The organism is Pseudochrobactrum asaccharolyticum (assembly GCF_003314995.1).
Taxonomy (GTDB): Bacteria; Pseudomonadota; Alphaproteobacteria; order Rhizobiales; family Rhizobiaceae; genus Pseudochrobactrum; species Pseudochrobactrum asaccharolyticum.
Genome location: NZ_QNRH01000002.1, coordinates 749395 through 805825 on the forward strand (window position 1 = coordinate 749395; position 56431 = coordinate 805825).

At 51.6% G+C, this 56431-nt stretch carries 58 protein-coding genes (2 of these 58 running past the window's edge); 36 read left to right on the forward strand and 22 right to left on the reverse strand.

Annotated elements, in window-relative coordinates; genetic code table 11:
• Together zapE and DFR47_RS07945 are read right to left on the reverse strand one after the other, a co-directional pair.
• Nucleotides 1-495, reverse strand: partial view of a cell division protein ZapE gene (zapE, locus tag DFR47_RS07940; protein WP_113943810.1) — the beginning only. Its footprint begins 690 nt before the window's first position; only the first 495 of its 1185 coding nucleotides appear in the window; it begins with the start codon at nt 493-495; the stop codon falls past the left edge of the window.
• Between the two features lie 95 nt (nt 496-590).
• A complete protein-coding gene (locus DFR47_RS07945; protein ID WP_113943811.1) occupies nt 591-1133 on the reverse strand; it encodes a protease inhibitor Inh/omp19 family protein in 543 nt (180 codons plus the stop codon).
• Between the two features lie 537 nt (nt 1134-1670).
• On the opposite strand from DFR47_RS07945, the gene dapF reads away from it, so the two are divergent.
• Genes dapF through DFR47_RS22085 form a run of 6 tightly spaced genes read left to right on the forward strand, consistent with a single transcriptional unit; the run spans nt 1671 to nt 7275 of the window.
• The gene (gene dapF, locus DFR47_RS07950) at nt 1671-2555 is read left to right on the forward strand and encodes a diaminopimelate epimerase (protein ID WP_113943812.1); all 885 of its coding nucleotides are present in this window, start codon (nt 1671-1673) and stop codon (nt 2553-2555) included.
• Between the two features lie 2 nt (nt 2556-2557).
• Complete coding sequence (gene mtaB / locus DFR47_RS07955) at nt 2558-3838, forward strand: tRNA (N(6)-L-threonylcarbamoyladenosine(37)-C(2))-methylthiotransferase MtaB (protein WP_113943813.1); 1281 nt, start codon at nt 2558-2560, stop codon at nt 3836-3838.
• Between the two features lie 31 nt (nt 3839-3869).
• Entirely contained in the window at nt 3870-5291 is a 1422-nt protein-coding gene (gene ftsY, locus DFR47_RS07960; RefSeq protein WP_113943814.1) for a signal recognition particle-docking protein FtsY, read from the forward strand.
• Entirely contained in the window at nt 5288-5962 is a 675-nt protein-coding gene (locus DFR47_RS07965) for a septation protein A (protein ID WP_113943815.1), read from the forward strand. The genes ftsY and DFR47_RS07965 overlap by 4 nt, the downstream gene beginning before the upstream one ends.
• A gap of 11 nt (nt 5963-5973) precedes the next feature.
• Nucleotides 5974-6741, forward strand: a complete 768-nt coding sequence (gene gloB / locus DFR47_RS07970) for a hydroxyacylglutathione hydrolase (RefSeq protein ID WP_113943816.1) — start codon at nt 5974-5976, stop codon at nt 6739-6741.
• Nucleotides 6742-6765: 24 nt separating this feature from the next.
• The gene (locus tag DFR47_RS22085; protein ID WP_245416482.1) at nt 6766-7275 is read left to right on the forward strand and encodes a hypothetical protein; all 510 of its coding nucleotides are present in this window, start codon (nt 6766-6768) and stop codon (nt 7273-7275) included.
• Between the two features lie 70 nt (nt 7276-7345).
• On the opposite strand, the gene DFR47_RS07980 is transcribed toward DFR47_RS22085, so the two are convergent.
• Nucleotides 7346-8194 carry a DUF3108 domain-containing protein gene (locus DFR47_RS07980; protein WP_170137456.1) on the reverse strand — a complete coding sequence of 283 codons (849 nt, stop codon included), beginning with the start codon at nt 8192-8194 and terminating at the stop codon, nt 7346-7348.
• 328 nt (nt 8195-8522) lie between these two features.
• On the opposite strand from DFR47_RS07980, the gene rpmB reads away from it, so the two are divergent.
• Both rpmB and DFR47_RS07990 read left to right on the forward strand, forming a co-directional pair.
• Nucleotides 8523-8816 carry a 50S ribosomal protein L28 gene (gene rpmB, locus DFR47_RS07985; RefSeq protein WP_113943818.1) on the forward strand — a complete coding sequence of 98 codons (294 nt, stop codon included), beginning with the start codon at nt 8523-8525 and terminating at the stop codon, nt 8814-8816.
• 80 nt (nt 8817-8896) lie between these two features.
• The gene (locus DFR47_RS07990; protein WP_245416483.1) at nt 8897-9565 is read left to right on the forward strand and encodes a VUT family protein; all 669 of its coding nucleotides are present in this window, start codon (nt 8897-8899) and stop codon (nt 9563-9565) included.
• Between the two features lie 136 nt (nt 9566-9701).
• On the opposite strand, the gene cobT is transcribed toward DFR47_RS07990, so the two are convergent.
• The 3 genes from cobT to DFR47_RS08005 all read right to left on the reverse strand — a co-directional run bounded on the left by cobT (nt 9702) and on the right by DFR47_RS08005 (nt 13606).
• On the reverse strand, nt 9702-11588 hold the full coding sequence (gene cobT, locus DFR47_RS07995) for a cobaltochelatase subunit CobT (protein WP_113943819.1): 1887 nt from the start codon (nt 11586-11588) through the stop codon (nt 9702-9704).
• 95 nt (nt 11589-11683) lie between these two features.
• The gene (gene cobS / locus DFR47_RS08000) at nt 11684-12670 is read right to left on the reverse strand and encodes a cobaltochelatase subunit CobS (RefSeq protein WP_113943820.1); all 987 of its coding nucleotides are present in this window, start codon (nt 12668-12670) and stop codon (nt 11684-11686) included.
• Between the two features lie 312 nt (nt 12671-12982).
• Nucleotides 12983-13606, reverse strand: coding sequence for a J domain-containing protein (locus DFR47_RS08005; RefSeq protein ID WP_113943821.1), 624 nt, complete (start codon nt 13604-13606; stop codon nt 12983-12985).
• A 180-nt stretch (nt 13607-13786) separates the two neighbouring features.
• On the opposite strand from DFR47_RS08005, the gene DFR47_RS08010 reads away from it, so the two are divergent.
• Nucleotides 13787-14116 carry a BolA family protein gene (locus tag DFR47_RS08010; protein WP_113943822.1) on the forward strand — a complete coding sequence of 110 codons (330 nt, stop codon included), beginning with the start codon at nt 13787-13789 and terminating at the stop codon, nt 14114-14116.
• Between the two features lie 221 nt (nt 14117-14337).
• Nucleotides 14338-14598, forward strand: coding sequence for a DUF2798 domain-containing protein (locus DFR47_RS08015; RefSeq protein ID WP_113944002.1), 261 nt, complete (start codon nt 14338-14340; stop codon nt 14596-14598).
• Between the two features lie 67 nt (nt 14599-14665).
• On the opposite strand, the gene aroB is transcribed toward DFR47_RS08015, so the two are convergent.
• The 3 genes from aroB to DFR47_RS08030 all read right to left on the reverse strand — a co-directional run bounded on the left by aroB (nt 14666) and on the right by DFR47_RS08030 (nt 17479).
• Nucleotides 14666-15790, reverse strand: a complete 1125-nt coding sequence (gene aroB / locus DFR47_RS08020) for a 3-dehydroquinate synthase (protein WP_113943823.1) — start codon at nt 15788-15790, stop codon at nt 14666-14668.
• 15 nt (nt 15791-15805) lie between these two features.
• Nucleotides 15806-16414 carry a shikimate kinase gene (locus DFR47_RS08025; RefSeq protein WP_113943824.1) on the reverse strand — a complete coding sequence of 203 codons (609 nt, stop codon included), beginning with the start codon at nt 16412-16414 and terminating at the stop codon, nt 15806-15808.
• A gap of 99 nt (nt 16415-16513) precedes the next feature.
• Nucleotides 16514-17479 carry a tyrosine recombinase XerC gene (locus DFR47_RS08030; protein ID WP_113943825.1) on the reverse strand — a complete coding sequence of 322 codons (966 nt, stop codon included), beginning with the start codon at nt 17477-17479 and terminating at the stop codon, nt 16514-16516.
• Nucleotides 17480-17570: 91 nt separating this feature from the next.
• On the opposite strand from DFR47_RS08030, the gene rimM reads away from it, so the two are divergent.
• From rimM to DFR47_RS08085, 11 genes are all read left to right on the forward strand, one after another.
• The gene (gene rimM, locus DFR47_RS08035; protein WP_113943826.1) at nt 17571-18194 is read left to right on the forward strand and encodes a ribosome maturation factor RimM; all 624 of its coding nucleotides are present in this window, start codon (nt 17571-17573) and stop codon (nt 18192-18194) included.
• Nucleotides 18194-18889: a tRNA (guanosine(37)-N1)-methyltransferase TrmD gene (gene trmD, locus DFR47_RS08040; RefSeq protein WP_113944003.1), complete on the forward strand. Its 696-nt coding sequence runs from the start codon at nt 18194-18196 to the stop codon at nt 18887-18889. Before rimM ends, trmD begins: the two co-directional genes overlap by 1 nt.
• The gene (locus DFR47_RS08045; RefSeq protein ID WP_113943827.1) at nt 18889-19242 is read left to right on the forward strand and encodes a DUF4260 domain-containing protein; all 354 of its coding nucleotides are present in this window, start codon (nt 18889-18891) and stop codon (nt 19240-19242) included. The genes trmD and DFR47_RS08045 overlap by 1 nt, the downstream gene beginning before the upstream one ends.
• A 212-nt stretch (nt 19243-19454) precedes the next feature.
• Nucleotides 19455-19892, forward strand: coding sequence for a 50S ribosomal protein L19 (rplS, locus tag DFR47_RS08050; protein WP_113943828.1), 438 nt, complete (start codon nt 19455-19457; stop codon nt 19890-19892).
• Between the two features lie 243 nt (nt 19893-20135).
• The gene (gene leuC, locus DFR47_RS08055; RefSeq protein ID WP_113943829.1) at nt 20136-21545 is read left to right on the forward strand and encodes a 3-isopropylmalate dehydratase large subunit; all 1410 of its coding nucleotides are present in this window, start codon (nt 20136-20138) and stop codon (nt 21543-21545) included.
• Nucleotides 21546-21796: 251 nt separating this feature from the next.
• Nucleotides 21797-22264: a GNAT family N-acetyltransferase gene (locus DFR47_RS08060; RefSeq protein WP_113943830.1), complete on the forward strand. Its 468-nt coding sequence runs from the start codon at nt 21797-21799 to the stop codon at nt 22262-22264.
• 428 nt (nt 22265-22692) lie between these two features.
• Nucleotides 22693-23094: a succinate dehydrogenase, cytochrome b556 subunit gene (gene sdhC / locus DFR47_RS08065; RefSeq protein WP_113943831.1), complete on the forward strand. Its 402-nt coding sequence runs from the start codon at nt 22693-22695 to the stop codon at nt 23092-23094.
• Nucleotides 23095-23107: 13 nt separating this feature from the next.
• A complete protein-coding gene (sdhD, locus tag DFR47_RS08070; protein ID WP_113943832.1) occupies nt 23108-23491 on the forward strand; it encodes a succinate dehydrogenase, hydrophobic membrane anchor protein in 384 nt (127 codons plus the stop codon).
• Nucleotides 23492-23499: 8 nt separating this feature from the next.
• Nucleotides 23500-25335 carry a succinate dehydrogenase flavoprotein subunit gene (gene sdhA, locus DFR47_RS08075; protein WP_113943833.1) on the forward strand — a complete coding sequence of 612 codons (1836 nt, stop codon included), beginning with the start codon at nt 23500-23502 and terminating at the stop codon, nt 25333-25335.
• A gap of 17 nt (nt 25336-25352) precedes the next feature.
• A complete protein-coding gene (locus DFR47_RS08080) occupies nt 25353-26132 on the forward strand; it encodes a succinate dehydrogenase iron-sulfur subunit (RefSeq protein WP_113943834.1) in 780 nt (259 codons plus the stop codon).
• 173 nt (nt 26133-26305) lie between these two features.
• Nucleotides 26306-26677 carry a VOC family protein gene (locus DFR47_RS08085; protein WP_113943835.1) on the forward strand — a complete coding sequence of 124 codons (372 nt, stop codon included), beginning with the start codon at nt 26306-26308 and terminating at the stop codon, nt 26675-26677.
• Between the two features lie 44 nt (nt 26678-26721).
• On the opposite strand, the gene DFR47_RS08090 is transcribed toward DFR47_RS08085, so the two are convergent.
• Together DFR47_RS08090 and DFR47_RS08095 are read right to left on the reverse strand one after the other, a co-directional pair.
• Nucleotides 26722-27159 carry an OsmC family protein gene (locus DFR47_RS08090; protein ID WP_113943836.1) on the reverse strand — a complete coding sequence of 146 codons (438 nt, stop codon included), beginning with the start codon at nt 27157-27159 and terminating at the stop codon, nt 26722-26724.
• A gap of 93 nt (nt 27160-27252) precedes the next feature.
• The gene (locus DFR47_RS08095; protein WP_113943837.1) at nt 27253-28524 is read right to left on the reverse strand and encodes a ubiquinone biosynthesis hydroxylase; all 1272 of its coding nucleotides are present in this window, start codon (nt 28522-28524) and stop codon (nt 27253-27255) included.
• Nucleotides 28525-28726: 202 nt separating this feature from the next.
• Here DFR47_RS08095 and tesB point away from each other — a divergent pair, with 202 nt between their 5' ends.
• From tesB to DFR47_RS08125, 6 genes are all read left to right on the forward strand, one after another.
• Nucleotides 28727-29590: an acyl-CoA thioesterase II gene (gene tesB, locus DFR47_RS08100; RefSeq protein WP_113943838.1), complete on the forward strand. Its 864-nt coding sequence runs from the start codon at nt 28727-28729 to the stop codon at nt 29588-29590.
• A gap of 190 nt (nt 29591-29780) precedes the next feature.
• On the forward strand, nt 29781-31352 hold the full coding sequence (locus tag DFR47_RS08105; RefSeq protein WP_113943839.1) for a sulfatase-like hydrolase/transferase: 1572 nt from the start codon (nt 29781-29783) through the stop codon (nt 31350-31352).
• Nucleotides 31353-31501: 149 nt separating this feature from the next.
• Nucleotides 31502-34078, forward strand: a complete 2577-nt coding sequence (locus DFR47_RS08110; RefSeq protein ID WP_113943840.1) for a DNA translocase FtsK — start codon at nt 31502-31504, stop codon at nt 34076-34078.
• Between the two features lie 93 nt (nt 34079-34171).
• Nucleotides 34172-34813, forward strand: coding sequence for an outer membrane lipoprotein carrier protein LolA (locus DFR47_RS08115; RefSeq protein WP_113943841.1), 642 nt, complete (start codon nt 34172-34174; stop codon nt 34811-34813).
• Nucleotides 34814-34971: 158 nt separating this feature from the next.
• Nucleotides 34972-35778 (forward strand): exodeoxyribonuclease III, encoded by an 807-nt coding sequence (locus DFR47_RS08120; protein ID WP_113943842.1) that lies wholly within the window; start codon nt 34972-34974, stop codon nt 35776-35778.
• A gap of 258 nt (nt 35779-36036) precedes the next feature.
• Complete coding sequence (locus DFR47_RS08125) at nt 36037-37629, forward strand: ABC-F family ATP-binding cassette domain-containing protein (RefSeq protein WP_113944004.1); 1593 nt, start codon at nt 36037-36039, stop codon at nt 37627-37629.
• A gap of 24 nt (nt 37630-37653) precedes the next feature.
• Here DFR47_RS08125 and DFR47_RS08130 read toward each other — a convergent pair whose 3' ends face one another.
• From DFR47_RS08130 to DFR47_RS08140, 3 genes are all read right to left on the reverse strand, one after another.
• A complete protein-coding gene (locus tag DFR47_RS08130) occupies nt 37654-38109 on the reverse strand; it encodes a Crp/Fnr family transcriptional regulator (RefSeq protein ID WP_113943843.1) in 456 nt (151 codons plus the stop codon).
• A 233-nt stretch (nt 38110-38342) separates the two neighbouring features.
• Nucleotides 38343-39023: a response regulator transcription factor gene (locus DFR47_RS08135; protein ID WP_113943844.1), complete on the reverse strand. Its 681-nt coding sequence runs from the start codon at nt 39021-39023 to the stop codon at nt 38343-38345.
• Nucleotides 39024-39257: 234 nt separating this feature from the next.
• A complete protein-coding gene (locus DFR47_RS08140; protein ID WP_245416506.1) occupies nt 39258-40631 on the reverse strand; it encodes an aminotransferase-like domain-containing protein in 1374 nt (457 codons plus the stop codon).
• Nucleotides 40632-40868: 237 nt separating this feature from the next.
• On the opposite strand from DFR47_RS08140, the gene DFR47_RS08145 reads away from it, so the two are divergent.
• Entirely contained in the window at nt 40869-41750 is an 882-nt protein-coding gene (locus tag DFR47_RS08145) for a DMT family transporter (RefSeq protein WP_113943846.1), read from the forward strand.
• Between the two features lie 178 nt (nt 41751-41928).
• Here DFR47_RS08145 and DFR47_RS08150 read toward each other — a convergent pair whose 3' ends face one another.
• The 5 genes from DFR47_RS08150 to tsaD form a co-directional block, all read right to left on the reverse strand.
• Nucleotides 41929-42612: a class I SAM-dependent methyltransferase gene (locus DFR47_RS08150; protein WP_113943847.1), complete on the reverse strand. Its 684-nt coding sequence runs from the start codon at nt 42610-42612 to the stop codon at nt 41929-41931.
• A gap of 90 nt (nt 42613-42702) precedes the next feature.
• A complete protein-coding gene (locus DFR47_RS08155) occupies nt 42703-43131 on the reverse strand; it encodes an EVE domain-containing protein (protein WP_113943848.1) in 429 nt (142 codons plus the stop codon).
• A gap of 35 nt (nt 43132-43166) precedes the next feature.
• Nucleotides 43167-43454, reverse strand: a complete 288-nt coding sequence (locus DFR47_RS08160; protein ID WP_113943849.1) for a YciI-like protein — start codon at nt 43452-43454, stop codon at nt 43167-43169.
• 12 nt (nt 43455-43466) lie between these two features.
• Nucleotides 43467-44447 (reverse strand): NAD(P)H-dependent glycerol-3-phosphate dehydrogenase, encoded by a 981-nt coding sequence (locus DFR47_RS08165; protein WP_113943850.1) that lies wholly within the window; start codon nt 44445-44447, stop codon nt 43467-43469.
• On the reverse strand, nt 44444-45535 hold the full coding sequence (gene tsaD / locus DFR47_RS08170) for a tRNA (adenosine(37)-N6)-threonylcarbamoyltransferase complex transferase subunit TsaD (protein WP_113943851.1): 1092 nt from the start codon (nt 45533-45535) through the stop codon (nt 44444-44446). The genes DFR47_RS08165 and tsaD overlap by 4 nt, the downstream gene beginning before the upstream one ends.
• A gap of 212 nt (nt 45536-45747) precedes the next feature.
• Here tsaD and hemC point away from each other — a divergent pair, with 212 nt between their 5' ends.
• The 5 genes from hemC to DFR47_RS08195 all read left to right on the forward strand — a co-directional run bounded on the left by hemC (nt 45748) and on the right by DFR47_RS08195 (nt 51348).
• Nucleotides 45748-46677 carry a hydroxymethylbilane synthase gene (gene hemC, locus DFR47_RS08175; RefSeq protein ID WP_113943852.1) on the forward strand — a complete coding sequence of 310 codons (930 nt, stop codon included), beginning with the start codon at nt 45748-45750 and terminating at the stop codon, nt 46675-46677.
• Between the two features lie 3 nt (nt 46678-46680).
• Nucleotides 46681-47391, forward strand: a complete 711-nt coding sequence (locus tag DFR47_RS08180; protein ID WP_113943853.1) for a uroporphyrinogen-III synthase — start codon at nt 46681-46683, stop codon at nt 47389-47391.
• Nucleotides 47392-47473: 82 nt separating this feature from the next.
• Entirely contained in the window at nt 47474-48910 is a 1437-nt protein-coding gene (locus DFR47_RS08185; protein ID WP_113943854.1) for a COG4223 family protein, read from the forward strand.
• A 24-nt stretch (nt 48911-48934) separates the two neighbouring features.
• Nucleotides 48935-50638 (forward strand): heme biosynthesis protein HemY, encoded by a 1704-nt coding sequence (locus DFR47_RS08190; protein ID WP_113943855.1) that lies wholly within the window; start codon nt 48935-48937, stop codon nt 50636-50638.
• A gap of 173 nt (nt 50639-50811) precedes the next feature.
• Entirely contained in the window at nt 50812-51348 is a 537-nt protein-coding gene (locus DFR47_RS08195) for a tellurite resistance TerB family protein (protein WP_113943856.1), read from the forward strand.
• A 69-nt stretch (nt 51349-51417) separates the two neighbouring features.
• Here DFR47_RS08195 and aqpZ read toward each other — a convergent pair whose 3' ends face one another.
• Nucleotides 51418-52104, reverse strand: a complete 687-nt coding sequence (gene aqpZ, locus DFR47_RS08200) for an aquaporin Z (RefSeq protein ID WP_113943857.1) — start codon at nt 52102-52104, stop codon at nt 51418-51420.
• 392 nt (nt 52105-52496) lie between these two features.
• Between aqpZ and DFR47_RS08205 the strand changes: the two genes are divergently transcribed.
• On the forward strand, nt 52497-52766 hold the full coding sequence (locus tag DFR47_RS08205) for a hypothetical protein (RefSeq protein WP_210207272.1): 270 nt from the start codon (nt 52497-52499) through the stop codon (nt 52764-52766).
• Between the two features lie 72 nt (nt 52767-52838).
• A complete protein-coding gene (locus DFR47_RS08210) occupies nt 52839-53618 on the forward strand; it encodes a methyltransferase domain-containing protein (protein ID WP_113943858.1) in 780 nt (259 codons plus the stop codon).
• A gap of 19 nt (nt 53619-53637) precedes the next feature.
• On the opposite strand, the gene metW is transcribed toward DFR47_RS08210, so the two are convergent.
• Nucleotides 53638-54309, reverse strand: coding sequence for a methionine biosynthesis protein MetW (metW, locus tag DFR47_RS08215; RefSeq protein ID WP_113943859.1), 672 nt, complete (start codon nt 54307-54309; stop codon nt 53638-53640).
• A 4-nt stretch (nt 54310-54313) separates the two neighbouring features.
• Nucleotides 54314-55495: a homoserine O-acetyltransferase MetX gene (gene metX / locus DFR47_RS08220; protein ID WP_113943860.1), complete on the reverse strand. Its 1182-nt coding sequence runs from the start codon at nt 55493-55495 to the stop codon at nt 54314-54316.
• 316 nt (nt 55496-55811) lie between these two features.
• On the opposite strand from metX, the gene hisC reads away from it, so the two are divergent.
• Nucleotides 55812-56431, forward strand: the 5' portion of a protein-coding gene (gene hisC / locus DFR47_RS08225) for a histidinol-phosphate transaminase (protein WP_113944006.1). 490 nt of this gene lie beyond the right edge of the window; 620 of the gene's 1110 nt are visible here — the first part of the coding sequence; it begins with the start codon at nt 55812-55814; its stop codon lies beyond the right edge, outside the window.

A 56431-nucleotide genomic window follows, 5' to 3' on the forward strand; every position in this document is an offset into this window, starting at 1 on the left:
GAGGATCATGGCATCGGCAATATCGGTCACTGTGAATTCATCAAAACACAAGACCCATGCCTGCTGTGCCAGTGCTTCCGCAACCGGTGGAATCGGATCTTCCTGTTTGGTTTCACCGCGTTTCAAGGCTTGGCGATGGGCATTGATACGCTCATGAACATCAGCCATGAAATCATTGAAATGTGCGCGGCGTTTGCGTTCAACCGGCAGTAACTCAAAGAACATATCCATCAGCATGGTTTTGCCGCGACCGACTTCACCATGAATATATAAGCCCTTAATCGGCTCAGCTACTTTTTTGGATTTACCGAACAACCAGCCCAAAGCGCTGGATTTACGCGAAAGACGCTTGCTGCAAATGGCTTCAATCAAGGCATCAAAGCGCTTTGCAAGAATTTGCTGCTGCGGATCAGCTTCAATATCGCCGGCAGAAGCCAGAGAGTCGTAGCGTTCTGATACGGACGGATAGGCTTTCAGCGTTTCATTGAAAGACATGACAACCTCATTCGGGCTTATTCAGGCGCTGTTCTATAAATGAAAAGCCGCAGATTGTGTCTGCAGCTTTTATGATTTCGAAATGTCAGCAAATCTTAACGGGACAGGCTGATCGGCTGGCCGCCGGATGTCTGACCGTCAAAACGACCGTCAGCAGACGAATAAAGCGAAGCAACTGTGCCGCCATTTGCATCATAGAGAACCAGCTGTTTGCCGTTAACCGACCATGAGGACAGGTTGGCAAGCTCGCCCGGGCAACGCAGCGGACCCGCGCGATAACCCTGACCGAATTTGGTCTGCGGGGTTGCAACTTTACAGCTCTGACCGGCAAGCGAAGCATTCCACACACCGGCAACTTTGCCCGGTGTCAGGTCTACGGATGATGCAGGTGGCAGACTGGCAACCTGTGTATTGCCCTGCGGTTGCGCGTTCATATCATTCGGGTTTGCCGGAAACTGCGATGAGTTCACATCATTCAATGAACCGGACTGAACCGATGTCGTTGGTGCAGGACGCAAAGGAGCAGGCTGAGCCTGCGGGGGAGTGTTACTGGCCATATTGTCAAAGCGCGAACTCTGGCAGCCTGCGAGAATGGTGGCGGCTGCAAGTCCGAGCAGGCCAATCTTAGAAACTCCCATACCCATCTCCTTAATTATGGTGGTTTGTGACGGGAATCAGTGAAACAGTTCCGTCTTCAGGTCAATATTGAAGCACAATTCGGCGCAGTTTAGACCATTTTGGATTCAAAAGGAATTATTGAACAAATGGGAAATGAGCAGGATAGTGCAAATTTCTGGCTTCCGTCTCTCATTTTATGCCGGTGATTGCATAATAGTAGAGCGGAAAAACGTGGCCGAACAGGCTGTTTAAACAAATTATATATTAAAGGATAACCATATTTTGTCCTGTGGCCAAGGCTAGATCTGCCTCTGATGTTGGTTTTTTGAGACAAAAATGTATCACGGCTTTTTGAAACCGGCGGGCATATACTGGCAATTTGAGATAAGTTCCGCCATATAGAGCCTGTATCGCATCCGGAAAGTGCTTCACAGTTTTAAGGCGGTGCTTTAAGGCAAAACATCCGGGATGAACGTCATTTGCCGTTTTATACCGTATCAGGCTGTCTTTTCGCTTTGATCCGGTTCTTATTTAAATGTGAAACTATGTCTGTAGCTATGTCAGTCAATGCAGCTTTTGCCAAAATGAATGGCCTTGGCAATAAAATTATTGTGGCGGATATGCGTGGCCGGAGTGACCGGATCACGCCTGATGCCGCACGCGCATTGAATGCTGATGCTGAGACCGGCTTTGATCAGATCATGGCGATCCATGATCCGAAAACGGCGGGTACAGATTATTATATCCGCATTATTAATTGCGATGGCAGTGAAGCGCAGGCTTGCGGTAATGGTACCCGTTGTGTGGTGCAGGCGCTGGCTGCGGAGACCGGTAAATCGCAATTCACTTTTGAAACGCTGGCAGGCTTGCTGCTGGCAGAGGAATTGCCGGACGGGCAGATCCGTGTGGATATGGGCAAGCCGCATTTCGAATGGCAGGCAATCCCGCTGGCAGAAGAGTTTCGTGATACCCGTATGATCGAATTGCAGGTAGGGCCGATTGATGCACCGGTACTGCATTCGCCGTCTGTGGCGTCGATGGGCAATCCCCATGCAATTTTCTGGGTCGATCAGGATGTCTGGTCCTATGAGCTGGATAAATTCGGCCCATTGCTGGAAAATCATCCGATCTTTCCTGAAAAGGCAAATATTTCTATCGCGCAGGTCACGGCACAAGATGAGCTGACAATCCGCACCTGGGAGCGTGGTGTCGGATTGACGCGTGCTTGCGGCTCTGCTGCCTGCGCCGCTGGTGTATCGGCAGCGCGCACGCGCCGCACAGGGCGCAATGTAAAAGTCATTGTTCCGGGCGGGCTATTGCAGATCGACTGGCGCGATGATGATCATGTTTTAATGACAGGACCGGCTGAATGGGAGTTTTCGGGGCAGTTTGATCCGGCAACAGGTCTTTGGGCAAAAGACACAACAGCAGAAGGTGCCTGATTATGGCGGTTGAGGTTGTAACATTCGGCTGCCGGCTGAATACTTATGAATCCGAAGTGATGAAACGCGAAGCTGATGAGGCCGGTCTCGGCACATTGGAAAACGGCGCGATTATTTTCAATACATGTGCAGTTACGGCGGAAGCGGTGCGTCAGGCTCGTCAGGCGATCCGTAAGGCACGTCGTGATAATCCGGAAGCCCGTATTATCGTCACCGGTTGTGCAGCGCAGACGGGTGCTGATGATTTTGCCGCGATGGACGAGGTTGATCTGGTTCTCGGTAACGAAGAAAAACTGAAATCCAATTCCTACCGCATGTTACCGGACTTTGGTGTGAACCAGTTTGAGAAGGTTCGCGTCAACGACATTATGGAAGTGCGCGAAACCGCCAGCCATATGGTGGATGCGATTGAAGGCCGCGCCCGTGCTTTTGTGCAGGTGCAGAATGGCTGTGATCATCGCTGCACTTTCTGCATTATTCCTTATGGCCGTGGTAACTCCCGCTCTGTCCCGATGGGCGGCGTGGTTGAGCAGGTCAAAAGACTGGTCGGCAACGGCTATGCGGAAGTGGTGCTGACCGGCGTGGATATGACCTCCTACGGGCCTGATCTGCCGGGGAATTTGCGTCTTGGCAAACTGGTGAAAACCGTTTTATCTCAGGTGCCGGATTTGCAGCGTCTGCGTTTGTCCTCAATCGACTCAATCGAGGCGGATGAAGACCTGATGGAAGCTCTGGCCAATGAAAAACGTCTGATGCCGCATCTGCATCTCTCACTGCAGTCAGGGGATAATATGATCCTCAAGCGGATGAAACGCCGCCATTTACGTGATGACTCTATCCGTTTCTGTGAGGATGTGCGTAAACTTCGTCCGGATGCCGTATTTGGTGCGGATATTATCGCCGGTTTCCCGACCGAGACGGAAGAGATGTTCCAGAATTCTATCCGTATTGTCGAGGAATGCGGCCTCAGTCATCTGCATGTTTTCCCTTACAGTCCGCGCGAGGGCACGCCTGCCGCGCGCATGCCGCAATTGCGTCGTGAAGTGATTAAGGAACGGGCTGCCCGTCTGCGTGTTGCCGGTGATGCGGCTTATCGCTTGCATCTGGAAAATCTCAAAGGCACTGTGCAGAATATTCTCGTGGAGCGGGATGGTTTGGGCAGGACAGAGGGCTTTACGCTGACAGGGCTGAATACGGACGATCTGAGCGCGGGACAGATTGTCAGCCGCATGATCTCCGGTCATGATGGTGACAAGCTGCTGGCTGTTCCGCAAAATATCTAATTATCATTCGAAAATAAGAAGCGCTGTATTCATGGCTATGGGTTTTATAAAAAAGATTTTTTCTTTCGGCAAAAAGGAAGAGGCATCTTCCGCCCCGTCAGAGGAAGTCCTGTCGCCTTTAGCGGAAGAGGGCGCACCGGTTGCAGCAGAACATGCGCCTGTTGAGCCGCATCATGAGACTGTGCTGGAAAAGATCGAAGAGCTGCTTTCCCAGCCCGTGATTGCCGATCCCGCAACTATAGAGCTGAAACCGGTTTATGATACGCCGGAGCAGGATGAGACTGCTGACGCAGAAGAGCTGCAGGCGGAAGAGCCACCTCATGAAACGGTTCTGGAAAAAGTTGAAGAGCTGTTGTCGCAGCCTGTGATTGCTGATCCGGCAACTGTTGAACTGACACCGGATTTTCCTGAAACAGAACCAAAATTCACCGATGCAGATGTGGTTCCTGCGCCAAAGCCGTTGAAAGTGACTGTCAGCAAAGCGGTTGAAGCAAAACAGGAGCCGGTTGTTGTTGAAGCTGAGCCGGAAAAGAAACAGTCATGGTTCGAGCGGTTACGCAGCGGTTTATCGCGCTCGTCACAGCAGCTTGGTGATTCGATCGGTGGTATTTTCACCAAGCGTAAGCTGGATGAAGATACGTTGCAGGAACTGGAAGATGTGTTGATTCAGGCCGATCTTGGTCTGGAAACCGCGATGCGCATTACTGACAGCCTGTCATCCGGCCGCTATGGCAAAGATATTTCGACAGATGAAGTCCGCAGCATTATGCGCTCTGAAATCGAAAAAGTTCTGGTGCCGGTGGCAAAGCCTCTTGAGCTCGACCTGTCCCATAAACCACATGTCATTCTTGTGGTTGGCGTGAACGGTACAGGGAAAACGACAACAATCGGTAAGCTCGCGGCCAAACTCACCGCAGGCGGTTTGAAAGTGATGTTGGCTGCCGGTGATACATTCCGTGCGGCAGCGATTGAGCAATTGCATATCTGGGGTGAGCGTACCGGTTCACCGGTTGTGTCTTCCAAGCTTGGTGCCGATGCGGCAGGTCTTGCCTTTGATGCATGGCAACAGGCTAAAGATGCCGGCAGCGATGTGCTGATCATTGATACGGCCGGTCGTTTGCAAAACAAAGCCGAGTTGATGGAAGAGCTAGCTAAGATTGTGCGTGTGCTTGGCAAACATGATCCGGAAGCACCGCATACGGTGCTTCAGACACTGGATGCAACCACCGGTCAGAATGCGCTGAATCAGGTAGAGATTTTCAAGAATATTGCCGGTGTGAACGGCTTGGTGATGACCAAGCTCGATGGTTCCGCCCGTGGCGGTATTCTGGTGGCGATCGCCGCCAAACATAAATTGCCGGTCTATTTTGTAGGTGTCGGTGAACAGATTGATGATCTTGAGCCGTTTACAGCGCAGGATTTTGCCGGAGCAATTGCGGGAGAAGCACGATGAACGATCAGATTTTTGAACGCGACCCGTCTGACCCGCAGCGTAAAGAAGTTCCGCCACTGTTGAAGCTGGCTCTGGAACTGGGGCCTTTGCTGATCTTCTTCTTTGCCAATTCCCGTGGTGACTGGCTGGTTGAGCGTTTTCCGGTATTGGCACAGATCGGTCAGCCGATTTTTATCGCTACAGCCTTGTTTATGGCCGCCACAGTGATTGCGCTGGTCGTATCTTGGATCATGACACGCAGCCTGCCGATCATGCCGCTGGTTTCGGGGATTGTGGTGCTGGTTTTTGGCGCGCTGACCCTGTGGCTGCACAATGATACTTTCATAAAAATGAAACCAACCATCGTTAACAGCCTGTTTGGCGTGATTCTGCTCGGCGGATTGTTGTTTGGTAAAGCGCTTCTCGGCTATGTGTTTGATCAGGCTTTCAAACTGGATGCAGAAGGCTGGCGCAAGCTGACATTACGCTGGGGTTTGTTTTTCTTTGTGTTGGCAGCGATCAATGAAATTGTATGGCGGAACTTTTCCACCGATGCATGGGTTACCTTTAAGGTCTGGGGCGTGATGCCGCTGACCATTGCCTTTACAATGTTCCAGTTGCCGCTGATCAAAAAGCATTCTCTGGTACCGTGGGGTACGGAAGACGGCGCAACATCTGCGGATAAAAAATAAGCGGGAGCACTATGATGGCTCGTCTTGAAATTGAACAATTCTATTGTCGTGAAGATAATTTCGGCGTGCTGATTCATGATCCGGAAACCGGACTGACGGCATCAATTGATGCGCCGGAAGAGCTGGCAATCCGTTCTGCTTTGGCGCGTCGCGGCTGGAAGCTCGATTATATTTTTACCACGCATCATCATTTCGACCATGTTGATGCCAATGAAGCATTGAAACGCGCATATGGTGCCAAGATCACAGGGCCTTCTGCGGAGAAAATTCCGGGTTCAGATCGCGGCGTCAAAGACGGCGACACGTTTCAGTTTGGCAGTTTCGAAGTACAGGTGATTGCCACACCCGGTCATACAGCGGGAGAGGTGAGCTATTATCTGCCGCAGGCAAAGGTTGTTTTCACCGGCGATACTCTATTCGCGCTTGGTTGCGGCCGTCTGTTTGAAGGTACACCGGCGGATATGTATGCATCGCTGCAAAAACTGGCCTTGCTGCCGGTGGATGTGAAAGTCTATTGCGGACATGAATATACACTGAGCAATCTGCGGTTTGCGCTGGATGTGGATGGCGGTAATCCGGCACTGAAAGAACGTGGTCGCGAGATTGAACGGCTGCGGGCAGAAGGCATGCCGACTTTGCCAACCAGTATCGGCCTGGAAATGGCTACCAATCCGTTTTTACGCACGCATGACAGTGCGATTGCTAAACGGCTTGGGATGGAAGATGCCAGTGAATTACAGATCTTTGCGGAACTGCGCAAACGCAAAGACCACTTCTGATATAAGCCAATTTTGGTAAGGGTAATGAATATGATCTGTCTGTTCCGTCGTCCGGCTCTTACATTGATGGCTGGGTCTTTTTTAGCAATGGCTGGTCTTGCTGACTTGCCTTTGACAGACAATCAGGCATTCGCACAAAGTTTTTCGGAAATGGCCAAGCCGGAGGTACCGGCTGAGGTAAACAATTATCCGCTGGATGAAGCATTCCTGACGAAGATGGAAGCGGCACAGGCGGAGCTTAATACAATCGATATGTCGGGCCAAAGTAATGATGAAGCCGGTACCGGCGATCACTCTCCGAAGGCACTGGCTGCCCGTATTGAAAAACAGCCTAAAGTGATGGATGTGCTGAAAAAGCACGGATTGACAGCGCAGGATTATATCTACGGTTATTTTGCACTGGTCAGCAGCGTGAGCGCTGTGGAAGCTGAGGATGAAGAGCAGATTGTTGACGAGCTGCAGGGTATCAATCCGGCACACATCGCCTTTGGCAAACAATATCTTGATCGCATTCATAAGCTGATGGGTGAGTAATCACTGATCTGAAGCGGAGAGCATTTCGGTTGAATGCCATCTCCGCTTGAATATTTAGGTCGTCAGAGTGCTATTTTGTCTTTTCAAAGCGTGTTGCACGCACTTTGACTGTACCGATCTGTGTGCCGACACTGGCAGCGACAGGCGCATAAATACCGGCACCCTGGTTGTCCGTATTCAGTGAGGCAAAACTGATCGTGATTTTGCTTTTATCGGCCAGATAGCGCACGGATTTTTTATCTTTTTCATAGCCTGAGACCGGCACAAATCTGGCATTGCAGGTGATTGCAGTGCCATCAAAGCCTTTGATTGAAAACCGCTCGGTACCAGCCGGACTTAGCCGGATTTGTGCGCGTGTTTGTCCGTCAAAAATCTGTAAAGTCCGGTTACAGACCGCAGCAGCTGACGGGCTTGTGATCATCATCGAGCTGATCGGATCAAAAACGGCTTTCAGATCATTGGCACCCAGCTCTGCCCAAGGTTCCACTTTGTTGATCGACGGCTGGTTATCATAGCTGCTGACTGAGCCGTTTTTGAAATTGATAGATGTGCGCTTGTGTTTTTTGCCACTCCGATAGGTAGTCAGATAGGAGACCGGCTGTACTGTTGCTGCAGAGCCTTGTTTGAGCATTGTGCCGTTAATGTTGATGGAGCCTTTGGTGCTGTCAAAAATCTTGGCAATTCCGGAGCTGTGGAACTTACCGTCAAGCGCATAGCTGGTATCGGTTATTCTGGTGGTCATCTCAGAACGCGCAATTGTCATACCAAAAATATAAATTCCGTATTCCGTGCGATAGCCGGAATCAGCAGCGAATGCAGTACCAGACATCAACGACGCGGCTGAGAGCAGAGCCATCGTCAGCAGTCGTTTTGTACCTGCGTTTTTTTGTGTATTTGCAGCCTTAACAGTCAATGGCATGCGCATCTCCCTTGAGACTCACCTGAGCGGATATTACAGTCCTATAGGCCTGAAACCGCAGCACAGGTTCTTTTTGTGCCCGCTAATTCTATGATAAAAGCGGCAAAATGGGGTCAAAGACAGTCAATTCCTTGTCATTGGCGCTGTAATCGGCTGAAACGGCTTGACGACAACGGCTGCTTTCACTATAGAAACCCGACTTTCCCAATGGGCCGCTGTCCGATATTGCGCGCCGAGACATATCAATTTTATATTGATTATGCTTGAAGCGAAGACGGTATCGGGTATTTGTGCCGGGGCCTGAAACAGAATTTTGAAGGTGAGACCAATGTCCCGCGCTTGTGAACTGACCGGTAAAGCGGTCCTCTACGGCAACAATGTAAGCCATGCGAACAACAAGTCGCGTCGCCGTTATTTGCCAAATCTTTGCAATGTAACCCTGATGTCCGATGCAATGGGCCAGAGCTACCGTCTGCGTATTACTGCACATGCACTGCGTTCCGTAGAGCATCGCGGTGGTCTGGATGCATTCCTTGCAAAATCTTCAGACAACGAGCTGTCACAGCGCGCACGTCTGCTGAAGCGTCAGGTTGCTAAGAAGCTGGCTGAAGCTGCTGCTTAATTCCGGTTGCGACCAGATTTAGTTTGCTAAAGGCCGGTTTATCCGGCCTTTTTGCTGGTTCCATTACCCAGGATAAAAAAATGCCGTTACAGCATAATTCCGCTTTAAAAGCGTTGATTTTTCCCGTTCTTGCCATGTGTGCGGCTGTCGCCGCCTCCAATATTCTCGTGCAATATCCCGTGCATTATCTGGGTTTGCAGGAAATTCTCACTTATGGCGCCTTTACCTATCCGTTTGCCTTTCTGGTCAATGATCTGACCAATCGTCGCTTTGGCCCCCAGCGTGCCCGCCAAGTGGTTTATGCCGGTTTCGCGCTGGGTGTGATCATGTCGATCTGGCTTGCCAGCCCGCGCCTTGCTGTGGCCTCAGGAAGTGCGTTTCTGTTCGCGCAATTGCTTGATATCAGTGTGTTCAGCCGCCTGCGCCGTTTGCGCTGGTGGAAAGCGCCATTAGCGGCAGCATTGTGCGGGTCAGTTCTGGATACGATTCTGTTCTTCTCGCTGGCTTTTGCGGCACCTTTTGCAGTGCTTGATACGGCTTTCGGCCTTGCCGATAGCTCCATGATTGATCAGGTACAGTGGTTTGGTCTGACTATGCCGCTGTGGCTGTCACTGGCGCTTGGTGACTTCGGTATCAAGGTGCTGATGAGTGTGGTGATGCTGGTGCCTTACGGGGCGATTCTGGCGCTGTTTGCACCGTCAATCTATGGTGCCGGCAAATCCGATGCTGCTAAACCGGCTTCTCGATAAATTTTCGAATAAGGTCATAAAAAAATGCCTCCCGCAGGGTGACCTGTACGGGAGGCATTTTATTTTTGATTGAGTTTATTCTCTGATTTCAAAGTGTTGGAGCGACCTTTGTGTGCCAATTATGGCACACGGCGCTCTAGCCTCTGCCGCGACCACGCTTTGGCTGCTCCTGATCGTCAAACAGCGATGCGAGCTGTTCAGTCATGGCACCGGCCAGTTCTTCTGCATCAACAATTGTCACAGCGCGTTGGTAATAGCGTGTCACGTCATGGCCGATACCAATCGCAATCAGTTCAACCGGTGAACGGTTTTCAATCTCGTCGATCACGGCACGTAGATGGCGTTCCAGATAATTGCCCGGATTAACCGACAGGGTCGAATCATCCACCGGCGCACCATCGGAAATGACCATCAGGATTTTGCGCTGTTCAGGGCGGCCGAGCATACGCTGATGTGCCCACATCAGCGCTTCACCGTCGATGTTTTCTTTCAGCAGGCCTTCACGCATCATCAGGCCGAGATTGCGTCGTGCACGGCGCCACGGGGCGTCTGCACTCTTATAAACGATATGACGCAGATCGTTCAGACGACCCGGCTGTGCAGGTTTACCGCGATCCAGCCATGCTTCACGTGACTGGCCGCCTTTCCACGCTTTGGTGGTAAAGCCGAGAATCTCTACCTTCACACCGCACCGTTCCAGCGTGCGCGCCAGAATATCGGCACAGGTTGCCGCAACAGTAATCGGACGACCACGCATGGAACCGGAATTGTCGATAATCAGGCTGACAACCGTATCGCGGAAATTGGTATCGCGTTCGGTTTTAAACGACAGCGGCTGAGTCGGATCAATCACCACGCGCACCAGCTTGGCACTGTCGAGGTGACCTTCTTCCAGATCGAACAACCATGAACGATTCTGCTGTGCCATCAGACGGCGCTGCAGACGGTTGGCGAGGCGTCCGACAACACCCTGCAGATTTGCAAGCTGCTTGTCGAGGAAGCCGCGCAGACGCTCCAGCTCCGCATCGTCGCAAAGATCCGTTGCTTCTACAATTTCGTCGAATTCGCGGGTGAAAACTTTGTAATCATTATGTTTGTCGAAATCGGCAAAAGGCTGGTTTGACCGGCGTGCTTCGCCCGGTGTTTCCGCATCTTCTTCTTCGCCATCATCCGCATCTTCATAGGCAGCATCTTCAGCTTCCAGATCACCGCGCTCGCGGTCATCATTGGTATCTTCAGAACTGTCACCGTCACCGGATTGGTTTTCTGCATCTTCTTCCGATGCACCTTCCTGTGATTCTTCCGGATCGGCCTGTTCTTCCTGCTGGCTTTCTTCGTCGTCGCTTTCAGACGGTTCGGCCAGCTCTTCAGCCATATCCAGTGCAACCAGCATTTCACGCACCAGTCGCGCATAATCCTGCTGGCTGTTCAGGCGGTCGCCAAGGGTTTCAAGCCGGTCACCGGCTTTGTCTTCAATCCAGTCGCGCCACAGCTCAACCACATTGCCTGCCTGTACAGGCGGGCGATAGCCGGTGAGTTTTTCACGGACGAGTAGAGAAATAGCTTCTTCGATCGGTGCATCATCGCGCGAGGTGATCGCGGAATAATTGGCGCGGCTGTATTTGTCTGCCAGCATTGCTGAGAGATTGCTTGCCACGCCTTCCATAGCGAGTGCACCGATGGCTTCAACGCGTGCCTGTTCAACCGCATCATAGATGGCGCGTGCCTGCTGCCCCTGAGGCGCTAGCTGCGCGTGAATGCGCGGATCATGACGGGCATGACGCAGTGCCATGGAATCGCCAAGGCCACGGATGATGGAAATATCGTCGGCAGTCGGACGTTTTGGCAAATCTGGCAGGCGGGCATGATTGCCGGTCAGTGCCGGACGGTCATGGCTGAAACCAACCTCAAATTCATTGCTTCCGGCGATTGCGCGCACACAGGCTGTGACCGCACGTTTGAAAGGTTCGGAATCGACCGGACCTTTAGGACGTTCGCGTGTGTTATCGCCGGGGCCTGCCATGATGAAACTGCCTTATATCAGAAGAACTTAACCTTATTTCGCGTCACAATGAAGCGAGACGCCCCCGTGAGATACGGGGACGTTATATTTACGCTTTAAGCGAGAACGACATTAACCGCTGATTCCGGCAGTTCTTCGCCGAAAGCACGCTGATAGAACTCAGCAACGATGGAACGTTCCAGTTCGTCGCATTTGTTCAGGAAGGTTAAGCGGAATGCAAAGCCGACATCGGTGAAAATATTGGCATTTTCAGACCATGTAATCACAGTACGCGGGCTCATCACGGTCGACAGATCGCCGTTGATGAAAGCCTGACGGGTCATGTCGGCAACGCGAACCATTTTCGAGACGATCTCACGGCCTTCCGCATTCTGGTAATGCTTGGATTTGGCGAGAATAATCTCAACTTCATTGTCATGCGGCAGATAGTTCAGCGTGGTAACAATCGACCAACGATCCATCTGCGCCTGGTTGATCTGCTGGGTACCGTGGTAAAGACCGGTGGTGTCGCCGAGACCAACAGTGTTTGCAGTCGCAAACATGCGGAAAGCCGGATGCGGGTTGATAACGCGGCTCTGGTCGAGCAGAGTCAGACGACCTGACGCTTCCAATACGCGCTGGATCACGAACATCACGTCCGGACGACCGGCATCATATTCGTCGAAAACCAGAGCAACATTGTTCTGGTAAGCCCAAGGCAGGATACCGTCCTTGAATTCAGTAACCTGCATACCGTCTTTAACAACGATGGCATCTTTACCGATCAGATCAATACGGCTGACATGGCTGTCGAGGTTAACACGCACACACGGCCAGTTCAGGCGGGATGCAACCTGTTCAATATGGGTGGATTTACCGGTACCGTGGTAACCGGAAACCATGACGCGGCGGTTATAGGCAAAGCCGGCGAGAATCGCCAAGGTTGTCTGGCGGTCAAAAATGTAATCCGGATCTGCATCCGGTACATGCGGATCTTTTTTGCTATATGCGGGCACGATCATATCGGAATCAATCCCGAACACTTCACGCACCGATACAGTTGTGTCCGGCATATTGGTTATGTCGAGATCAACCTTGCTCATCATGCCTCCTGAGCGGCGCCTGCATGCCGCTATATCATCATATGTTCAGAGGGGTTTACTTGTTTTCCGGTGGCGGAAAATCCCTCTATCTCTTTATTTTACAACAGAGCCGAAGAGAAGCCGGCGCTGCTTTGCCTTAAAGGCCGTTTCTGAGTGTCTTGGCTCAGTTTTTACCACATAGCCAGTTCCGGTTTTTCTGTGAAACGACCTGAAATGCTGTGCCGGTGTATTTGTTACAGACAGGTTTTCAGAGGGCGAAAACTATCTTCCTCCGGTATTTCTCCGGTGCTCCCTGAAATAGTCTTTGCCTGTTTAGCAAAAACCTGCGGTCTTTAGCAATTGATAAGCTTGCACAACTTCACGGAAACGCTCTTCCGAACCGCGATCGCCGCCGTTGGCGTCAGGGTGGTGCTGTTTTACCAGCTCTTTATAGCGCGATTTGATCTCGTCACTGGTCGAATTTGCCGCAATGCCCAGTGTTGCAAAAGCCTTGGATTCGAGCGGACGCGGGCGTCTGGTCGGGGTCGCAGCTTCGGCGCGGGCACGGGTCTGTTCAAACAGGTTCAGCGGATCACGAATCTTATTGTGATAGGCAGCTGTACCGGAGCGCATGCGGGCAAACTGGTTGGCAGTCTGACGCGATGTTGTGTTTTTGGTTGTTGTCCATGTCGGGCGGTCGCCGACAGCCGCATTCTTCTGGAACTTAGCGATTTCTTCGTCGCTCAATCCTGAGAAGGCGTTGAAATTTTTGTTATATTCACGGACGTGATTAATGCAAAAGTGCAGATAAAGTCCTTCACGCGCACCGCCCGCCGGGGCTTTGTGCGTGCCGATTTCTTCGCAACCCTCCCACTGGCATTGCGGGCCAGCCGGTTTTTTATCTTCTTTACGGGTGCCAATACGGATGCTGTCAAAAAATTTTGAATTCGTTGCCATGATATCAATATTAAGGGGTCAGATCTGGTGATACAAGAATTGACATTTCACGACGCATGACCAAACCCTGCGGGGCCGAGAGTCGAAGCAGACGTGAAATCGGGATTTAGCTGCATTATGTATACCGGAATGGTAACGCATGCACATAACATAGTCCCTATATGGGGGCAGGAGATCAGAATGTCTATTCCTTTGACGCGCCAAGAGCGGATTACCGCAAAACTATCTGAGGCTTTTCAGCCTGTGTTGCTTGATGTCATCAATGAAAGCCATCTTCATGCCGGCCATCACCATACAGACGGCGGTCATGAAGAAGTATTCGACGGTACCGGTGAAACACATTACCGCGTTGTAATTGTGGCAGAGGCATTTACGGGTTTGAGCCGTGTTGACCGTCATCGTGCGATCAATGCGCAACTGGATGAGGAATTGCAGAGCGGTCTGCATGCTATTGCACTGGAACCGAGTGCACCGGGCGAACCGACCCGCCGCAGCCGCAAGCAGGCCTGATACTCAATACCGGAGCAATCGCATGCGGGCGGTTGCTCTTTTCTGTGCTGTTTTAGACTTGTCTCACCGGCAGTCCGGTGTTATTGAAGCCGCAGTGAGCCAGAGGCTCTTCCGTAAGCGTCTAACGTTAAGCAACGCATCTTTTCCGGTCTTACACCGGCTTTCCTGTTATCACAGGACGGATGTGTATGTGTGAGATCGCAATTTTACGGAATAAAATTATGCAATCTTCCAATTCTGTTTCTGCTTTTCCAAAGCTTCCTGCGCGGTATATTTCGGTTGTTATGCCGTTTATTCTCTCGGTGCTGATGACTTTTGTTGTCTCGCTGATCGCCACGCTGAAAAATCTCGGATTTTCGGCTGATCTTCTGACGCATTGGATGCCCGCATGGGGTTTGTCGTGGATCGTGGCATTTCCGGTATTGTTGCTGGTGCTGCCACTGGTACGGCGGCTCGTCGGCATTGTGTGTCACAAGCCATAAGTGCTTAAACAAAACCGCTCGCAAAGATCATTTGCGAGCGGTTTATTTTAAGTATCGTGTAAAATTATCAGGCCAGTTTGTCTTCAAGGAAAGCCTGTACATCCGCAGCATTAACATCCTTGGCAATGAAAGACTGGCCGAGACCACGGGTCAGAATGAAAGTCAGCGAACCGCGCGAGACTTTCTTATCCTGCGCGATATAAGACATCAGCACATCTGCGGAAGGCAGTCCGGCAATCTCTTTCATCGAAACCGGCAGGCCGACAGCTTTCAAATGCTTTTCAACCCGTACAGCAATATCTTCTGAAATCAGACCGAGACGTGTGGAGAACTGGTGCGCCAGTACCATGCCGATGGCAACGGCTTCACCATGCACGAGGCGTGAAGAATCATAATTAGTCGCTGTTTCCAGTGCATGACCGAATGTATGGCCGAGATTGAGCAAAGCGCGGTCACCGGTTTCGCGCTCATCGCGGGCAACAACGGCTGCTTTGGCACGGCAGGAGGTGGCAATAGCGTGCTGGCGTGCTGCGCCGCCCGCAAAGACATCCTGCCAGTTGTTTTCCAGCCATGCGAAGAATTCCGGCTGGTCGATCAGTCCGTATTTGGCAACTTCTGCGTAACCGGCAGCAAATTCACGTTTGCTCAAAGTGTCGAGAATACCGGTATCGGCCAGCACCAGTTGCGGCTGGTTGAAAACGCCGACAAGATTTTTGCCGTAAGCGGTGTTGATGCCGGTTTTGCCGCCGACAGACGAATCAACCTGTGCCAGCAATGAAGTCGGAATCTGGATGAAATTCATACCTCGGCGCACAATACCGGCTACAAAACCGGCAAGATCACCGATCACACCACCGCCAAAAGCAATCACAGCATCACCGCGCTCAAGGCGGGCTTTGAGAATATCATTGGTCACAGATTCAAGAGTGGCAAAGCCTTTGGATTTTTCACCGGCTGCAACCACGACCGGTGTAGCAGTAATACCGGCAGCCTCCAGTGCGCTGAGCAGTACCGGCAGATGCAGCTTTGCCAGATTTTCATCGGTGACCACGGCCGCGCGGATGCCCGGCAGCCGCGAGGCAATTTCCTGACCGGCGCGGGCAATCAGGCCGCTGCCGATGAGAATGTCGTAAGAGCGATCTCCCAGAGATACATGAACGGTTTCGGTTGCGATGTTTCCGGCAGATGTCATGGGAGATACTCGTGTTCAGTCTTGGTGTGGTTCTGTATTGCGCAAATGATTGAGCAGCAAGGTGATGACTTCCTGTGCAATTACTTCGCGCTTCTCATCACGCGACATGATGCTCAGATCAGCGGTGGCATAGACCGGATAACGCTCGGTCATCAGTTTCTGCATCACAGCGCGGGGATCATCATTTTTCAAGAGCGGGCGATCATGACGGCGCAGCACGCGCTCCATCAGCACATCCAGTTCCGCATTCAGCCACACGGAAATACCGGCAGACGCAATATTCTCGCGGGTCTGTTCATTCATATAAGCGCCGCCGCCGGTGGCAAGGATCATTGATCCGCCTTCCAGCAGACGCTGCATAACGCGGCGCTCAAGATCACGGAATTCCGGCTCGCCATAGGAGGCAAACAATTCGGTAACGCTCATACGGGAGACATTTTCGATTTCAGTATCGAGATCAAAAAACGGCAATTCCAGCATCGAGGCCATTTTTTTGCCGATGGTGGACTTTCCTGCTCCCATAAGCCCGACAAGCACCACAGGGCGCTGGTTCAGAAGGGCTTTAACTTCTTCAGCTTGGCTGTGCAGATTAATCTGGTCAGCTTTTTTATTTTGGTTCGGCATCGTCTTCTTCTCATGACGGTGCTTCCGTTTGAAACACTTAACAAAGTCAATCGCTGCTGATCACATGCTTGTCAAGAAAGATCAGCAATTTTCTGCGTCTTATGCCCGAGGATGCGCTTTATCATAGATTTCCAGCAGGCGGTCTGTGTCTACGCCGGTATAGACCTGTGTGGTGGAAAGGCTGGCATGGCCGAGTAATTCCTGAATGGTACGCAGATCACCGCCGCGTGCCAGCAGATGGGTCGCAAAGGAGTGCCGCAGAGCGTGGGGCGTGGCGGTTTCCGGCAGGTTGAGAGCCGTGCGCATTCTCTGCATTTCCCGCTGAATAATCCCTGCATGGAGCGCACCGCCTTTAGCGCCACGAAACAGCGGTGCTTTGTAACTTAAATCAAAGGGGCATAAGCGGCGATATTCGGTAATCGCCTGATGGACAGCAGGGAGCAGCGGTACGAGACGGCTTTTGCCGCCTTTACCCTGAATTGTCAGCGAGCGGGCGGTCGTGTCAGCTACAGCTTCCGGCGTCAGCCCAAGCGCTTCGGAAATACGCAAGCCGCAGCCATAGAGTAAAGTGAGCACAGCGGCATTACGTGCGGCAATCCATCGTTCTTCCGCCAGTTGCTGCTTCGTGTCGACAACCCGCAAAGCGGCATCGGCCGTCAAAGGTTTCGGCAGCGATTTGGGCTGGCGCGGAGCGCGAATGGCACTGGCGCCGGCTGCATTGGCCAGTCCCTGTTTTTCAAGATAGCGTAATAATGAGCGCACACCGGCAAGGCCGCGCCCGAGTGTGCGGGCACCCGCACCGTCATTACGCCGCGATGCCAGATAGGAGCGCAAATCTGCAATACGCAATGCGGAGACATCTTTCAGCGCCGGTGGCATACCGAGATGACCGGTCATGAATTGCAGAAACTGACGTGTATCACGCTCATAGGCATCCAGCGTATGGGCGGCCAGCCGCCGGCTGTTGGCTAAGCTTCCGAGCCAGTCCTGACGTGCCTGATTGAGGTCCGGCGCGGCGATAATCAGAAATTCTGCTTTAGAGGTTTCCGTTTTGGCTGTTTGCATGGATTGAATCTGTAATCCGGTTATCCTAATAAAAATACAGTTTCTCATGGTCGGGTTACGGAACCGTTGCCGCCGCAGTTTAAGGTCTTTCATGTCTTCTCAGAAAAAAGGCAGCCCAGTGAGGGTTGCAAATCTTGATAATCCGGTTCAGCTCGCCGTTATCGGCGCGGCTCATGGCATCAAAGGGGAAGTGCGCGTTAAAACCTATACGGGCGACCCGCTGGATCTGGGTTCCTATGGTCTGCTCTATGATACATCCGGCAAGAGCTATGAAATTTTGTCGATCCGCCCGAGCAAAACTGTGGTCGTGGTGCGCTTTGCCGGTGTGGATGACCGCAATGCGGCGGAAGCACTGAACGGTAAAGAGCTTTACGTGGATCATGCGCAACTGCCGCAGGATCTGGATGAAGACGAGTTTTATTACACCGATCTGATCGGTCTTGCCGTGCGAGACAGTGCAGGTGTGTCCTATGGTAAAGTCTCTGCTGTGTTTAATTTCGGCGGGGGTGATGTGCTGGAGATTAAAGAAAGCGGCAAAAAGCCGGTTTTAATCCCGTTTACCTTGGTTTCTGTGCCTGAAATCCTGATGGAAGATGGTGCGATCCTGATTGATCCGCTGGCCGCCGGTCTGGTTGATGACGGTTCCACATCTGCGGATGAAGAAGGTGAAGAGCCGGACGCACCTGAGACTGATGATGACGGATGGGCGCGGTAATGACTTTCAAAGCCTCTGTCCTGACCCTTTATCCTGAAATGTTTCCGGGGCCGCTGGGCTCTGCCCTTGCAGGGCGCGCTTTGCGCGATGATAAATGGCAGCTTGAAACTGTGCAGATCAGAGATTTTGCCCCCGATAAACACCGGATGGTTGATGATACACCGGCTGGCGGCAGTGCCGGTATGGTGATGAAGCCGGATGTTGTGGCCAGAGCGCTTGATAGTTTGGAGCAGGACAACCGTCCGCGTATTCTGATGAGCCCGCGCGGAAGGCCGCTGACACAGGATCTGGTGCGCGAACTGGCGAGCGGCGAGGGCGCAGTGATTCTCTGCGGGCGCTTTGAGGGTGTGGACGAACGGGTTATTGAAGCGCGCAATCTGATGGAAGTATCGGTCGGGGATTACATTCTCTCCGGCGGTGAAACCGGTGCGATTGTGCTGCTTGATGCGATTGTCCGCCTGATTCCGGGGGTGATGGGCAATCATGAATCCGGTGAAACCGAGAGTTTTGAAACCGGTCTGCTTGAGCATCCGCATTATACCCGCCCGCAGGAATGGGAAGGTCGCTCTATTCCGGCAGTATTGACGTCCGGTAATCATAAGGCTGTCGATCAGTGGCGATTGGAAGAAGCAAAGCGCATTACCCGTGAGCGCCGCCCCGATCTGTGGGAGGCTTATCAGAACAGGAGCAAATGATGCAGATTCTGAGACGTGCGGAATATGCAGCTGTTTTTCTGATTGTTTTGTGGCTTTACGCGCAAAGCGGAGCAAGCTGGTGGTTGTTCGCAGCGCTGTTTCTGGTGCCGGATCTGACTATGGCGGGTTATGCTTTTGGCAATCGTACCGGTGCGCTGGTTTATAATGCAGGGCATAGTTTTCTGGGCGTTGCCGCGCTCGGCCTGATTATGCATTTGTCAGGGCAGGACTGGCTGTGGCCTTATGCGCTGATCTGGGCGGCGCATATCGCATTCGACCGGATACTCGGCTACGGGCTGAAATATGCCTCTGCGTTTCAGGATACACATCTGGGGCGTATCGGGCGTAATTGAATCAGAACTTCTTGCAGAGGTGAGTTGATTCACAGGCGGTAATGGTGTATTGCCGCCTCACATTTCGGGATTTCCTGAAATCCGATTTTCGTTGACCTGAAATCAATGAGTAGTGAAACCGCTCCTGCCTTTACGGCATAGCATGACGGCAAAGACTGTTTTGCAAGTGATAGCGCTCTGACTGTTCGAGAAGAATCAGAAGGATTAAAACTATGAACATTATTAAGCAGCTCGAAGCTGAACAGATTGCAAAGATTGCTGAAAAGCGCGTTCTTCCTGTATTTGACGCTGGTGACACAGTTCGCGTTCTCGTACGCGTAACTGAAGGCACACGTACACGTGTACAGGCTTACGAAGGCGTTTGCATTGCACGTTCGGGCGCAGGTCTGCAGGAAAGCTTTACCGTTCGTAAGATTTCTTACGGCGAAGGCGTAGAGCGCGTATTCCCTGTTTATTCTCCGCTGGTTGAAGGCGTTGAAGTTGTTCGTCGCGGTAAAGTACGTCGCGCGAAACTTTACTACCTTCGTGGTCTTACAGGTAAGGCTGCCCGTATCGTTGAGAAAAAAGACAATCGTTCGAAAGCTGAACGTGAAGCAGACAAGCGCGCTGCTGAGCGTGATGCTGCTGCCAAGGCTGCAGCTGCAGAATAACTTCTGTCAGTTACGATTTTTTGAATTTCAATTGATAAGGGCGGCCTCAATGGCCGCCCTTTTCTTTTTGCAAAGATTAAATGCCGCTTAGGTAATAATCTTGCTGCGACACCCTGTTCCGCTTGTCATTTCTTGACGAAAAGGCGTGAGAGGTGCATATGAACCATAATCATATCGGTTCTGTAGTGCTGTGATTGCCGGGAGGCTGAGGCTGCAGAACGCTTGCAAAGGATAACAAGACCCATGAGCGCGCCGCGTACACTCTATGACAAGATCTGGGACGATCATCTGGTAGATCAGCAGGATGACGGTACCTGCCTGCTTTATATTGATCGCCATCTTGTGCATGAAGTGACCAGCCCTCAGGCTTTTGAAGGCCTGCGTATGGCTGGCCGTAAAGTGCGTCATCCGGAACGCACACTGGCTGTTGTTGACCATAACGTGCCGACATCGGCAGATCGTATCAACGGCATCAAGAACGAAGAAAGCCGTATTCAGGTTGAAGCTCTGGCCAAAAATGCGGCTGAGTTTGGCGTTGAATATTATTCCGAGCGCGATAAGCGTCAGGGCGTTGTGCATATTGTCGGCCCTGAACAGGGTTTCACGCTGCCGGGCATGACCATTGTTTGCGGCGACAGCCACACATCAACCCACGGTGCTTTCGGCTCGTTGGCACATGGTATCGGTACGTCCGAAGTGGAACACGTACTGGCCACCCAGACACTGATCCAGAAAAAAGCTAAAAACATGCTGGTGCGTGTGGATGGCAAACTGGCAGCAGGTGTGACCGCTAAAGACATTACACTGGCGATTATCGGTAAAATTGGCACCGCCGGCGGTACCGGTTACGTGATTGAATATGCCGGTGATGCAATCACCTCTTTGACTATGGAAGGCCGTATGACGGTCTGTAACATGTCGATTGAGGGCGGTGCACGCGCCGGTCTGATCGCACCGGATCAGACGACTTTTGATTATATCCGCGGCAAGCCGCGCGCACCAAAAGGCGAACAGCTCGAACAGGCTATGGCTTATTGGAAGACGCTGAGCACAGATGAAGGTGCACATTTCGATAAGATTGTGACCCTTGATGCAGCGGAAATTTCGCCGGTTGTTACATGGGGCTCTTCACCGGAAGATGTGGTTTTTGTGACCGATGTGGTGCCTAATCCGGATGATATTCAGGATGACACCAAGCGTTCATCGAAATGGCGTGCGCTGGAATATATGGATCTGAAGCCTGGTACAAAGATCACCGATATCGCGATTGACCGCGTCTTTATCGGCTCCTGCACCAATGGCCGTATTGAAGATCTGCGCGATGCTGCACGTATGGTTGAAGGCAAAAAAGTTGCTGCTTCTGTCAGTGCAATGATTGTTCCGGGTTCCGGCCTTGTCAAAGAAATGGCTGAAGCAGAAGGTCTGGACAAGATTTTCATCGAAGCAGGCTTTGACTGGCGTGAGCCGGGTTGCTCCATGTGTCTGGCGATGAATGATGACCGATTGGCACCGGGGGAGCGTTGCGCATCCACTTCAAACCGTAACTTTGAAGGTCGTCAGGGCTTTAAAGGCCGCACCCATCTGGTATCGCCTGCAATGGCAGCCGCCGCAGCTGTGGCGGGGCACTTTGTTGATATCCGTGACTGGAACTAAGCTTTTCAGCTTTTAAAAAAATAAAACCCGCCCATTGCGTAAGATCAATGGGCGGTTTTTTCTTTTCAGCTAAAACAGTGCTGATTAGACTAGAGCGTGTCGCGTTTAATCGTACCCACTAAGCTCGCTCTGGATTTTTTTGATTGTCGCATGATCGCGGTAGCTCAAATAAGTCCATTTAGCTGCGACATGCTCTGGTGTTTTTAAAAGAAGCAGTTACTCTGCTTCGTAGTCTCAATGGGGAAACTATCATGACACAGGATCACGCTATTGATATTTCACTGCTTCACTTACGTGATGCCCGTGAGCTTGCCCCGTTGCTGGCCGATTATGCGCAGGCGCTGAAGCGCGGTGCGCCGCGCCGTCCGGATGAATATTATGCGGAAAAACTGCTGCAGGATCGCAGCGCCGAATTGCTTGGTGCACGACTTGACGGTGTGCTGGTCGGTTTTGTGATTTTCTATGATTTGCCGGAGCCGGTATCGGGTATGCGTGCCGGACAGGTCGATCATATTTATGTGCATCATGACCACCGCAAAAAGGGCATCGCCAAAGCATTGATTGATGTACTGGCCGACAAGGCCGAAGAGCGCTCATGGAGCAAATTGGCGCTTAATGCACCACGCCAGCCGGAAGACGGACGCAAGCTGTATGAACAGGTCGCAGCCACTGCGGACTGGAGCAGTTTTGTGATTCGTTTCGCACCACATCTGCAATAAATGCGCTGATATGCTATCTGGCGGTTCAAATTCAGGACAATTTCCTTGCCGCCGGATTTTATTTTTCTGACAGTTGTCCGGAAATAGCGCGCATAAAACCGTTTAAAACGCCATCTCTCTGCTCAGGTGCGACTAATTGCATGGCTGGTCGCATGGTTGTGACTTTGACGTGGTGACAAAAGCGCAGTAGATAAGCCCTAACATGGTCGTCCTTTAAACGATCTTGGCCGTATTCGCTCTACTGCGCGGTTCTGAGCATTCAGCTACAGCAATTGTGCAGCATGTTATTATGACAGAGTTTTCTTGTATGGTGTTCGCAGGAGCATCATACAAGAGGACTCTGTTGGGCATGAACAGACCCTGAATTTTGCCGGAGAACCGGCTTGTTTAATGTGGCCTGTTTATCGGTAACTTTTACCAGGATAGCTATGACAACAAGACCAATAGTCAAAAGCCAGCGCCCGCTGTCACCGCATTTGTCGATTTATAAACCGGCAATCACGATGACGACGTCGATTATTCACCGTATTACCGGCGGCGCTCTTTATTTCGGCACTGTATTGCTTGCCGTATGGCTGATTTCCGCAGCAGTCAGCGAAGATTGCTTTAATTTCGTCAATGGCCTGTTCGGCTCTTGGGTAGGGCAGCTTGTGCTGTTCGGCTACACATGGGCACTGATGCAGCATCTGGCGGGCGGTATCCGCCATTTCATCTGGGATATGGGCGCAGGCCTCGAAAAACACACCGCCAGCAAAATGGCTTGGGCGACTGTGGTATTTTCCGTGATTGCGACAATCCTGATCTGGGTTGTGGCTTACAGCCTGCGCTGAGAGGACAGATATTATGCAAGATATGCGTACCCCTCTGGGTAAGGTTCGCGGCCTCGGTTCCGCGAAAGAAGGCACCGGCCATTTCTGGACACAGCGTATGAGTGCCGTGGCACTTGTTCCGCTGGTGATTTACTTTATCGGTCTGATTATCTGCCTCAATGGTGCAGATTACACCGAAGTCCGCGCTGCAATCGCCCATCCGTTTAATGCGATTGTTATGGCATTGTTTGTTCTGACCGGTGTTTATCACATGCGTCTGGGCATGCAGGTTATTATCGAAGATTATATTCATGGCGAAGGCCTGAAGATTGTTTGCGTTATGCTCAACACCTTCTTTGCGATTGTTGTTGGCGGCGCGAGTGTATTTGCAATCCTCAAGCTCAGCTTCGGAGGTTGATAGGCCAAATGGCAACAACTAAAGATAAGGCTGCTAACGGCAGCAAATACACCTTTGTTGATCACAAATTTGACGTTGTGGTTGTTGGTGCCGGTGGTGCAGGCTTGCGTGCAACACTGGGCATGGCAGAGCAGGGCTTTAAAACAGCCTGTATTACCAAAGTTTTCCCGACGCGCTCCCATACGGTTGCAGCGCAGGGCGGTATTGCTGCTTCGCTTTCCAACATGGGTCCGGACAGCTGGCAGTGGCATATGTATGACACTGTTAAAGGTTCCGACTGGCTCGGTGATACAGACGCCATGGAATATCTGGCCCGTGAAGCGCCTGCGGCGGTTTATGAGCTGGAACATTACGGCGTACCGTTCTCCCGTACCGAGGAAGGCAAAATCTATCAGCGTCCGTTCGGCGGTCATATGCAGAACTACGGTGATGGTCCGCCGGTACAGCGTACCTGTGCTGCTGCTGACCGTACCGGTCACGCTATTCTGCACACACTTTACGGCCAGTCACTCAAGAACAATGCGCAGTTCTTTATCGAATATTTCGCGCTTGATCTGATTATGACTGACGGTGTTTGCACCGGCGTTGTGGCATGGAATCTGGATGACGGTACGATTCACCGTTTCTCCGCCAAAATGGTTGTTCTGGCCACCGGCGGTTACGGTCGTTCTTACTTCTCAGCGACATCCGCGCACACCTGCACAGGTGACGGCGGCGGTATGGCTGCCCGTGCCGGTCTGCCTCTGCAGGATATGGAATTCGTTCAGTTCCATCCGACCGGTATTTACGGCGCAGGCTGCCTGATTACTGAAGGCGCACGCGGTGAAGGCGGCTATCTGGTTAACTCCGAAGGCGAGCGCTTCATGGAGCGTTATGCTCCTTCTGCCAAGGATCTGGCATCGCGTGACGTTGTGTCCCGCTGCATGACCATCGAGATTCGTGAAGGCCGCGGCGTTGGCAAGAACAAAGATCACATCTATCTGCATCTGGATCATCTGGATCCGGCAATTCTGCATGAGCGCCTGCCAGGTATTTCGGAAAGCGCCAAGATTTTTGCCGGTGTTGATCTGACCAAAGAGCCTATTCCGGTTCTGCCGACTGTTCACTACAATATGGGCGGCGTGCCGACCAACTATTGGGGTGAAGTGCTGAACCCGACCGAAGAAAATCCGGATCGTGTACAGCCGGGTCTGATGGCTGTTGGTGAAGCCGGTTGTGCGTCCGTTCATGGTGCAAACCGTCTTGGCTCCAACTCGCTGATCGATCTCGTGGTGTTCGGCCGTGCGGCTGCAATCCGCGCCGGTGAAGTGATTGACCGTGAAGCTAAAATCCCTGATCTCAATGTTGCTGCCTGTGACAAGATCATGGATCGTTTCGATCGTCTGCGTTTTGCTGACGGCGGCACACCGACTGCTGTTCTGCGTGAAAAAATGCAGCGCACCATGCAGGAAGATGCTGCTGTGTTCCGTACTTCGGAATCCCTGAAACAGGGTTGTGAACGTATGGCTGAAATCTGGAAAGAAATGCCGGATATCAAAGTGACTGACCGGTCGCTGATCTGGAACTCCGACCTGATGGAAACGCTGGAGCTGGAAAACCTGATGGCCAATGCGATGACCACTGTTGTGGCCGCTGAAGCCCGTAAGGAAAGCCGCGGTGCCCATGCGCATGAAGATTTCCCGAACCGTGATGACGTGAACTGGCGCAAGCATTCGCTGTCCTGGCTCTCGGGAGACGGCAAGGTAACGCTCGGCTACCGTCCTGTTCATCTTGACCCGCTGGTCAAAGAAGAAGACGGCGGCATCAGCCTCGCTAAAATTGCGCCTAAAGCGCGCGTTTACTAAGGATTGGGGAAAGAGCAATGGTAGAACTGGCACTTCCCAAGAATTCGCAGATCCGTCCCGGCAAAGTCTGGGACAAGCCTGCGGGCGCAACGAACCTGCGTGAGTTCAAGATTTACCGCTGGTCGCCGGATGACGGTGAAAACCCGCGTCTCGACACATTCTATGTTGATCTTGATGATTGCGGCCCGATGGTTCTCGATGCACTTCTGTACATCAAGAACAAAATTGATCCGACATTGACGCTGCGCCGCTCATGCCGTGAAGGTATTTGCGGTTCCTGCGCGATGAATATTGATGGTTCGAATACGCTTGCATGCACCAAAGGCATGGAAGACATCAAAGGCACAGTTAAGATCTATCCTCTGCCGCATATGCCGGTTGTGAAAGATCTGGTGCCTGATCTCAGCCATTTCTATGCGCAGCATCGCTCCATTGAGCCATGGCTGAAAACGGTTTCGCCGGAGCCGCAGAAAGAGTGGCTGCAGAGCCATGAAGACCGCGCCAAACTGGACGGCCTTTATGAGTGCATTCTCTGCGCCTGCTGTTCGACTTCGTGCCCGAGCTACTGGTGGAACGGCGATCGTTATCTCGGACCTGCCGTATTGCTGCAGGCTTACCGCTGGTTGATTGATAGCCGCGATGAAGCAAAAGGCGAACGTCTCGATAATCTCGAAGATCCGTTCCGTCTTTATCGCTGCCACACGATCATGAACTGCGCGCAGACCTGCCCTAAAGGCCTGAACCCTGCGAAGGCGATTGCCGAAATCAAGAAAATGATGGTCGAGCGCCGCGTGTAATCGCGGTGAATAATAAAAACATTAAAAGGCACCGTTCGCGGTGCCTTTTTTATTATTTTTCACAAATCCGCCTGATTAAGCGCGCTTAAATTTTCACAGTTCACTCTGCAACTCTTGCGCGTTTTCTGCGTTTGGTGTTTGCATAAGTTGTGTAATCTTTGGCGGAGGCCGTTATGCTTGATCAGATCGGATTTATGGTCACCAATAAAGATAAAGCGCGGGTGTTTTATTCCGCTGCGCTGGCACCACTTGGTATTGATGCTGTCACGGAGTTTGGTAACTGGCAGGGCTATGGCCGTCACGGTAAGCCGGAATTCTGGATCGGCTCACAAAAAGGGTCAGCCTATAAAGGCCATATGCATCTGGCATTTCTTGCCGGTACACGCGGTGAGGTGGAGCGCTTTTATCAGGCAGCCCTCGGTGCTGGTGGTACCGAACATAGTGCGCCGGTCATACGCCCGAATTATCATGCCGATTATTATAGTGCTCTGGTTAAAGATCCTGACGGTCATATGATCGAAGTGGTCTGTCATATGCCATTATAAGAAAAGCCGCAGATCAAATCTGCGGCTTTTAATTGTATTCAGATTTAAAGCAGTGTCGCTGTCAGATTGATTTCCAAGGCGTTCAAGGCACGGGAAACCGGACAGTTTTCTTTGGCCTGTTTGGCCAGTTTCTGAAAATCATTCTCGGAAATATTTGCCACGCGGGCGCGCAAAGTCAGATCGCTTTTGGCAATGGAAAAACCGCCGCCTTCATTCGGCACGGTGCTGATGGTCGCAGTTGCCTGTAATTCCGTTGGCGGTGTGCCATTGGTGGAAAGCAGGGACGACAGCATCATGGCAAAGCAACCGGCATGGGCAGCACCAATCAGCTCTTCCGGATTGGTGCCGGCATTCCCGTGAACATCTTCTGTACGCGATTTAAAGCTGTAAGCCAGTTCATTGAGCGCGGTGCTTTGCGTGGTTAGTTTGCCTGTACCGGTTTTCAGATCGCCGTTCCAGATTGCAGTGGCCGTTCGGTTCATTGACTCTCTCCTAATTGATCCCGTGACCGAGACTCTATGAAAAGAAATAGTTTTGACGTGCCTATTATCCAGTGCAAACCAAGCAGATTTTTGTCAGATCGCTTCGCCCTGTAACAGGCGCGGGTTTTCCTTGCCAAAACCTGCAGCCTGTTTGATGAAATAGTTCTTCATCATTGGCAGGCGATCGACAAGGCCGAGACCGATATCGCGCACTGTACGCAGAGCCAGACTATCATTGGAGAACAAACGGGTCAGAACATCGGTGCTGACACCCATCTGTACGGTGTCGAAACGACGCCATGTCTGATACTGCTCCAATGCGGCAAACGAGCCGATATCAAGGCCGAGACGTTCAGTATCTACAATGACCTGCGCAAGTGTTGCCGCATCGCGGAAGCCGAGATTAAGTCCCTGTCCGGCAATCGGATGAATACCATGGGCAGCATCACCGACCAGTGCGAAACGTGGTTTTACAAATTCGCGTGCCAGTGTCAGGCCAAGCGGGAAGGCGCGTTTGTTGCCTTCAATACGGATTTCGCCCAAATGATGGCCAAAGCGCTGTTCCAGTTCCGCTTCAAAGACGAAGTCATCCTGTGCAACCAGACGGTTTGCATCTTCTGTACGCTCAGCCCAGACGAGGGATGAGCGGTTGCCTTTCAGTGGCAAAATTGCAAACGGACCGGCGGGAAAAAAATGCTCAATCGCGCGACCCTCATGCGGGCGCTCATGGGAAACATTACAGACAATACCGGACTGGCCATAGCTCCAATGTACTGTTTTGATGCCGGCCTGATCGCGCATACGGGAGCGTACGCCGTCAGCACCAACCAGCAGGCGTGTCTCAAGAAGACGGCCATCTGCGAGCGTTACGGTTACGGCATTGGATTCGGTGATAAAACCGTCAACGCCAACGCCTTCAATCACATTGATCCCAAGTTCAGCTGCCTTGGCATGGAGTGAGGCGTTGAGAACTTTGTTTTCAACCATATGAGCGAAAGGTTCGCCCGGATTAACCTCGCCGGCAAAGGTCAGAAAAACAGGACGTACCGGATCGGAGACACGTGAATCTGTAATCACCATATCATTGATCGGTTGCGCATCTGGTTTGATAGCTTCCCAGCATCCCAGCTGTCCCAACATACGGGTTGCAGCAGCGGCAATCGCTGAAGCACGCGGATCTTTTTTCCACTGACCGGCGGGAGCCGCATCAATGATGGTCACATCAAGCTGCGGTGCGCCGGTTTTAATGGCGACCGCAGTGGTCATCCCCACATAACCCGCACCGGCAATCAGAACATCTGTTTTGACCGGCGCTGACGGTGTTTCGGCAGCAACCGGAGATGATTTGCGGGACGTTTTGGCCATGAGGGTTTCCTTCTCTGCACAACAGGTTTGCAGGACTGTCAGTTCCTTTTAAACGTGTTCGTGCTTTATATCATATAGATGTAGATAGGCTTTAAGCTGGTTTGTCTCAAGCGGAAATGCCGCAGTTTTTACCCGCATTCCCTTGCACCTTCGGACAACCAGCTGTAGCCATAGTGTATCTGTTGCTGAAAATGAGATTTCTATGTCTGATGCGATGAAAGAATTATTGTCGATCCTTGATCTGGAACCGCTGGAGCATAATTTGTTTCGTGGCCGCAGCCCGCAAGTAGGCTGGCAGCGGGTGTTTGGCGGACAGGTGATCGGACAGGCGCTGGTTGCAGCGCAACGCACTGTTGAAGAAGGCCGCTTTGTGCATTCTCTGCATGGTTATTTCATGCGGCCGGGCGATCCATCCATCCCGATTATTTATCGTGTGGAACGCCTGCGCGACGGTTCCAGTTTCTCAACCCGTCAGGTTGTGGCTGTCCAGCATGGCAAGGCAATATTCACGCTTTCTGCATCTTTCCAGATTGATGAGCCGGGGCTGGAGCATCAGATTCCGATGCCGCTGCATGTGCCCATGCCGGAAAAATTGCTCAGCATACGGGATATGAAAGAGCAATATCTTGAAATGGCGCCGAAAGTGGTGCGCAAATATCTGGAGCGTGAACAGCCGATTGATATGAAGCCGGTATCGCTCAGCCATTATCTGACTAAAGACCCGCTACCGCCGGAGCAGAATGTCTGGGTACGTGCCTGTGGCGCAGTGCCTGATGATCGTGCATTGCAAGCGGCTGTTCTTGCTTACCTCTCGGATATGACTTTGCTGGATACATCGCTGCATGCGCACGGGCGTGTTGTCTTTGATCCGGGTATACAGGTTGCCAGTTTGGATCATTCCATGTGGTTCCATCATCCAAACAAGCTGAATGACTGGCTGCTTTACAGTCAGGACAGCCCGATGGCGACAGGTGCGCGTGGCTTTAATCGCGGCTCAATTTTTACCCGTGACGGCATGCTGATTGCATCAACGGCTCAGGAAGGGCTGATCCGCGTACGCGACTGAACCTGATGCCTTTAGTTATGAGATGACAAAACACGCCTGCGGGCGTGTTTTTTATTTTTGTAAAATAATTTCTAAATTAGTGTTTATTGATTTTTTGTCGAATTTTACTTGTTCATTATTTTATTTACTTTGTTGACAATGCAGAATTTAAATTTAAACAAGTAAAAAATTTAAATTCTGCGGTAATAATATGAAGAAAAACAAAATCAATATAATTGATATAATATTTGCCGTGATAATTTCATTTCTGGTGGGGGACATAGCCAGAAAAATAAGTGAGTTACCCCGCTATGCATGGGTCAATATTGGTATAGTTTGTGCCATATTTTTAATATTTATTTTGATTTATCTTGGAAAAAATCCGGTAAAGAAAAAGCATAAATTTGCCTTTTCTATATTTCCGCTGTTCGTTGTTTATTTTTGCTTTTGGTATCAAAAATTATTCGGTGATGTAGACGTTGGCGCTTTAATGTTTCACTTCGAAGCAGGTCTCGAAGGTGCAGCGACAGAAGCAGCTCTTTTCCGTGAAGCTTCCCGATATTTTCTGTTGTTTGTACTGATGAGTGTTTCTTTGGTGTACTTCATCAACAGATTCAGGGTCATAGAAATCGCGGATCGTTTGCTGGCGCTTCCAATTTTTCTGGTAACGCCCTTTGCGACCCATTTAATGGGATCCCTATATTATTCCCACCATCACGCCGTAATGCCTGCGCTGTTTCAGGATGTGGATCGGAATATTGCATTATCTGCTCCTCCTAAGAATGTTATTCTGATCTATGCCGAAAGCGGAGAGAGAACCTATCAACATCTGGAAAACGGTAAGGCCGTTTATGCACCTATGATTGACATTGCCGGTCAGGGAATGGAAATCGTTGGCGTTGAGCAGGTGACGAATACAGGCTGGACTGTGGCAGGATTAATCGCCAGCCAATGCGGTACTTCCCTGCAGCCTATTGGCTTGTTAAGTGAAAATAATTTTGCCCAACGTAAAGAGTTTCTGCCCGGAGTGACATGCCTGAGCGATGTTCTGGCGGCGAACGGCTATACTAATGAATTTGTTTATGGCGGTGATCTGGCTTTTGCTGGCACAGATAAATTTATGTCGCAACATAACTATAACAAATCAGATATTTATCCGGTTCATAGAGAAAAAGCGGGCGATTATTTGAATTCATGGGGCTTGTATGATGACACATTGTTCGGTGCAGCATTAGAAAAAACGCATGAATTACATAAAAATAAAAAGCCGTTTTTGCTTACAGTTTTGACAATTGGCGGCCATAGTTCAAAAGGTTACCCGTCGCGAAGCTGTCACTCTGATCTGGTTCCGGCCAGTGACAAAAGCATCTTATTCTCTGTGCAATGTATGGGGCATCATATTAAGCAGTTTATTGGTGAGCTGGAAAAAGCAAATTTGCTGGACAATACGCTGGTCGTGGTCATGAGTGATCATCTGGTGATGCAAACAGAGGTAACATCACAGCTTAAGAAGCATAATCGTTTGAATTTTCTTGCATTTATCGGTGACGGGGTAGGCGTTTCGGTTAAAAATAAACAAGCTGCAACCTTTGATACTTATCCTACAATACTGGAATTGCTTGGGTTTAATCTGCCGGAAAGACGCGCGGGACTAGGTGTGTCTTTGCTATCCGATCAGCCAACATTGGTAGAGCAATTTGGTACAGGGCAGTTGAACAGTATGATTAAATACGACAGGGCCCTGACAAAGAAAATTTGGTTATCAAACAATGAGGGCTCTTAGTTGCTCTTTGGCGTATGAATAGCCAAGCACCCATGGTTAATGTTGCCTTAACTGCCGCTATTGTATGATCGGATGCGATTCATAAAATTTACCTGTTTTCGGCGTGTTTTTTGCTTGGAAAAGAGGTGGAGACATTTGAGGCAGGTTTAATGCGGCAAGGCTATTCACCGTCCTACGGGCCAGATGAGCAGGAAGTTCGGGGAGAACGATTGAGGCTCAGCGCTTTGTTGCGCCGTCAGATCGATATTTTCTCAGGCCTGTTACTGTTGGCAGTGGTGGCGGGTGCTGTTGCCGCACTTGCGACATGGAATGTGGCTGATCCGAGTTTCAGCCATGCGACTGCCAATGAAGTGACCAATGCTGCGGGTTATCCTGGCGCGGTTTTCGCTGATCTGGCCATGCAGTTCTATGGTCTGTCCAGCGTTGTGGTGTTGTTGCCACTGGTCTTTTGGGGCATCTTGCTGATTGCAACGGGTCGCATTGATCGTTTGCCACGACGCATTTCCGCATGGTTTTTTGCCTCATTGCTCTTTGCGGCGATTGCCAGCTGTATCCAGCCACCTGAAAGCTGGCCAATGCAAATCGGCCTTGGCGGTGTATTCGGCGATATGATGCTGAAAGTGCCGGGGGTATTTCTTGGAGCTTTCCCGACCGGCGTAATTGCGCTTGGTATTGCGGTTATCTTGTCCGTACCGGCTTTATGGCTTTGTGCTTTTGCCAGCGGGCTGATTGGCCGTGAACGCAGCCTGACGAAGCCTGTGCGTGCCAAAGCGCGACAGGTTGAAGATGATCTTTATGAAGATGATGCTGATGATTTCGATGATTATGAGCAGGCTGATGGCCGCATTGGTTTCTTTGCCCGTCTATCTGCCTCCACAATTGGTGCCGCATCGCACTGGATGCTGAGCGCCAAAGCGTCAGTACGACGTTTGCTCGGATTGAAGCGCAATCCTTCATCGGCGCGTAAACGCAGCCGCGATGATGATCCGTTTGGTGATGTTGCAGTTTCGCGCAAGAATGCCGGTGAACGGTTTGAGCCTGGTTTTGAACCAGCCGGACATGCTGCCGCTGACATGCCTTTCGACGACGAAGATTATTATGACGATGCACCGGCACCGCACCAACCTGCTGCTCAACCGCAGGCACCGCGTATGCAGGCTGCACGCAAGGCACCGACAGCCCGTGCACCAAGCCATCCGGTGAATAATGGCGGTCGCTTCATGCTGCCGGATCTCAATTATCTGAGTGAGCCGAAAGTGATGGCACGTGATCCGTCGCTGTCGAAAGAAGCGCTGGAACAAAATGCCCGCGTGCTGGAAGGTGTGCTGGAAGATTTTGGTGTGCGTGGTGAGATCATTCAGGTCAAACCGGGCCCTGTGGTTACCATGTATGAGCTGGAACCTGCTCCGGGGATCAAGTCTTCCCGTGTAATTGGTCTGGCCGATGATGTTGCCCGTTCCATGAGTGCGATTTCTGCCCGCGTGGCCGTGGTTCCGGGGCGTAATGCGATTGGTATTGAACTGCCTAATCCGAAACGTGAAATGGTGTTCCTGCGTGAAATGCTGGCAAGCCGCGATTTCATGCAGACCAAGACCAAACTGGCATTGGCACTCGGCAAGACCATCAATGGCGAGCCGGTGATTGCTGATCTGGCGAAAATGCCTCACGTACTGGTTGCCGGTACCACCGGTTCCGGTAAGTCGGTGGCGATTAACACCATGATCCTATCGCTGGTCTATCGTATGACCCCGCAGGAATGCCGACTGATTATGATTGATCCGAAGATGCTGGAACTTTCCGTCTATGACGGTATTCCGCATTTGCTGACGCCTGTGGTGACCGATCCGAAAAAAGCCGTTGTTGCCCTGAAATGGGCCGTGCGTGAAATGGAAGACCGTTATCGCAAAATGTCGAAAGTCGGCGTGCGCAATATTGACGGTTTTAACAGCCGCGTTTCTCAGGCAGAGAAAAAAGGCGAGCAGATTTCCCGTACGGTTCAGACAGGTTTTGACCGTAATACCGGTGAGGCGGTTTATGAAACCGAGGAGCTGGATCTGGCACCAATGCCGTATATCGTCGTGATTATCGACGAAATGGCTGATCTTATGATGGTGGCGGGTAAAGACATTGAAGGTGCGGTACAGCGTCTGGCGCAGATGGCACGTGCTGCCGGTATCCATGTGATTATGGCGACACAGCGCCCAAGCGTGGATGTGATTACCGGTACGATCAAGGCAAACTTCCCGACCCGTATTTCGTTTCAGGTTACTTCTAAAATCGACAGCCGTACGGTGCTGGGCGAGCAGGGTGCCGAGCAATTGCTGGGTATGGGCGATATGTTGTTCATGGCCGGTGGCGGCCGCATACAGCGTGTTCACGGGCCTTTCGTTGGCGATGATGAAGTTGAACAGGTGGTTCAGCATCTTAAAAGTCAGGGTGTGCCGGAATATCTGGATGCGGTTATGGAAGATGATGAGGACGAGGGCGGTTCAGCACCTTCCGGTACGTCCAATCTGGAAAATTCCGATGATCCGTATGATCAGGCCGTGGCTGTGGTGTTGCGTGATAAAAAAGCATCGACCAGCTATATCCAGCGTCGCCTTGGCATTGGCTATAATCGTGCCGCTTCCATTATTGAGCGTATGGAAGAAGAAGGCATCGTGGGGCCAGCCAATCATGCGGGTAAACGCGATATTCTGGTCCCGACGCAGGATGATGATTACTGATATTTTCTGCCATAGTCAGGTCAAACTGCGGGTTTAAAAGATAAAAGAACACGGTGAAAACCGTCATAACGAATACGGGAGCGTATTTCTCTGATGAAACTGAAATTGCCTTTTATGGTTGCAAAATATCTTACCGTCGCATCTGTGGCTTTGGCTGTTCTGTTGCCTGCAGGTCTGGCGCAAGCGCAGTCGGCCAACAGCGGTGCGCAGGCGCAGGCCATTGCTAATCAGTTTACGTCTGTGAAAACCATGACCGGTGAGTTTGTACAGTTTGGTCCGAAGGGTGATCAGACCGGCGGTAAATTCTACATTGAGCGTCCGGGTAAAATCCGTTTTAACTACGACAAATCGCCGATTACAGTGATTTCCGACGGTGAATCCGTGGTGGTGAATAATAAGAAACTAGATACGTGGGATCTTTATCCTTTGTCCAAAACACCGCTGAAGCTGCTGCTGAGTGATCATGTTGATCTGGGTGGCGGTCGTTTGCGCGGTTTGAAAAACGAGCCGGATGCCCTGACAATGGTTCTGGGTGACAAGGCGGTTTTCGCTGATGCCACTATTGCCCTGATGTTTGATCCTAAGACTGCTGAACTGAAACAGTGGACGATTACGGATGCCCAGCGCCAGGACACCACAGTTATGATCTTTAACGTGCAAAAGGGCGTGCGGTTCACGGATAATATGTTCAAAATTGACTATCAGCGCATGGCAATGAAACGCAAAACCCGTTGATTGTGAAATACCGGATTTTTGTAAATGTCGCGCCGTAACCGGCGCGGCATTTTTTATTTATCCGGTATTTGCACATCCTGTATAAGCGGCTTATGGTGAGTACACATTGGTGAACCGCACCGTCTTGTTCTTTTATCCTTCAGCCGTTGAGCAGTTTAATGAGTTTTTCCGTCGCAACCTGGAACATCAACTCCGTTCGTCTTCGTTTGCCGCTGGTTCTTGATTTTCTTGGAAAATATGCCCCTGATGTCTTGTGCCTTCAGGAAACCAAATGCCCTGATAATCAGTTTCCGCTGCAAGCTCTGCGCGAGGCCGGTTATGAGCATATCGCGATCAGCGGTCAGAAAGGCTATCACGGCGTAGCCACACTGTCGCGTAGACCAATGGAAAACACCGAAGTGATTGGTTTTTGCGATATGGGCGATTGTCGTCACCTGAGCAGTGTTGTGCAGGCCGGTGGCAAATCCATTCGTATTCATAATTTTTATGTGCCTGCCGGTGGTGATGAGCCGGATGTTTCGATCAATCCGAAATTTGCGCATAAGCTGAATTTTCTGGAAGAAATGCGCGCTGTCACGGCAGATCGCGGCGATGGTTTGTCTTCTATTCTCGTGGGTGATCTGAATATTGCGCCACTGGAAAATGATGTCTGGTCGCATAAACAGATGCTCAAGATCGTCAGCCATACACCTGTTGAAACCGAAACGCTGGAAGATTTGCGCGTCAAAGGCGGCTGGAGCGATCTGATGCGCCAGATGATCCCTGCGGATCAGAAAATCTATACATGGTGGAGCTACCGCGCCAAAGATTGGAATGCTGCGGATCGCGGGCGCCGTTTGGATCATATCTGGGGTTCGAAAGATCTTGAGCAGCATATGAAAGATTTGCAGATTTTGCGGGATGCCCGTGGTTGGGAGCGTCCTTCCGATCACGTGCCGGTTATTGCCCGTTTTGATCTCGACTAAAACTTACAGGGGTTCCAGTTAAGCCTGAAGCGTTGGAACCACTGTAATTATTTGTTTTTACGCATTATCCGGCGCAAAATCGGTTCCCACTTTTGCCTGAAATGCTATAAAGAGCATCGTGGCTTGAAATAGCCACGATGCTTGTTTAAATAAATGTTACCGGCTATTGATGCCGGTCAGAAGTGTAATTTCAGGAGTTCAGATCAATGAAGCAGACAGCACAGTTTTTCCTGACTGATGTTTTTGTTGTTTCAATGGATGCTGCTCTTGATAACTCTTTTCACACTTCACAACCTTGTTGCCCAAACGCCTGACGGGCGCAATCTTTTCCAAAATCTTTCTCTGCATTTGTCGCGTGAACGTACCGGTCTGATCGGGCGTAACGGTACAGGTAAGTCTACTTTGCTGCGTATTATTGCCGGTGAAATACCACCGGCAGGCGGCTCTTTGACCGCTCATGGCAAACTCGGTTTTCTGCATCAGATTGCTGATGAAAGGCATGAAACTGTCGCGGATTTGTTTGGCGTTACCGAACAACTGACAGCACAAGCACGGATTCTGGCCGGTGAGGGCAGTGGTGAAGATCTGGCTGAGGCAGACTGGACATTAGAGACACGTATTGATGATGCGCTGGCGAAAATGGGTTTGCCTGATCTCAATCCGCAAACGATGCTGGATACTCTCAGCGGCGGACAAAAGACCCGTGCCGCGCTGGCTGCACTGATTTTTCAGGAAGCTGATCTGATCTTACTGGATGAGCCGACCAATAATCTGGATGCACAGGGGCGTGAGGCTGTGTTGCAGCTGTTGCGTAACTGGCGTGGCGGGGCGCTGGTGGTCAGCCATGACCGCACATTATTGCGCGAGATGGACCGGATTGTGGAGCTGACACCAATTGGTGTCTCTACCTATGGCGGTAACTGGGATTTTTATGAGGCGCGCAAGGCTGAAGAACTGGCAGCAGCGCAGCACGATCTGGCTGTTGCGGAAACCTCGGTTAAGCAAGCTGAAAAACAGGCGCGTTTGATTAAAGAGCGGCAGGAAAAACGTGATTCTGCCGGTAAAAAATCGCGCTTTAGTGCGGGGCAGAGCAAGCTGCTACTGGATGCCAAGGCTGACCGTGCGCAGGCAACCGGCGGGCGGAACAATCTGCTTGCCCTAAAACAGGCCGAAAGCGGTCAGCAGGCACTGAGTGAAGCGCAGAGTAAAATTGAGCGCCTTATCCCGCAAAATTTTAATATCGGCGCTGTCAGTCTGCCAGCGACAAAAACCGTTTTGACCGCAGATAATCTTACATTCGCCTATCATGCGGACAAACCGGTATTTCAGAACTTGTCTTTGCAGATCACGGGGCCGGAGCGCATTGCTTTATGCGGGCGTAATGGTTCGGGCAAAACAAGCTTACTGCATCTGCTGGCAGGGAAACTGACGCCTCAGCAGGGAACAGTGCAATGGTATGTCGATTACGCCATGCTGGATCAGCATGTGAGTCTGCTCGATCCGGCGCTGAATATCAGTGACAATTTTAAACGCATTCATCCGAAGGCATCGGATAATGATTGTCGTGCGGCACTTGCCCGCTTCATGTTTCGCGCTGATGCTGCTTTGCAGAACGTTGCCGAGTTAAGTGGTGGTGAAAAATTGCGTGCAGGTCTGGCTTGTGTTTTGGGCGGTGTCCATGCACCGGAATTGCTCATTCTTGATGAACCGACAAACCATCTGGATATTGTTGCCCTGCAATCGGTAGAAACTGCGTTGAATGCCTATCAGGGCGCTCTGCTGATCACCAGTCATGACGAGGTGTTCTTAAATGCGATTGGCATTACACGCCGGATTAATCTCTCTGATTAGAGTGTCTTAGGGGCGCACAGCGCTCTAATCTGAAAAGCGCGAGGACAGCTTGTCGATCTGCTCGACCATCTCTATCAGATTATTACTGATATGCTGATAAAGAGAGGCAGCAAGTTCCGGATATTCTTCCAAAATACGATGGAAGATCGCGCGGCTGAGACGGATCACTTCAGTTTCCGTATCGGCCACAGCGCCGGTCAGACGGTTGCTCTGGGCGATCAGCGCCATTTCACCAAGCACAGCACCGGTGCTGATGGAGTGCAAGTTGATGCGTCCCTGTTTGCTGTGATGAAAAAGAGTAATGCTGCCGCTGACGACAATATAGGCGCAATCAGCGCTCTGACCTTCCTGAAACAGTTCTCTGCCGGTACGCAGAACCATGCGTTCTGCGCCAAAGGCAAGCAGCCGCAGGTGCTGAGCCGAGAAGGCCTCGAACAGGCCGATCGTGCTCAGGAACTGAATGTCATCATCGAGTGCCATTTGCCTCTTTCTTCAACATAATCCTGTTTCCCGCATTTTTCTGATTTGGGAGAATTATGCAGTACCCTAAAATACCCAAAAATATCTAAAGTTTTTGATAGGGCGGTCTTAATTTAAAATAAAATAATTAAAACCGCGCTATCTTTTTGTTTTTATCACGGCTTCAGGGAAAAACGGCGTCCGTTTCTCCCTGAATTTGTATTTGTGTGATGCCTTTTGACAGGCCGTCCGGATTAAGGAACTAGCTTGTAGCCGCCGCTTTCGGTGACCAGCAGGCTGGCATTTGACGGATCCGGTTCAATTTTCTGGCGCAGGCGATAGACGTGAGTTTCCAGCGTATGGGTGGTAACACCGGAATTATAGCCCCAAACCTCTTCCAGCAATATATCGCGTCCGACCACGCCACCGGCGCGGTACAGGAATTTGATAATAGCTGCTTCTTTTTCAGTCAGGCGGATTTTATCGCCTTTCTGATCCAGTAGCAGCTTCTGGCTTGGTTTGAATGTGTAAGGGCCAACGATGAACGTCGCGTCTTCGCTTTGTTCATGCTGGCGCAGCTGTGCACGGATACGGGCAAGCAGCACCGCAAAGCGGAACGGCTTGGTCACATAATCATTGGCGCCTGATTCAAAGCCGAGAATAGTGTCGCAATCGGTGTCGTGGCCGGTCAGCATGATGATAGGCGCTGTGAAACCACTGGCGCGCAGCTGTTTAACCGCATCGCGGCCATCCATATCCGGCAGGCCGACATCCATAATCAGCAGGCTGATATTATTGGCCCGTGCAGTCTGAATAGCTTTGCCGGCAGTATCTTCCTGCAGGATCTGAAACTCAGGGTGTAGTGACAGCTGGTCGATCAGGATGGAACGCAGATCTTCATCATCATCAACGATCAGAAGTGTATGGGCGATCATATCTGCCTCATTCGGTTGTAAAAACAGGAGCTGAATATCAGCAGGATGGGTGATTTATGACATTTAACGAACAAAAACTAAAGAGAGCTCAGATGAAACAAAATTTACCTTATAAATTGCACTCTTAATGCAGGTTTGTATCGTTAACCGATGTCGGGACGATACAAAGATGAGCGTGAACATCTGTGCACCGTGTTGATTCTTTATTCTGTTACAGTGGTGATCAGCCCTGGCTTATTCAACAGGCTGATACATAATCTCTTTGAGCGTTTCGAAGATTTTCGGATGAACGGATTGTGCCACATTGAAACGCATGAACCGTCCGCAACTCTGGGACTGACTGAAAATATTACCGGGTGCGAGGACAATATTGTGATCCAATGCCCGTTTGGAAATCACATCGCTGTCCACACCTTCGGGTAAATCATCCGGGAGTTCCGCCCAGAGAAAGAGGCCGCCAACCGGTTCGCACCAGAGTTTGAAACCGGCATTGAGCAGCTTCTGCCGTGTTCGTCTCTGGCATTCTGCCAGCCGCACGCGGATTTTTTCAATATGGCTGCGATAGCTGCCATCGGTGAGCAATTGATAGATGATCTGCGAGGATAGCGCATTGCTGGCGAAGCTGGTTGCCAGTTTCATATCTGTGATCATTTCCAGCCAGTCAGGACGGGTAGCGATATAGCCGCTGCGCACTGCCGCAGACAGTGATTTTGAAAAGCTGCCGATGTGAATAACCCGCTCCAGCCCATCAAGTTCGGCCAAAAGCGGTGGCGGGTTCGCGTGGAAGTCAGCAAAAATATTGTCTTCAATCAGAATCAAATCGTGCTGTTCTGCCAGTTTCAGCAGGCGATGTGCCGTTGCTGGCTGGATCGTCGCGCCGGTCGGATTGTGGATACCGGAATTGCAGATATAGAGCTTGGGGCGATGTTGCGCGCATAATTGCGCGAAGTGCTCGAGATCAGGGCCTTGCGGAGTATACGGGACGCCGATGAGCTGGATACCTTGAGCCAGCAATAATCCTCTGAAATTGAAATAGCAGGGATCATCAATCAGCACTGTATCGCTGGCACGGATAAAGGTGCGGCAGATCAGATCCAGCGCATTCGTGCCGGAATCTGTTATCAGAATTTGTGCAGGGGCAGCAATCACGCCTTGCTCCCGCAAGCGCGTACTCAATAGCTGGCGCAGCGGTAACAGACCAAGCGGCTCTTCATAATCAGAGATGTTGGATGACGGACTACGGGCAATCTGGCGCAGGGCACGGCGGATAGACTCTTCCGGCAACCAGTCTTGCGGCAACCACCCGCAACCCGGTCTGAATGGCGTTTCATGATTGCTGAATGACTGGCGCATCACCCAATAGGGATTGATGTTGCGGTCACGGATTTCTTTAAAATCCGTGGTGATGGGCAGGAAGTGGTTTTTTTCGGCGACATAAAATCCGGCACCCCGGCGCGCCTGAATAATGCCTTCAGCGACCAGCCGGTCATAGGCCTCGACGACGGTGGATTTGGAGACCGACATGGTTTCCGACAAGCGGCGGATCGATGGCAGGCGGGCACCGGGCATCAGGCTCATCGCATTGATCCGGTCACGGATGATGGTCATGACCTTTTCAACCAGTGTTGTCGCTTCCAGAATTTCCTGGCTGACAGACAGCTGACCGGTTGTATCGTCTGCTGTGTTCGCCGGATCTGGATATTGGTATCCGGACTCATGCATCATCTGTATTCCTGATTTGAGCAGTACAGTTTGATAAAATTGTACTGGAACTGTATCTGACACTTTTGTCTTTGTATCAATATTTATTGTAAAATATGCAATGAATATCGAGAATTTATAAAAATGAGTAATCAGACAAGCAGCCAAAGCGCAGGCTGGATAAGCGGCTTTATCGGTGTTGTGATCTTTAGCGGTTCTCTTCCGGCGACCCGTTTGGCGGTATTACAGATTGATCCGGTTTTCCTGACAGTGCTGCGGGCAACCATTGCCGGTATTCTTGGCGGGGCATTGCTGCTGACATTTCGTGAAAAACTGCCGACACCTTCAGAGCTGATTTCACTCGCATTGGTATCGGGCGGGGTTGTGGTTGGTTTTCCGCTGTTTACGGCGCTGGCATTGCAATATGTGACTTCGGCTCATGCGATTGTTTTCATTGGCCTGTTGCCGCTGAGTACGGCTGTTTTCGCCGTGTTGCGTGGTGCCAGCAATCCGCAATGGCGCTTCTGGGCATTTTCACTGGCGGGTAGCGCAGCAGTTGCATTTTTCGCATTGGCGAAAGATCAGGCCGGTGGTGAGTTCTCGCTCTTCGGCAATGTGATGATGCTGCTGTCGATTATTGTTTGTGGTTATGGTTATGCGGAAGGTGCACGTCTGTCGCGTTCCATCGGTGGTTGGCAGGTGATCTGCTGGGCGCTGGTACTGGCATTGCCGCTGATGCTGGTGCTGACGATTGCGCTGCGTCCGGACAGCTTTGCGGGCATTGAAGCACCGGCCTGGCTGAGTGTGGGCTATGTGTCGCTGTTCAGTATGCTGATTGGCTTTTTCTTCTGGTATCACGGGCTGGCGCTCGGTGGTGCGGCAGGGGTGGGGCAGTTGCAATTGTTGCAGCCGTTTTTCGGTCTTGCGCTGGCAGCCTTTGTGCTGGGCGAACCTGTAAGTGTAGCGATGATGCTGGTGGCATGTGTTGTGGTGATGTGTGTTGCCGGAGCGAAGCGCTATGTTTGAATATGCTGTAATACATATTCAAACATACGCGGAGCGACGAAACTAAAAAACATGCGAAGCGCTATGTCTAGGTATGTTGCGAAGCGACATAGTAAGACACAAGCTGAGTGACAAATCTAAGAGAAGTGCAAAACGCTATGTGGGCGCTGCACAGGCACAAATCAGGCGTAGCTGTTTGCTACGCCTTTTCTGTTTCACCATAACGCCAGACGGTGGTGCGCTTAACGTCTGCATCTTCCAGTGCGCGGGTGACCGGCACGAAATAAACGTCGAGCTCAGTCAGCCGGTGCCTTGGCAGATAAGAGCGTCCGGGATCGCCGACAATAATCTGCACACCTTTGGCGGCCAGCATATCAAACCAGACGATCAGCCGGTCGGCCAGCGGTTTGTCGTAAAAGACATCACCGGCGAGCAGCACATCAAAAGAGGCGCTGACATCCTGTCCGATCAGATCAGCATCGCTGAAGTCGCAGGATACTTTGTTCAAAACACTGTTCAGGCTGATGGCGTGGCGGGCAAAGGGATCAATATCATTGGCGGTTACAGAATTTGCACCGTTCAGAAGGGCGGCAATGCCGACCAAGCCGGAACCGGAGGCAAAATCCAGTATGCGTTTGTTTTGCACTGCCTGCGGATGATCGAGAATATAGCGGGCAACACCCTGACCGCCTGCCCATGCAAAAGCCCAGTAAGGGGGCGGTAATCCGATTTCGGAAAGTTCTTCTTCGGTCTTATGCCAAAGATCATGTGCCTCATCAGCGAGATGAAGCGCGATTTCCGCCACATGGGGCGGATGGTGAATACCGGTATTGGCAAGGATAAATTGCGTTGCGCGTGTCGCATCGGGGATCAGGAGGGGCATAGGCGCTCCGGATCAAGCAGCGGATAAGCGACTGCAAAAGCAGAACGCTTCCTAAATATGGTTTGGGTTGCGTTCTGCATTTTTATGATCTCAGATTTTTGTGTGGTCTAATCCGCCCATCCGGCAGACTTCGATCCATTCGTCTAGCTTAACCGGTTGCACGGAAAGACGCATGGATGTGACCAGCGCCATATCGCTCAACAGCGGATTGGCTTTGACATCTTTCAGTGTCACCGGCTTTGGCATATCGCAGACAGCGCGGATATCCACACATTCCCAGCGATGGTCGTCCGTTGTGCTGTCCGGATGCGCCAGAGCGCAGACTTCGACAATGCCGACAACTTCCAGCCCTTCATTGGAGTGATAGAAAAAAGCTTTATCGCCAAGTTCCATAGCGCGCATATTATTGCGTGCCTGATAATTGCGTACGCCATCCCACTGTTCGCCGACAGCGCCTTTGGCTTTTTGCATTTCCCACGACCATTTGAATGGTTCAGATTTAAACAGCCAATATGCCACAATTTTCTCCGGATTTATTCAGCAGGCCAAATTTATTAAGCAGGTTTGTTGATGACCCAGTTCCAAGGGCGCACAGTGACATTTTCAAACAGACCTGCCAATGCGTAAGGATCAGCAGCGGCAATGGCTTTGGCATCTTCAATGGTTTCTGCTTCAACCATCAACATGCTACCGGTCGGCTTCTGGTCTGCTTCGCTCAGGAAAGGGCCGCCGAATTTGATCTTGTCGCCGAGGCTTTTCAGATAATCGAGATGGGCAGGGCGGGTATCAAGACGCAGTTGCAGATGATCGGCTTTGTCATTGCAGAGAATAGCGAATAGCATGAGGTCAGGTTCCTAATCTTCGTTTTTCAAAGGGCGGGACAGCAATCCGGTCACAGCCGCATCAATGGTGATGCTGCCATTGAGCAGGGCTGCAATGGTGCTGATAACCGGTGCGTAAATCTGGCGTTGGGCGCAAAGTTCGGCGATTACCGGCGCAGTTGCCACACCTTCGGCCAGTAGCAGACCTTCCAGTGGTTCACCGCGTCCAAGTGCCAGTCCGTAGGAGTAATTGCGTGATTGCGGTGAGGAGCAGGACAGCATCAGATCGCCCAGACCGGATAATCCCATCAGGGTTTCAGGCCGTCCGCCAAAGGCTAGCGCAATACGGCGTAGTTCTGCAAATGCGCGGGTGACCAGTGCGGCTTGTGCAGAAGCACCTAAACCTTTGCCGATCGTGGCACCGGCTGCCACGGCAATCACATTTTTCAACGCGCCGCCGATTTCTACACCGGTCAGATCGTCGGAGGAATAGCAACGGAAGGTGCTGCCGGAAAACTGGGCGGCGAGATCATCAGCAATAGCAATATTTTCACAGGCAATCGTCACAGCAGTCGGAAAGCCTCGGGCAACATCGCTGGCGAAGCTTGGGCCCGAAAGCGCTGCAATCGGATGATCCGGCAAAATATCCGCAATGATCTGCGACATCAGTCGTCCGGTGGAGCGTTCTATGCCTTTTGCGCAAAGCACAACGGGGCAATCATCCGGAATGAGCGGTTTCAGCTCTTGCAGCGCGGCAGCCATGGATTGCGCAGGGATAACGGCCAGAACCGTATCGGCATTGTTCAGCGCGGCGGCTGCATCACTGGTGGCACGCAGATTATCATGCAAGATGATATCGCCAAGATAGCGGCTGTTGCGATGCTTGTGGTTGATCTCGTCGACTGTTGCCTGATCGCGGGCATAGAGCATGACCTCATGGCCGTTTTGTGCGGCCATGCAGCCCAAAGCTGTTCCCCATGCGCCGCCACCGAGAATAACGATCTTCTTGCTCATGCCTTTGCCCCTCTGCGGCCAAAACCGATCAATGGCGCTGCTGTACTGTCCAGCGGCCAGCGCGAGCGCGGTGCAAAATCCAGATTATCCGGCTCTGTGCGCGCAGCATGTTCTGCGCCTGCCCATGCGATCATGGCTGCATTGTCTGTGCACAGAATATGCGGCGGTGCGAGGAAGTCGAAGCCGTGTTTCTCACACAGTGTTTCAAGGCCTTTGCGCAGCACTTTATTGGCGGCAACACCACCGGCAACGACGAGTGTCGGCTTTTCTTTATCCGGATAGGTTTCAAGAAATTTATTCAGGGAGCGCTTCACGCGGTCATTCAGCGTATCGGCAACAGCCGTCTGAAATGAGGCGCAAATATCCGCGACATCCTGATCACTCAGCGGTACAAGCTGGGTTGCGGTCTGGCGTACAGCGGTCTTGAGACCGGAGAAAGAGAAATCCAGCCGCGCTTCACCCTTCAGCGGGCGGGGCAGTTCAAAGCGTGAGGCATCGCCGTTCAAGGCTGCCTGTTCAACGGCAGGGCCGCCGGGATAAGGCAAACCCAGCAGTTTGGCGGTTTTGTCAAAAGCCTCGCCCAGCGCATCGTCAATTGTGGTACCGAGACGCTCATAGTGGCCGAGGCCGTGCACGAGAATAACCTGCGTATGACCGCCGGATACAAGCAGCAGCAGATAAGGGAAAGGCAGTCCGTCGGTCAGTCGCGCTGTCAGAGCATGGCCTTCGAGATGATTGACGGCATAGAAAGGTTTGTCTGCGGCAAAGGCCATGGCTTTTGCGGTCATCAGGCCGACAATCAACCCGCCGATCAGACCGGGGCCAGCGGTGGCGGCGATAGCATCCACATCGTTAATGCTCATATCCGCATCGGCGAGCGCTTTGGCGATCAGTCCGTCGAGGGCTTCAACATGGGCGCGTGCAGCAATTTCCGGCACCACGCCGCCATAGGGTTCGTGCTCGGCAATCTGGCTCAGAACAACATTGGACAGGATGCGCGAAGACACCTCGCCTTGTTCATTCTCAAAGCGTTCAATGATAGCTGCGGCTGTTTCGTCGCAACTTGTCTCTATTCCAAGCACGCGCATAAGCGATTAGACCCGTATTCATAAAGCAGTTCAGGCAAGATTGCAGTGCGGTTTTACCTGAGAACAATGCGTTTAATAACCAAATTTTGCTGATCTTTCTGTCTTGTACCGGATATAGGCATTATATTCATGATATTACAGTCACGAATTTGCTCCTGAGGCGAAAGGCAGTTAGAGAAGCTTATGAATTCGCGTATCACGGACAGAGCCAGATGCAAACACCACGTTTAAAAATCGGAACACGTTCCAGTGCTTTGGCACTGGCACAAGCAGAAGAAACACGCACACGCCTGATGGCTGCGCATGGTTTAAGCGAAGCGGATGTTGAAATCGTACCGATGTCCACGCAGGGTGATCGCATTCAGGACCGGTCTTTGTCGGAAATTGGCGGCAAAGGCTTGTTTACGCAAGAGATTGAAGATGCGCTGTTGCAGGGACGCATTGATATTGCTGTGCATTCCACCAAAGATATGCCGACCGTGCTGCCTGAAGGCCTGCATCTTTCCACCTATCTGGAGCGTGAAGATCCGCGTGATGCTTTTGTCGGTAAGACCAGTGCAAAACTGACCGATCTGCCGCAGGGCGCAACAGTTGGCTCATCCAGCCTGCGCCGTCAGGCACAAATCCGCCATATCCGCCCGGATCTGAATGTCATTACTTTTCGCGGCAATGTAAATTCCCGTTTGCGCAAACTTGAAGAGGGGCAGGTCGATGGCACCTTCCTTGCTTTTGCAGGATTGAAGCGCCTTGGTCTTGAGCATGTGGTGACTGAGCTGATGGATACGGAGCGGTTTTTACCGGCTCCGGGGCAGGGCGCAATCACTATTGAGAGCCGTGTGAACGATGCGCTTATTGATGCGCTGCTCAAGCCTTTGAACCATGAAGAGACATTTGTGCGTCTGGCCTGTGAACGGGCGTTTCTGGCGCGTCTTGATGGTTCCTGCCGCACGCCGATTGCCGGACTGGCTGAGGTCAAGGATGGTCGTGTTTCTTTCGCCGGTATGATTCTGACACCGGATGGTTCACGCCTGCATCGTGTGGCGATTGAAGGCGCGGCTGCGGATGCCAGCGCTCTGGGAACCGAGGCTGCCGAGCGTATCCGTGCAGAGGCCGGTTCTGATTTCTTCACCAGCTGGGCTTAAACAATGCGCAGGGTTCTGGTCACACGCCCGCAACCGGATGCCGCTCTGACCGCAGCAAAGCTTGAAGCTGCCGGTTATCAGCCGGTTTGTCTGCCGGTGAGTGAGACTGTGGCAACGGGTATATCATTACCACAGCGTAATTTTGATGCCGTTGCCGTGACCAGTGCCAACGCCTTGCGCCATATTGAACCAAACCTGTTGAAGCCGTACCGGCATTTGCAGGTTTATGCGGTTGGCGAGAAAACCGCTTCTGTCGCGAAACAATGTGGTTTTGAGGCGATTTATGCCGGTGATGGCTGGGGGCTGCATCTGGGGCGCCATGTGGCTGCTGCGATGCCGGCGGGCAGCCATGTACTGTATTTAACCGGAAAAATCAGGCGTCCAGATTTTGAAGCGCAACTGAGCGCCGCTGATATTCAGCTGACAGTGGCTGAAACCTATGACACCCGCCCTGTAACCTATAGTGACGCTGAGTTAAGCCGGATTTCAGACGCAGGGCATAGCGATGTCATTTTGCTCTATTCTGCGGTTGCCGCTAAGCAGTTTGTGGCATTAAATGAGCAGGCACAGGGCGCGTTTATCCGGAGCGCAAAATATATTTTTTGTCTTTCGCAGCGGATTGCTGCAGAATTACCAGCGGATTGCAGCGCGCGCGTGCAGATCAGCGAAACGCCGGATGAAGATGCTTTATTGCACCTGCTGGCATTGATTTGACAAAATTATGCAACCATTTGTTTAATACAGTCATTTAGGTTGCAGCAGCGTGTAAGAGAAATAAATTACTGCGAGAGGGCTTATGGCTAAATCCACAGTGTCGCGTCACAGCAAGACAACCCGCAAACCGGTAGTGATCGATCTTGATCCGTCTGATGTGAAACCTGTCGGGAAGTCTGCCTCTAAAACTGCAGATAAAATTGTGCCAGATGCAGAGCCGGTAGGTGATCCGAAACCAGCTGCACAGACAGCTGCAAAATCTTCCGCACCGCCATCGTCCAAGCCGCAAGCTGAAACAAAAACCGCCTCGCCGGTACACTCTCAGTCGGCACAGGCAACATCACGTCCGGCTTCTTCTGCCGGTGTTACCGGCCCCAATCCATATGCATCGGGAAAAACCATGAATAATGCCGCCAGTTCCGCTCCGCAGACGAAAAAAACGGCTTCGCCATGGCTCGCAGGACTGACCGGTGGTGTGATTGCGCTTGCAGGTGTTGCTGCGCTGCAATGGACAGGTTTGATGCCGCTTGCAGGGCAAAACAATGGAGCGGATGTTGCAGCGCAGGATGTGAATGCGCAAATTGCTGATCTCAAACAACAGCTCGCTGCCATGCAGGCGGATGCCAAACCGGATGCTGACTTATTGGCGCGTCTGGAAGTGGCGGAGAAAAATGCAGCAGAAGCTCAAAAACATTTGAATGAGATGATGAGAGCCAGTCCGGTGCCCGCAGCGGATGATGAGGCCATTCGGGCAGATGTGGCAGCCTTGCAGGAACAGTTGAAAGCACTGGCAGGGCGGGCACAACCGGCAGATGATGCGCTGGTCAATAGCCTGACGGAACGTCTGAATACGATGGAAGCTAAGCTTAATACCATTGGTTCGCAGGCCGAGCAGGCGAATGCCGCTCTGAACACCGATGGTGATGCGGTCAATGCGCTGAAAGAGCAGCTGGCTGCCTTGCAGACAAAAATTGACGGACAGGCTTCGCAGCCGGATATGGCCGTTATCATTGCCGCTAATGCATTGAAAACCGCGATTGATCGTGGCGGTTCTTATGCCAATGAATTGCAGACCTATAAATCCTTGTTGCCTGCACAGGCGGGCTCTGCCGCAGGACTGGATGCACTCGCAGAAAGCGGCATTCCGACATTAAGCCAGCTGAATACGCAGTTCTCAGCACTCGCGGATGATATGGTTGCCGCAGTGAATAAACCTGCAACAGATGCAGGTGTTTGGGATCAGCTGGTGGGCAGTGCCAAAAATCTGGTGCGTTCGCGGCCGATCGGTGATGTAGCTGGTTCCGGTGTCGGACCGGTGACTGCACGGATTGAATTTGCTTTGCAAAATGGTGATGTGCAGCGCGCAATCACCGAATGGGCACAATTACCGGAAGCTGCCAAGCAGGTTGGTCAGGATTTTTATAATGCGTTGAGTGCGCGGCGTGATGCGGATGCACTGCTTGCGCAGCTGATTGCTGCTTCGACGCAAGTCTCTGAGACAAAACCGGCTGCGCAATAAGCGAAACAAGAAAAGGAGAACGGTATGATACGGGTAATCCTGTTTCTTGTTGTTGTGGCAGCGCTGGGGCTGGGGTTTGGCTGGCTCGCAGATCGTCCGGGTGATCTGGTCTTCACCTTTGCCGGAGAGCGGCACAATATTTCTCTGATGACGGCTGCCAGTATGGTTGTTGCAGCGATTGCCTGCGCCATGCTGCTGTGGTGGATCGTCAAAAATCTGGTGCGTTCGCCGTATATTTTGCAGCGCCATTTCCGTGCACGCAAACGCGATCGTGGTTATCAGTCGCTTTCAACAGGTTTGATTGCAGCCGGTGCAGGTGATGCAGAGGCCGCGCGGCGTATGAGCAAACAAGCTTCCAAATTGCTCAGCGTTGATCAGGAGCCGTTGATCCGTCTGCTCGATGCCCAGACTGCTTTGCTGGAAGGGCGCAAGGAAGATTTGCGTCGTTATTTTGAGGAAATGATTGCCGATCCGGAAACCAAGTTATTGGGTTTGCGCGGTCTTTACCTTGAGGCCAGTCGTGAAGGTGTGCAGGAAGCCGCATTCCAATATGCACAGGAAGCCAGCACGATGGCGCCGCAACTGGAATGGGCAAGCAATGCCGTTCTGGGACATAAGGTGTTGCAGGGCGATGTTCAGGGGGCTTTGCGGGTATTGGAGGCACGAAAAGCTACGATCCCTTATGGCAAAGACGGCAAAACAGCCCGTGATATGCTCAAACGTAACCGTGCGGTGTTGCTGACGGCACAGGCGATGAAGAGTTTCGATACGGATGCCGCTGCATCCCGTGAGGCGGCGACAGAAGCCTATAAGCTGGAGCCAGAACTGATACCGGCTGCTTTGATCGCTGCGCGTTGCTATCTGCGCGACGGTCATATCCGCAAAGGCAACCGCTTGCTGGAAACTGTGTGGAAGCGCGAACCGCATCCGGAAATCGCGGATGCTTATATTCACGGCCGTTCCGGAGACACGGCGCTGGATCGTCTGAAAAAAGCCCGTCATCTTGCCAGTCTGCGCAATCATCATGTGGAATCTGCGCTGGTTGTTGCCCGCGCAGCACTGGATGCCGGAGAGCTGACACTGGCACGGGAAAGTGCTGAAGCGGCATTGAAGTCTGCCCCGCGTGAAAGCGCCTATTTGCTGATGGCTGATATTGAAGAAGCACAGACCGGAGATCAGGGGCGTGTGCGGGAATGGCTGGCTCAGGCTGTTAAAGCACCGCGTGATCCGGCATGGACTGCTGATGGCGTGGTATCTGCACAATGGGCTCCGGCTTCTCCGGTAACAGGACGGTTGAATGCTTTTGAGTGGAAGGTGCCGCTGACAGCAATGAGCGGCGATGCAGCGCCGGTTCTGGATGGGAATGATCTGGAGGGAGAGTTCCTGCCCGTCAGTTATGTTCGCAATGAGGCTGAGGATTATAGTACGGATGAACCGGCATTCCGTTTGGATACGGATGATGCCGAGGTTATATCTGTCGAACCAGAGCCAGAAAAACCGGTTGCACCAAAAGCCGAACCACAAAAAGCAAAGAGTGATTTACTAAAAGCTAAAGTGACAATCCTGGATGAAGTGACAGATAATCCTGCACTGCAGGCTGTACAGAAAAGCCAGCCGGACAAGGCTAAAAAGCAAGATATTCAGCATAATCTGATCGTCGATGATCCGGGTGTGCCTGCGGATACAAAGGAACAGCCTCGCAAGGATGAGAAATTCCGTCTCTTCTGATCGGTATTTTATCTGGAATACAGGCCAAAAACCGGCTTTTTGTTGCTGCTTGGTGACTCTGCGAAAGTTTAGTACCTGCGAAGACTGCAAAACACGGCTCTGCGCTTGGCTCTCCACTATGTGTACACTATGGTCAGGCCTGTTACGGGCTGGGTATAGGCACTGGAGTATGTATGTTTGAGCGTCTGATCAGTTTTTTCAAAGAATTACCGGGCTTGGATTCCGCTAAGAAAAAGCAAACATTCTCTGATGAAGATCCGCGTCTGGCTGCAGCAGCCCTGATGTTTCATGTGATTGAAGCGGATGGCGAGCAGCATGAAAAAGAGCGCAAACGCCTGTCTGATTTGCTTTCGCAAGCCTATGATCTGCAAGGTGATGATTTGCAGGCACTGATTAAGGCCGCAGAAGCAGCTGATCAGGAATCAATTGATCTCTACCGTTTTACCAGTGTTTTGAAGCGGCATCTGGATGTGCCTGCACGCTTGCACTTTATCGAAGTGCTGTGGGAAATGGTCTATGCTGACGGGGATGTCGGTGAGATTGAAGATAATATTATGTGGCGGATCGCGGAGCTGATCGGCGTTGATCAGCAACAACGTATCGGCTTGAAATTACGCGTCGCTGAACGCGCACAATCAATGCGCGACGCATTGGCATCTTTGCCAAAAGCTGAGGCGCAAAATAGCACTGAGGTTGAAAAAGCTGAATGATGGCTGTCAGAATCTTTGATGCGTAAATGTTAAAGGCCGTCAAAGACGGCCTTTTTTATTAGTTGTATCTCAATCCTTGTTGAGCAGGCTCTTCCAGATGATGGCGCCAAGTGCTGCGCCGATCAGCGGAGCAACCCAGAACAACCAGAGCTGGCTGATTGCAGCAGTATCTGCAAACAGGGCTGCTGCCGTGGAGCGCGCCGGATTAACGGAAGTATTGGTCACCGGAATTGAGATCAGGTGGATCAATGTCAGTCCGAGGCCGATGGCAATCGGTGCAAAACCGGCGGGTGCCCGTGACGAGGTGGAGCCGAGAATAATAATCAGGAAGAAGGCTGTCAGCACCACTTCAATGGCAAGAGCTGCGCCAAGGCTGTATTTGCCCGGAGACAGGTCTCCGTAGCCGTTTGAGGCGAAGCCGCCTGCAGTGAAATCGGCCTTGCCGCTGGCAATGAAAAACAGAATGGCTGCGGCGAGAATGCCGCCGACCAGTTGCGCGATCCAGTATGGAATGAGGTCTTTCGCTTCGAAGCGCCCGCCCAGAGTGAGGCCGAGCGTAACGGCGGGATTGAAATGCCCGCCGGAAATGCCGCCTACGGCATAAGCCATTGTCAGCACTGTTAGACCGAAGGCGAGAGCAACACCGGCAAAGCCGATGCCCAGTTCAGGAAAAGCAGCTGCAAGAACGGCACTGCCGCAGCCACCGAAGACCAGCCAGAAAGTTCCGAAACATTCTGCTGATAATTTATTCATCATAGAGGGAGTGTTTTGCATGTGCATTCCCGTAAGTGTTGATGGAAATAAATGTATAAAATCAGTATGCAACTTAACTATGCTGCTTTTTTATTTTTATTTAAAGACATTTTTTGAATATATATTTTGTAATTATATTATTTAATTTTCTATATTATGTATTAAGTAATATTATTTATAAAATGCATGAATTTATTTTAATTTATGCTTATTTAGATTTTACTTTGATATCAATTTTGCAATATGCGGATAATGTGATTATCATCAGGATTGTTGTTTTCGCACTGTTACCGTGTTTTAAAGTGTTGTACCGTCAGGCTTGGATAAAGAGCGTAGTCTGACGTTCTTTGAAATCCCGGTATAAAATTGCAACGGTTTCCGGAGTGCCGGTTTTGATGTTTATGTTTGAGCGCCGACAGGGTTTTAATGTCAGGTTGTTGTGTCTGCCTCTGATCGCTTTGCTGGCGGGCTGCACAGGAACAGCGACCGCATGGACTGAAAAAGTCACGATTGAACAAGTGGAATTGCCGAAAGAATGCGCCGGCTGGCAGAAAATCAATCTGAAGCAGCGCGCTTATTATTCGCTGATGCGTCAGGATCCGGCGCTGATTATGGAAATCGACTCCCATAATCTCAAAGGCAAAAATCTCGGCTGCTGGCAATAGCGAAGGCCGGAATGCCGGTATTCACGCCAGTGAAGTGCATTTGAGATTGCTTTTATTGTTTCAGGATAAATGATGCATCTGGATATTATTGAGCTGCAATCATTTTACGCAACGGCTCTGGGTAAATTAGCGGCTTCGGTCATTACTTCTGCACTGGATCCTTTATGGTTGCCGATGCCGCAGGAGCGGCTTGTCGGCATTGGTTATACGCTGCCTTATCTCAATCATTTCGCATCCCGTGCGGAACGTGCTTTTGCTTTTATGCCTGCAAGGCAGGGCGCAACCGGCTGGCCGCATGATCAGGCATTGAGCACTGCATTGGTATATGATGAGGAACTGCCTTTGCCGGACAGTTCTGTTGACCGTATTCTGCTGGTGCATACGCTTGAATTTTCAGAAAGCAGCTCGGAGACCCTGAAAGAAATTTGGCGTGTTTTGTCGCCGAATGGCCAGCTGATTGTCGTTGTACCGAACCGCCGTGGCGTCTGGGCACGGATGGAGCACACACCTTTCGGCAGCGGTCGCCCCTTCAGCCGAGGACAATTGCTGCAGGCTTTTAGGGAAGCGAATTTCACACCGGGCAAACTTGTTAATGCATTGCATGTGCCGCCTACACGCTGGCGTTGGCTGCAACAATCGTCCGGCTTGATTGAGAGTGTGGGCACCCGTCTTTGGCCGCTCTTTGGTGGCGTGATGATCGGAGAGGCGCATAAGCGTCTTTATCAGGGGCTACCCGTACTCAAGCGCTCGTCACGACGCGTTTTCGTGCCGGTGCTGACGCCGCAGGGAACGGCACGCCAGCAACCGGTAAAGGTGACAATTCACGACCCTCGTGAGCGCTCCGCCAAATAATTCGGAGCAGGAAGCCTGTTTAGCGCTTCAGCAGAAACACAGCCTGCTGGCCGAGCAGGTTCCACATGCCCCATGGCAGGTTAAATGGCATGCGCTCGCCGTTACGGTTCAATGCCACGGCATCTTCCACAGTCGCACCGACTTCTTCCGTCATGTCCACAAAATCGCGGATTGTGCAAAAGTGAATATTCGGCGTGTCATACCAGCTGAACGGCAGTTCTTTGGTCACCGGCATGCGACCGCGAAACAGCAATGAGCCGCGTACACGCCAATAACCGAAATTCGGGATGGAGACGATGGCGCGCTCACCAATACGTAGCAATTCGCTTAGTACTTTTTTCGGATTGAGCGTGGCCTGCAAAGTCTGTGACAGCACCACATAGTCAAAACTGGAATCCGGATAATAGACCAGATCACGATCGGCATCGCCTTGGATCACCGACAGGCCGCGCATCAGACACTGGTTCACACCGCTTTGCGACAGTTCAACACCGCGCCCGTCGACATTTCGTGTATCACGCAGCAATTGCAGCAATTCGCCATCGCTGCAACCGACATCCAGTACGCGTGTGCCCGGACGCACCAGCGATGCGATAATGTCGAAATCGACGCGGTTATGGATATGCAGGTTTTCCGTGGCATTCTGCGCGAAAAGTGTCGTATCGCCGGTTCCGGCTTTCGTATCAGTCATGGGATTACAGACCTTTCGCGCGGGCTGCGGAGCGGATGAAACCGTCTACTGTTGAGAACAGGACAGGCTCATCAAGCAGAAAGGCATCATGGCCGCGATCGGTTTCAATCTCGACAAAGGATACGGAAGCACCGGCTGCATTGAGCGCATGGACGACCAAGCGGCTCTCAGAGGTCGGGAACAACCAGTCACTGGAGAAAGAGGCGACAAAGAAGCGGGTTTTGGTGCCGGTAAATGCAGAGGCGAGCAAACCGTTATGCTCTGCTGCCATGTCAAAATAGTCCATGGCACGGGTCAGATAGAGGTATGAATTGGCGTCAAAACGGTCAACGAAACTATTGCCCTGATGGCGCAGATAGCTCTCAATCTGGAAGTCAGCTTCAAACCCGAAAGTAATATTCGGACGATCCTGCAGATTACGACCGAATTTGCGGTGTAAGGCTGCTTCTGACAAATAGGTGATATGCGCCGCCATACGGGCAACAGACAGGCCTTTGCGCGGCACGGTATCGGATTGGGTCAGATATTGTCCGTTGAGCCAGAGCGGATCAGCCATCACAGCTTGACGGCCGACTTCATTAAAGGCGATATTCTGCGCAGACAAGCGTGCCCCGCTGGCCAGTACCACAGCAGAGAAAACCTTGTCCGGATAGCTCGATGCCCATTGCAGAACCTGCATGCCGCCGACAGAACCGCCGACTACGGCCAGCAATTGTTCAATACCGAAATGTTCCACCAGCATCGCCTGTGCCCGCACCATATCACCGATGGTGATAATTGGCAGATCAAGCGCATAGGGTTTTCCGGTTGCCGGATTGACGGATGCAGGACCAGTTGAACCCATGCAGCTGCCGATCACATTGGAGCAGAGCACGAAATAGCGGTCAGTATCAATTGGTTTGCCGGGGCCGACAAGCGACGTCCACCAGCCTTCTTTGCCGGTGAGCGGATTGGTGTTGGCCACATGCTGATCGCCGGTCAGGGCATGACAGATCAGAATTGCGTTGCTTTTATCGGCATTGAGTGTGCCATAGGACTGATAGGCGAGCTGAAACGGGCTCAGAACAGAGCCGCTATCGAGTTGCAGAGGCTTGTCCTCACCAAAATAAACCACAGGGCTGTTCGGCTGAACGGCTTCCTGATTACGGCTATCTGACGGGGCGGTGGTTTCAGCGGATAGGGTCATAAAATACGCATGCTTTTGAATCTGTGGCGCTGCCGGAACATAGCACCATGAAGTCGGATCAACTTAATGGGCATGATATGGTTATAAAGTAAAGAATCTAGTGCAATTTTAAAACTGAAATCGCCGCAACTTCAGCTCAGCGCTCCTTAAAGCTAAGGTTTCTCTCGACTTGTTCTGCGATGCGGTTTATGCCGCTAGGGTCAAATCGCATATCGGAGATATTACCGGATTTTTCTTGCCGGTATTTATGATCCGGTATGTTGTTTCAAGAATACTCACTTTCAACAATACAGGCTCTTAATATTGGATAAGAATGATGAACGATTTCGCGAAAGCTCAACGCCCGACACCTAAAGCCGGCGTCATGGATATTGCTGCTTATGTTCCTGGTAAAGCCACCGTTCAGGGTGTTGCCAAGATCCACAAGCTGTCTGCCAATGAAAGCCCGCTGGGTGCAAGCCCTCATGCCGTTGAAGCCTATCGTGCAACCGATCATTATCTAAGCTCTTATCCGGACGGTGAAGTTACCGCTTTGCGTCAGGCGATTGCGGAAACGCAGGGTCTGAATATTGAGAACATTCTTTGCGGTAACGGCTCTGATGAGCTGCTCGGCCTGTTGTGCCAGACCTATCTGGCACCGGGTGACGAGGCGATTTTCACCGATCACGGCTTTCTGGTTTATAAAATCCAGACACTTGCTGCCGGTGCAAAGCCGGTTATCGTAAAAGAAAACGACACAGTGATTGATGTGGATGCGGTGCTTGCCGCCGTCACAGACAAGACCAAAGTTGTTTTCATCACCAATCCGGGCAATCCGACCGGTACTTATGTGCCGTTTGAGGAAGTGAAGCGCCTGCATGCCGGTTTGCCGCCGCATGTTCTGCTGGTGCTGGATGCGGCCTATGCGGAATATGTGCGTAAGAACGATTATGAAGC

Coding starts and splice junctions, on each gene's coding strand:
- DFR47_RS07945 (WP_113943811.1), bottom strand. CDS start 1,133: ATGGGAGTTTCTAAGATTGGCCTGCTCGGACTTGCAGCCGCCACCATT.
- dapF (WP_113943812.1), top strand. CDS start 1,671: ATGTCAGTCAATGCAGCTTTTGCCAAAATGAATGGCCTTGGCAATAAA.
- mtaB (WP_113943813.1), top strand. CDS start 2,558: ATGGCGGTTGAGGTTGTAACATTCGGCTGCCGGCTGAATACTTATGAA.
- ftsY (WP_113943814.1), top strand. CDS start 3,870: ATGGCTATGGGTTTTATAAAAAAGATTTTTTCTTTCGGCAAAAAGGAA.
- DFR47_RS07965 (WP_113943815.1), top strand. CDS start 5,288: ATGAACGATCAGATTTTTGAACGCGACCCGTCTGACCCGCAGCGTAAA.
- gloB (WP_113943816.1), top strand. CDS start 5,974: ATGATGGCTCGTCTTGAAATTGAACAATTCTATTGTCGTGAAGATAAT.
- DFR47_RS22085 (WP_245416482.1), top strand. CDS start 6,766: ATGAATATGATCTGTCTGTTCCGTCGTCCGGCTCTTACATTGATGGCT.
- DFR47_RS07980 (WP_170137456.1), bottom strand. CDS start 8,194: ATGCCATTGACTGTTAAGGCTGCAAATACACAAAAAAACGCAGGTACA.
- rpmB (WP_113943818.1), top strand. CDS start 8,523: ATGTCCCGCGCTTGTGAACTGACCGGTAAAGCGGTCCTCTACGGCAAC.
- DFR47_RS07990 (WP_245416483.1), top strand. CDS start 8,897: ATGCCGTTACAGCATAATTCCGCTTTAAAAGCGTTGATTTTTCCCGTT.
- cobT (WP_113943819.1), bottom strand. CDS start 11,588: ATGGCAGGCCCCGGCGATAACACACGCGAACGTCCTAAAGGTCCGGTC.
- cobS (WP_113943820.1), bottom strand. CDS start 12,670: ATGAGCAAGGTTGATCTCGACATAACCAATATGCCGGACACAACTGTA.
- DFR47_RS08005 (WP_113943821.1), bottom strand. CDS start 13,606: ATGGCAACGAATTCAAAATTTTTTGACAGCATCCGTATTGGCACCCGT.
- DFR47_RS08010 (WP_113943822.1), top strand. CDS start 13,787: ATGTCTATTCCTTTGACGCGCCAAGAGCGGATTACCGCAAAACTATCT.
- DFR47_RS08015 (WP_113944002.1), top strand. CDS start 14,338: ATGCAATCTTCCAATTCTGTTTCTGCTTTTCCAAAGCTTCCTGCGCGG.
- aroB (WP_113943823.1), bottom strand. CDS start 15,790: ATGACATCTGCCGGAAACATCGCAACCGAAACCGTTCATGTATCTCTG.
- DFR47_RS08025 (WP_113943824.1), bottom strand. CDS start 16,414: ATGCCGAACCAAAATAAAAAAGCTGACCAGATTAATCTGCACAGCCAA.
- DFR47_RS08030 (WP_113943825.1), bottom strand. CDS start 17,479: ATGCAAACAGCCAAAACGGAAACCTCTAAAGCAGAATTTCTGATTATC.
- rimM (WP_113943826.1), top strand. CDS start 17,571: ATGTCTTCTCAGAAAAAAGGCAGCCCAGTGAGGGTTGCAAATCTTGAT.
- trmD (WP_113944003.1), top strand. CDS start 18,194: ATGACTTTCAAAGCCTCTGTCCTGACCCTTTATCCTGAAATGTTTCCG.
- DFR47_RS08045 (WP_113943827.1), top strand. CDS start 18,889: ATGCAGATTCTGAGACGTGCGGAATATGCAGCTGTTTTTCTGATTGTT.
- rplS (WP_113943828.1), top strand. CDS start 19,455: ATGAACATTATTAAGCAGCTCGAAGCTGAACAGATTGCAAAGATTGCT.
- leuC (WP_113943829.1), top strand. CDS start 20,136: ATGAGCGCGCCGCGTACACTCTATGACAAGATCTGGGACGATCATCTG.
- DFR47_RS08060 (WP_113943830.1), top strand. CDS start 21,797: ATGACACAGGATCACGCTATTGATATTTCACTGCTTCACTTACGTGAT.
- sdhC (WP_113943831.1), top strand. CDS start 22,693: ATGACAACAAGACCAATAGTCAAAAGCCAGCGCCCGCTGTCACCGCAT.
- sdhD (WP_113943832.1), top strand. CDS start 23,108: ATGCAAGATATGCGTACCCCTCTGGGTAAGGTTCGCGGCCTCGGTTCC.
- sdhA (WP_113943833.1), top strand. CDS start 23,500: ATGGCAACAACTAAAGATAAGGCTGCTAACGGCAGCAAATACACCTTT.
- DFR47_RS08080 (WP_113943834.1), top strand. CDS start 25,353: ATGGTAGAACTGGCACTTCCCAAGAATTCGCAGATCCGTCCCGGCAAA.
- DFR47_RS08085 (WP_113943835.1), top strand. CDS start 26,306: ATGCTTGATCAGATCGGATTTATGGTCACCAATAAAGATAAAGCGCGG.
- DFR47_RS08090 (WP_113943836.1), bottom strand. CDS start 27,159: ATGAACCGAACGGCCACTGCAATCTGGAACGGCGATCTGAAAACCGGT.
- DFR47_RS08095 (WP_113943837.1), bottom strand. CDS start 28,524: ATGGCCAAAACGTCCCGCAAATCATCTCCGGTTGCTGCCGAAACACCG.
- tesB (WP_113943838.1), top strand. CDS start 28,727: ATGTCTGATGCGATGAAAGAATTATTGTCGATCCTTGATCTGGAACCG.
- DFR47_RS08105 (WP_113943839.1), top strand. CDS start 29,781: ATGAAGAAAAACAAAATCAATATAATTGATATAATATTTGCCGTGATA.
- DFR47_RS08110 (WP_113943840.1), top strand. CDS start 31,502: ATGCGGCAAGGCTATTCACCGTCCTACGGGCCAGATGAGCAGGAAGTT.
- DFR47_RS08115 (WP_113943841.1), top strand. CDS start 34,172: ATGAAACTGAAATTGCCTTTTATGGTTGCAAAATATCTTACCGTCGCA.
- DFR47_RS08120 (WP_113943842.1), top strand. CDS start 34,972: ATGAGTTTTTCCGTCGCAACCTGGAACATCAACTCCGTTCGTCTTCGT.
- DFR47_RS08125 (WP_113944004.1), top strand. CDS start 36,037: ATGCTGCTCTTGATAACTCTTTTCACACTTCACAACCTTGTTGCCCAA.
- DFR47_RS08130 (WP_113943843.1), bottom strand. CDS start 38,109: ATGGCACTCGATGATGACATTCAGTTCCTGAGCACGATCGGCCTGTTC.
- DFR47_RS08135 (WP_113943844.1), bottom strand. CDS start 39,023: ATGATCGCCCATACACTTCTGATCGTTGATGATGATGAAGATCTGCGT.
- DFR47_RS08140 (WP_245416506.1), bottom strand. CDS start 40,631: ATGACCATCATCCGTGACCGGATCAATGCGATGAGCCTGATGCCCGGT.
- DFR47_RS08145 (WP_113943846.1), top strand. CDS start 40,869: ATGAGTAATCAGACAAGCAGCCAAAGCGCAGGCTGGATAAGCGGCTTT.
- DFR47_RS08150 (WP_113943847.1), bottom strand. CDS start 42,612: ATGCCCCTCCTGATCCCCGATGCGACACGCGCAACGCAATTTATCCTT.
- DFR47_RS08160 (WP_113943849.1), bottom strand. CDS start 43,454: ATGCTATTCGCTATTCTCTGCAATGACAAAGCCGATCATCTGCAACTG.
- DFR47_RS08165 (WP_113943850.1), bottom strand. CDS start 44,447: ATGAGCAAGAAGATCGTTATTCTCGGTGGCGGCGCATGGGGAACAGCT.
- tsaD (WP_113943851.1), bottom strand. CDS start 45,535: ATGCGCGTGCTTGGAATAGAGACAAGTTGCGACGAAACAGCCGCAGCT.
- hemC (WP_113943852.1), top strand. CDS start 45,748: ATGCAAACACCACGTTTAAAAATCGGAACACGTTCCAGTGCTTTGGCA.
- DFR47_RS08180 (WP_113943853.1), top strand. CDS start 46,681: ATGCGCAGGGTTCTGGTCACACGCCCGCAACCGGATGCCGCTCTGACC.
- DFR47_RS08185 (WP_113943854.1), top strand. CDS start 47,474: ATGGCTAAATCCACAGTGTCGCGTCACAGCAAGACAACCCGCAAACCG.
- DFR47_RS08190 (WP_113943855.1), top strand. CDS start 48,935: ATGATACGGGTAATCCTGTTTCTTGTTGTTGTGGCAGCGCTGGGGCTG.
- DFR47_RS08195 (WP_113943856.1), top strand. CDS start 50,812: ATGTTTGAGCGTCTGATCAGTTTTTTCAAAGAATTACCGGGCTTGGAT.
- aqpZ (WP_113943857.1), bottom strand. CDS start 52,104: ATGATGAATAAATTATCAGCAGAATGTTTCGGAACTTTCTGGCTGGTC.
- DFR47_RS08205 (WP_210207272.1), top strand. CDS start 52,497: ATGTTTATGTTTGAGCGCCGACAGGGTTTTAATGTCAGGTTGTTGTGT.
- DFR47_RS08210 (WP_113943858.1), top strand. CDS start 52,839: ATGCATCTGGATATTATTGAGCTGCAATCATTTTACGCAACGGCTCTG.
- metW (WP_113943859.1), bottom strand. CDS start 54,309: ATGACTGATACGAAAGCCGGAACCGGCGATACGACACTTTTCGCGCAG.
- metX (WP_113943860.1), bottom strand. CDS start 55,495: ATGACCCTATCCGCTGAAACCACCGCCCCGTCAGATAGCCGTAATCAG.